Genomic DNA, 55986 nt, shown 5'->3' with positions numbered 1-55986 from the left:
CCGGTGCTGATGGCCGTGTCGATGTTCGTGCAGACGAGCCTGAACCCGACGCCGCCGGACCCGGTCCAGGCGAAGATGATGAAGTTCATGCCGATCGCGTTCTCGGTGATGTTCTTCTTCTTCCCGGCAGGTCTCGTGCTGTACTACGTCGTGAACAACGTGCTGTCGATCGCGCAGCAGTACTACATCACGCGCAAGCTCGGCGGCGTGAAGAAGAAGCCGGCCTGACGTCAGTCGTACTCGTGGGCGGCCAGCCGCCCGCGAGGCACGCAAAAAAAGCCGCATGGTTCATGACCATGCGGCTTTTTGTTTCCTCGGCGGCGGCGCGGGCGGTTGCTGCTGCTCAGGCCTTCTTCGCTTCGAGTTTCGGATCGCCGTAGAACTGCTCGACCAGTTCCTGAACCAGGTAGCGCTGATGCGGGGACAGCGCCTCGATCTTCGAAGCAAGTTCGATCGTCTCGGGTGTCGGCGGATAGCGTTCGTCGCGTGGCAGCGGTTGCGGCGTCGGATGTTCGACCACGCTCGGCGACGGCCCGTAATGCAGCCAGTGCACTTCGACGCGCAACCATTCGGCCAGCGTTTCGAGTTTGTCCGACGTCGGGATCGTGCGGCCCGTCAGCCATTTGTGCGCGGTCTGCGGCGAAACGGGATGCGTTCCGCGGTGGCGCAGATTGAATCGGTTCGCCAGTTCCGTCGCGCCCGTGACCTTCTCCGGGCTGCGCCGCAGGGCGAATTTCAGGCGTTCCGAGAACGCGGCTTTTTCTTCGGATGTCGGCATGAGGGAGATTGTGCAATTTCATCGCCGCATCTCAGACAACCATATGGGATAAACGTATCTCATTCGGATGAATCCCAGCCCGGATCAGGATGGTCGATGAAATTGAGGGACGCAGTGTCGAGCCGCTCCAGCAAACATACTTGTCCGAAATGGTCGGTGTGTCGTGACACCGAAGTCATACTCGGCTTATCCCCGGCGGGATAAATTCGGGCAAATCCGAATCGGGCGCCGCGGCCGGTGGCTTATAAGCCCGCACGCTACAATGCCGGCGTTCCTTTGCCCGAACTGTTGCGCGGGCGCACCATTGACTCGCTGATTACCCGATTGCTCCGATTGCCATGCTCGCTACCGATTCCGATCCGATCGTCGCCATTGCCACTGCTGCCGGTCGGGGCGGCATCGGCGTCGTCCGCGTGTCGTTCGGGCGCGGCGGCGAGGCGGCCGCGCTGCCGCTGATCGACGCGTTGTGCGGGCAGAAGCTTGCGCCGCGCCATGCGAGCTACGTGCCGTTCCTCGACGCGCACGGCGCGCCGCTCGACCGCGGGATCGCGCTGTATTTCCCTGCGCCGCATTCGTATACCGGCGAGCACGTGCTCGAGCTGCAGGGGCATGGCGGGCCGATCGTGATGCAGTTGCTGCTGCAGCGCTGCCTGGATGCGGGGCGCGGCTTCGGGCTGCGGCTCGCGGAGCCGGGGGAATTCACGCGGCGTGCGTTCCTGAACGACAAGCTCGACCTCGCGCAGGCCGAGGCCGTTGCCGACCTGATCGAGGCGAGCACCGAGGCGGCGGCGCGCTCGGCCGGGCGTTCGCTCGACGGCGCGTTCTCGCGGCAGATCCATGCGCTCGTCGACGACGTGATCACGCTGCGGATGCTGGTCGAGGCGACGCTCGATTTTCCGGAGGAGGAAATCGACTTCCTCGAAGCGGCCGACGCGCGCGGCAAGCTCGCGAAGATCCGCGCGCAGCTCGCGCACGTGCTCGGCGATGCGCGGCAGGGCGCGCTGTTGCGCGAAGGGCTGTCGGTCGTGCTGGCGGGGCAGCCGAACGTCGGCAAGTCGTCGCTGCTGAATGCGCTGGCGGGCGCCGAGCTGGCGATCGTCACGCCGATCGCCGGCACGACGCGCGACAAGGTCGCGCAGACGATCCAGGTCGAAGGGATTCCGCTGCACATCATCGATACGGCCGGGCTGCGCGAGACGGAGGATGAAGTCGAGCGGATCGGCATCGCGCGCACGTGGAGCGAGATCGAGCGCGCGGACGTCGTGCTGCATCTGCTCGATTCGCGCACGGGGATGACGCCCGATGACGCAGTGATCGCCGCGCGGTTTCCGGGCGGCGTGCCGGTGGTGCGCGTGTTGAACAAGACGGATTTGACGGGCGTGCCGGCGTGTGTCGAGCATCCGGCGGCGGAAGGCGATCTGACCGAGGTCCACCTGTCGGCGAAGCGCGGCGACGGGATCGACATGCTGCGCGCGGAATTGTTGCGGATTGCGGGATGGCAGGCGGGGGCCGAAGGCGTCTATCTGGCGCGCGAGCGGCATCTGATCGCGCTGCGAGCCGCGCAGGAACATCTCGCGCAGGCGGCGGATCACGCGGAGCAGCGCGCGCAGTCGCTCGATCTGTTTGCCGAGGAACTGCGGCTCGCGCAGGAGCAGCTCAATGCGATTACCGGGGAATTCACGTCGGATGATCTGCTGGGGGTGATTTTCAGCAGGTTTTGTATTGGGAAATAAAAGACCGCATTGTTTTTAAAAATAAAAACACCTGAGAGGTGACGCCCTTGCGCCGCTCATGAAGAAGGATCGTGTGTGGCGACGACAAAAATATACGGTTTTTGACATTTCTCGATGCAATCGATTGATTGCCTATTTTCCGTCGTCTTTCATAAGACAAAGATCAATGTCTCGGCCTGCGTGTCAGCCGCCCGATGTGCTCGACACTCCTTGAATGGCGATACACGCCGGGCGGCGAAGGCGGAGACGCCTTTTCGGCGACGCAGATTTGTCTCGGTTTATTTGTCGGATCATGCGGAATATGCATCAATTTCGGGTGTCGATTTATTGAGATATCCGGTGCGGATTGGACAAATCCCGTGGAGACGCTTGCGATATTGAATCGACACTGTAATTCTCGAATGACGCCATTCGTCCCTGAATGGCGGAAGTGCTCGACTTTGACGAGTTCTATTTCGAGGAAAGCATGTTCGATCACAACCACTACGTTCCAGTATTGAAATGGCGTCAAGGGGAATACCTTGCGCTATCCCGATTGGCGGCGACCGTCATGGATTGGGTAACACCGTTGTTCGAGGTGCCGACGGAGGCTTGGGACTTTGAAGCTGAAGCGCCAGCCAAGAGCCTCGACGAGCACTTGAGCAAGTTTGGCATGCGACTCAAACAGAAATGGGATACGCGACGTTGTTTTGTCGATTCTCCGTTTATCGACGGCGACGCATGTGTCGAGAGCGGCGCACATCATCTGGCCCATATCTTCGACTTGGCGCGTGCCGCCGGAGCCATGCCCGTTCCGGTGTTTGGATTGGACCGTTCCGAAGCGTACGTGGCTGCCGTCAGGACGATTGTCGATCGCGATGGGCGTGGAGCCTGCCTTCGATTGACGCCGGACGACTTCGGTATTTCGATGCGTGCGGAGGTGAACGCGTTGCTGGAGGGAATCGGAATAGGGGAGGGCGCGTGCGATCTCGTACTCGATTGCGCGGCCGACATTGCAACCAGCCCGAAGATGCAGGCATTGGTGTGGAAGGGACTGCTCGACGAATTGCCCAAGTTCGACGAGTGGCGGTCCGTCACGATTGCCGGGACATCGTTCCCGCAGAGGTTGCCGTCGGCGTCGTATCGACCGTCGGGCCGGATCAAGCGTCATGACTGGCTTGGCTACAAATCCCTTGTCGGAATGCTGCCTGCCGGCACACGCGTGCCGACTTTCGGTGACTACGCCGTGGCGCATCCGGAGACCGAACTGATCGATCCACGCATGCTCGATCCGACTGCCAGGGTGAAGTACACCATCGACGATGAGTGGTTCATCGCGATGGGCGTGCAGGTCAAGAAACACGGGCGCGCGCAGTACGCCGATATCTGCCGGAGCATCGTGTCCGCCCGGCCGCCGATCTTCATGGGCCGCGCTTACTCACACGGTGATCAATTCATCGAGGACTGCGCGAGCGGCAGGGGAAGTACCGGTGGTGCATCGACCTGGCCGATGGTCGGAAGCAACCATCATGTCACGAAGGTTGTGAGGGATGTCGCCACCTTGTTCGGCGCTTCAACGCTTCCCTGACCTGCGCGCGAAGCGACGACGGAGAAAGGTGTTGCGTGAGCAGCGTATACAGCGCTTGTCTGCTGCCGCGCAGCGCCTTTTTGTCGGTTTCAAGGGCTTCGAGAATGGCCAGCGCTTCGTTACGCCACAGAAGATGGGCGACATGGAAGGGGGAAATGCCGGGGTTCATTGACGCGGCGCGCTCGGTCTCGATGTGAACCGCTCCGCGTGGGCCGACATGCGACACCTTGATGCCCCACCATGGTGGAAGCAGGGGCGCCGCTTCGACGAAGTGCCGTTCGCTCACGACGAGCGTCGCCTTGTCGAGCGCTCGCGAGTAGGCATCGATCTGCAGCGGAAGACGGTGCAGTGTGTCGGTATCGCTTTTCAGCTCATATCCGTGAATGACGCCATTGATCACCGCGATGTCGACCCTGCATGCGCCGTGTTCGAGCCCCAACTCTTCCACGACGAGCACGTTGGGGTTCGACAGCGGCTCTGCAAGGACCTTTTTCATGACAGCGGTTCGAACGTCGCGATCGCGTGTTGCGATACGAGGCGTTTGATTGCCGTTTGAAAATTTCGCCACGGTGGAGGGCCCTTGAATCGGTATGCAGCGGGGCATGTTAACACAGGGGGAGGGGGCCTTTATCCCCGCTGTCGTCAGGCCGATCCTGCGTCGGTCTCATGCCTGATGGCGAAATTGGGACGCCCGTCGATGCGAGGCCGGACGTTTAATCCCAATGACGATGATGGTGATAATACCCGCCTCCACCGTAATACCCGCCACCATCAGGCACCACGACACAGCCGCTCAACAACACGGCGACGCCGGCAATCAGCAAAAGGGTCTTCTTCATCGCGTTCACCTGCTCGGATTCAATATGAAACCCAGCATAGCGAGCGGCTCCGGCCCGGGCTGTAAGCGATCGTATCCCCGCGCCGCAATCCGTAACGGTGGATTATTCCGGTCACAATGACCGTAACAATTGGCCAAACAGCAGACGTTTCAGGCGACGACGACCCGGTTTCGCCCCGTATCCTTCGCCCGATACAGCGCGGCATCGGCGGCTTCGATCAACGCGTCGGGAGTCGACAGATCGTCGGCCGACACGGTCGCGCAGCCGACGCTGACGCTCACGCGTCCGGCCGGCGAGTCGGGCATCGCGAGGTCGAGCCGCAGCACCGCGTCGCGCACTTCGTCGGCCACCACGCGCGCACCGCGCGCGCCGGTGTTCGGCAGCACGATCGCGAATTCCTCGCCGCCGTAGCGCGCGACGATGTCGGCGGGCCGCCGCACCGCGCCGGCCAGTGCATTCGCGACGGCGATCAGGCACGCATCGCCCTTCACGTGACCGAACGCATCGTTGTACGCCTTGAAGTGATCGACGTCGACCATCAGCAGCGACAGCGGTTCGCCTTGCCGCCGCGCCTGCAGGAACAGCGTATGGAAATGATCGTTGAAGTGGCTGCGGTTGAACGCGCCCGTGAGCCCGTCGCGCGCGGACGAGCGGATCAACGTCGCGTGCGCTTCGAACAACTGCTGATACAGCATCGTCACTTCCCACGCGAGCACGCACACGAGCACGCCGGGCGTGAACATGCTGAACACGCGCGCGACATACCAGCCGACCGTGAAGCGGTTCGTGCTCAGCAAGTTCAGCGTCGTATCGGTGAGACACGCGAGCACCGCGATCGCGAGCCACAGATCGAGTGTCGTGCGCAGCCGGCCGGTGACCACGACGGCCACGAGCGCGAGCAAATTGAGGATCCACACGACGAGCGCAATGCCGTTGACGGGCAGCACGGCAGCGTCGCGGGGCGGATGGAACGCGGGCGGCAGCGAGACGTTCAGCGCGAGCGCGCACAGGAGCGCTGCGGTGATCGCCGGGCCGCCGACGAGCGCAATCGTCCAGCGGCGCGTCTCCTTTGCGCCGATCGGGGTGCGCGTCAGTCGCTCGCGAGCGAACAGCGCGGCCATCACGAAGCACGGAAAGCCGGCATGCCAGAAGATCCACATCCATGCGGCGCTTTGCGGGCGTGCGCCGAGCAGGCCATGCGGGGCGAACACGCCGGGAAAGGTGAGCAGTTGCAGCGCGACGGCGAGCGCGGTGAACGCATAGGCGCCGCCGAGCGCACCGAGCACAGGCTGGCGCGTGACGGTGAATTGCGCGCCGAGGAAGAACGCCGCGATGCTCGCGGTCGTGAACACGGTGAGCGCGCACATCGGCATGAACGGCTCGACGGGCGGCAGCGCGACGTTCGCGTGCGGCGCGGCGATCCCGAGCGTGAGCAGGATGACGAGCGCCGTCAGCGCGCCGAACCACAGCTGACGTTGCGTCGTGTGCTGGATCAGGATGCCTTCCATGGGGTCCCCCGGACACGCGTGCGAAGCGCCCGATCTTGCGCCGGGCGGCACGCATCCCGATCGCGGCGCGACCGGTGCGGCCCGATCCTATCGCGTTATTGGCATCCGCTCAAATGCCGAGCCCCGGGCCGAAGTTGCCGGCGACGCAGCGCGTGACGGCATCGACGTCCGCGTAGTCCTGTTCGGGCAGGCCGTCGAGCATCGACAGCACCTCGTTACTGGCGCCGGCGTCGCGCGCGGCATCGACGATCGCATCCTTGTTCGCCGGATAGCGGACGGCCGCCAGCACATCGGCGATCTGCAGGTCGATCGTTTCGTTCGGGATATCGTGCGGAGGAATGGCGGGCTTGTCGTTCACGTCGGTGTCTCGCGGGTTGGGCGGGAATCGGATCGCGCGCAAGGGCTGTACCCGCGTCGCATACGACCCGGCCCGGATGCCCGGCCGGCGCGGGCTGCGGACCGGCGGTAAGAAGTCAGTGCCCGCGCCGCACGCGGCGCCACGGATGCTTCCAGTCGATGTGCGGGGCGTTCTCGTCGCGCGGATGCTGGCGGCGATGCTCCTGCCAGAGTTCGTCGGAAAATAGCGCAGCCACGATGACGAGCGGCAGCACGAGGAAAATTCCGAGTATGACTTGCTCGATCACGATAGCCTCCTTGCGGTGGCAGGAACCCTTGCTCCCATTCTAGGCTCTGAACTGCGCCCGCGTTCAAATTCTTACAGTGCGAAACGGGCCCGGACGTGGCCGCGCCGCGCGGGCGTTCCGCGTGTGCGCCGGCATCAAAAGGGACATGACCATGCAACTCCAGAACGACACCAACACGCTCGCGCTGCGCCCGCTGGAGCGCCAGGACCTGCGCTTCGTCCACGAGCTGAACAACGACGCGAAGATCATGCGCTACTGGTTCGAGGAGCCGTACGAAACCTTCTCGGAACTGTCGCAACTGTACGACCGCCACGTGCACGACCAGCGCGAACGCCGCTTCGTCGCGGTCGACGCGCAAGACGAACTGGTCGGCCTCGTCGAGCTGATCGAGCTCGACTACATTCACCGCCGCGGCGAGTTCCAGATCATCATCGCGCCGCAATGCCAGGGGCGCGGCTACGCGGGCCAGGCGACGCGCCTCGCGATCGAGTATGCGTTCAAGGTGCTGAACATGCGCAAGCTTTACCTGATCGTCGATACGTCGAATGCGGCGGCGATCCATGTGTACGAAAAATGCGGATTCCAGCACGAGGCGGAATTGAAGGAGGAATTTTTCGGGAATGGCGCGTATCACAACGCTTATCGCATGTGCATCTTCCAGCGTGATTATTTCGAGCGCCAGCAAATCGGGCTGAATAAAGCAGGGTAAACGCCACGCGGACGAAAGGCGCTTGCGACGGGGGCTCGGCGGCGCCGAATGGATGCGGGGAACTACGGATAAATACGGATACGCTTATACCTGGCATTTTTCTTGTTTCAGGTAAATGCGATTGTGCGCCACGGTAAAGTCGAATCGTTTCGGATGACTTTATGTGCGATGCATCAAAATGGTCCGGATAGCGAAATGGATTATCCAAACCGTTCAACCGCAGCATTGTAACTTTGATGAAAGCCTTGCCGGATAACGGTTTCCGCCCGGCGGCGAAGGCCCATCCGCAATTCGGTGGCGCTTGCCACTCGCGCGCGTCGCGCCAAAAGCAGCTTGCGCACGGGGTGCGACAATCCGCCGCTATTGCAGTCGCACAACAAATGTGCTTGCTATCGTTTGCCGGTCTTCTAAAGTGAAAAACGCGGGTTCACGATCACCTTTAAACACATAGCTAACCCAGCCTGGGTGCCCGCAAGCCTGGAGACAGAACATGACGAAGCGTACCGGTGTCCTTTTTGCCCTTGTCGGCGCATTTTGCGCTGTGTCGATTGCCCAGGCCGGCGGCGATTCGGCCGTCAAGCCGAAGCAGGAAATCCAGCTGACGAAGAATGCATGGGGCTGCCTGTCGAAAGACAATCTGGACTCCGTATTGAGTCACGAACGTGACGGCAAGTCGCAGGCGAAGCAGCAGTACTTCGACGACTTCCGCTGTCTGTCGGTGCCGGAAGGCCAGCGCTTCCGCGTGGTGGCGGTCGACCAGGGCGACGTGCAATTCGTCAGCGCCGACAATAGCGACCAGCAAGGTCTCTGGACCGATTCGCGCTTCGTCAAGCAGTAACCGCCCATTCGCCGCGCCGTCGTACGACGCGCGAGCGCGCCGGTCCGACGAGCGGGCGGCGCGAACCGAACACGGCCCGGCGCATGCCGGGCCGTTGTGCTGTGAACGGCGCATGACGCACGCCGGGCGGCGCGCATTCGGTATCATCACGGCCCGACCGAACCGAATGCCCGCCCGGGCCGTATCCGCATGGCGCTGAAATCCACGATCTACAAAGCCGAACTGCAAATCGCCGACATGGATCGGCATTACTACGCCGATCACGCGCTGACGGTGGCGCGCCATCCGTCGGAAACCGACGACCGGATGATGGTGCGCATCGTCGCGTTCGCGCTGTTCGCGCACGAGCGGCTCGAATTCTGCAAGGGGCTGTCGGACGTCGACGAGCCCGACCTGTGGCAGAAGGACCTGACCGGCGCGATCGACGTGTGGATCGAGGCCGGCCAGCCGGACGAACGGCGCATCTCGAAGGCGGCCGGCCGAGCCGGGCAGGTCACGGTGATCGCGTACGGCGGCAAGACGTCGGATATCTGGTGGCAGGGCGTGCGCAGCAAGGTCGAACGGCTGCGCAACGTGCAGGTGCTGTCGCTCGCCGACGGCGTCGCGGCCGCGCTCGGGCGGCTCGCGGAGCGCACGATGCGCTTGCAGTGCACGGTGCAGGACGGCGCCGCGTGGATCTCGAGCGCCGATCACGATCCGGTCGCGGTCGAATGGACGGTGCTGAAGGCGCGCGAGGGCGCGTAAGGGCCCGGAAGGGCCCGCGCGCCGGCCGTGGTCAGCCGAGCGCGGCCGGCGGCCCCTTGAATTCGACCATGTTCCCTTCGGGATCGAACAGGTAGATCGACGGCCCGTAGCCGCCGGCGCCGTAGCGTTCGGCCGGCGCGCCCGGCCGCGCGCCATGCGCGGCGAAATGGGCGATCAGTGCGTCGGGATCGAACGGCTCGACGCGCAGGCACAGGTGATCGAGATTGCGCCCGGTGCCGGGCGGGCCGCTGTCGGGACGGTCGATCGGGCCGCCGACCATCAGCAGGTCGATCAGCGCGTCGCCGGCGCGCAGTTGCACGAGGCCCAGGTCGGGCTGTTCCTTCTCCACATGACAACCGACGGCATCGCAGTAAAAGCGCGTCATCGCCGCCATGTCGGTCACGCGCAGCACGATGTGATCGATTCCGCGGATGGTGGGTTTCATGAGCGGGGGACTCCTTCGCAGTCGACGAGCATCGAGTGTAGACGCATCGCGACGCATCGCGCCTGCACTGCCGGCCGGCGCGCGGCACAATCGACGGACGAAAAAAAGCCCGTTCACGCAGTGCGGAACGGGCTTAATCCATATCAGGAGGAGACATGGAGGAGACAGTTCCAACTATACACACGGCGATGGTGCGACGCAATATTCCGATTGCAAAAAAACGTCAGGACGGCGATTTGTCGCATCCGCACTGCAGCAAAACGGTGACGGGACGATGACGAAAACCGCGCTGGAGCGGCCGCCGCGCGCGTTTCTTCGGCGCTATTTCGATCGATGCGACCCCGATTTTCCGACACGAATCACAGAGCAAGATTCAGGGCGCGACGGCATATGCCGATGGCTAGAGTAGGCACCATCTACACTAGAGCGTGCGAGGTTCAGATGAAAACCGCCTATCCGACCGACGATGCCCGCTGGGGCGCCGTGACCAAGCGCGATCCGCATGCGGATGGCGCGTTCTTCTATGCCGTCAGCACGACCGGCGTGTTCTGCCGCCCGACCTGTGCGTCGCGGCAGCCGCGCCGCGAGAACGTGTCCTTTTTCGCCGATCCGGCGGCCGCGCGCGCGGCCGGCTTCCGGCCCTGCAAGCGTTGCCAGCCGGAAGGGCTGCCGCGCGAGCTGGAGATCGTCAATCGTGCGTGCGCGGTGCTCGACGCGCAGGCCGAGCGGCTCACGCTGCAGCAGTTGAGCGACGCCGTGCACGTGAGCCCGTTTCATCTGCAGCGGCTCTTCAAGCGCGTGGTCGGCGTGTCGCCGCGGCAGTACCAGGCCGCGCAGCGCGGTGCCGCGTTGCGGCAGGCGCTGCAAAGCGGGCAGCCGGTCACGCAGGCGGCCGTCGACGCGGGGTTCAACTCGCCGTCGCGGCTCTATGCATCGGTGCCGCGCGAGCTGGGGATGGCGCCGTCCGCGTTCCGCCGTCAGGGCGCCGGCCTGCGGATCGACTATGCGACCGCGTCGACGTCGCTCGGCACGGTGCTCGTCGCCGCTACCGAACAGGGCATCTGCCGGATCGCGTTCGGCGACGACGCGGCGTCGCTGGTCAATGAGCTGAAGGACACGTTCGCGCGGGCCGAACTGGTCGAATCGTCTGCGCGGCTTGCGCCGTTCGTCACGCAGATCCGCGCGTACCTCGACGGCACGCGGCATGCGTTCGACCTGCCGCTCGACATCGCGCCGACCGCGTTCCAGCAGCGTGTATGGGAAGCGCTGACGCATATCCCGTACGGCGAAACGCGCAGCTATTCGGAGATCGCCGAGGCGCTCGGCTCGCCGCGCGCGGTGCGGGCGGTCGCGTCCGCGTGTGCGTCGAATCCGGTCGCGCTCGCGATCCCGTGCCACCGCGTCGTGCAGAAGGGCGGCGCGCTCGCCGGCTATCGCTGGGGCGTGCGCCGCAAGGCGACGCTGCTCGCGGCCGAGGCGCGTCATGTTCACAACGATGAAGCCGAGACGGAGGGCAGTGCGGTTTGAGCATCGAGAAAACAACGATTACGTCCCTCGCGAACGGCGGCCCTGTGCCGCCGTCCGCGCAGATGGAACTGCGCTACAAGGCGCCGTACGACTGGGCGCGCGTGCTGCGCTTCTTCAGCGGGCGCGCGATTCCGGGCGTCGAGCAGGTTGCCGACGGCGTGTATCGCCGCATCGTCGATCTGCACGGCGAGGCAGGCCGCCTCACCGTCAAGAAACATCCGCGCAAGCACTGCCTGATCGCGACCGTCGAAGGGGCGGTCGCGCGTCACGTCGACGATGCGTTCGCCGCGCGCGTCGCGACGATGTTCGACCTCGGCGCCGATCCGGCTGCGATCGGCGGCGGCCTCGCGCGCGATCCGTGGTTCGCGCCGCTCGTCGAGGCCGCGCCGGGGCTGCGCGTGCCGGGCGCGTGGTCGGGGTTCGAGCTGGCCGTGCGCGCGATCGTCGGCCAGCAGGTGAGCGTGAAGGCCGCGACGACGATCGTCGGCCGGCTCGTCGAACGGGCCGGCGAGCGCGTCATTCCGGAAGACGACGGCGCGCCCGCGTGGCGTTTCCCGACGCCCGACGCGCTGGCCGCGTGCGACCTCGACAAGATCGGGATGCCCGGCAAACGTGTGGCGGCGCTGACCGGCGTGGCGCGCGCGGTGGCGGCCGGCGACGTGCCGGTCGATCGCGCGCATGCCGATCTCGCGACGCTGCGCAGCGCGTGGCTCGATCTGCCCGGCATCGGCCCGTGGACCGTCGAATACATCGCGATGCGCGCCTGGCGCGACCCGGACGCCTGGCCGGCATCCGATCTCGTGCTGATGCAGTCGATCGCCGCGCGCGACCCGGCGCTCGACCGGCTCGCCACCCAGAAACGCCGCACCGAAGGCTGGCGGCCGTGGCGCGCGTATGCGGCGCTGCATCTGTGGAACGAAGTGGCCGACCGGGCGGGAGGCGCGCGCGGCGGGTAAGCGTGCGCGGCCCGCGGCCGGGTGCGCCCACGAGAAGGTCGTGCCGCGACCCGTCGCGCAAGCGGTGCCGGCCTGCGGCAAGCGTTGGCGTGACGCGGCCCGTCACGGCGCTTCGACGTCTCCGGCGCCGGCCGGACGTCGGGCGCGCGATGTCGGCGCACGCGTCGTTTCGCGATCCGTTCGGCCGCCCGTTGCATCTGCCGCCACCCGTTCGCCGTTCACGTTTCATCCGACGAATTCCGCCGACCTGCGGGCCGCTCGGCCTCGTCCGGAATCGGTGAGGCGGCCCGCGGCTACCGCGCCCGGCCCCGCCCGATCGCCCGCTCAGGCCCGCGCGCCGTGCCCGCGGCCACCTCAAGCGCGGCTTTCGGCGAGATGTTAAAGTGCCCGCTACCAACGAAGCGACCAACAATCCAGCCGGCCGCGCGCGGCATTCTGCGCGCGGCCGTCACGCACTTGCGTCTCCATGTCGAACACCATGACTCACCGCCAGTCCGAACTGCTGCTGAATCGCCTCGACGCGCTGAGCTCGGGCCCGACGCGGCAGCATCTGCCCGACGGCCTGCGCGGCATCGAAAAGGAAAGCCTGCGCGTGACGCGCGACGGGATGATCGCGTTCACGCCGCATCCGCGCGCGCTCGGCTCGGCGCTCACGCATCCGGCGCTGACGACCGACTATTCCGAAGCGCTGATCGAACTGATCACGCCCGCGGAGCGCGACGCCGCGCTCACGCTCGAGCGCCTCGACGATCTGCATCGCTACGTGTATGCATCGCTCGGCGACGAGATCCTGTGGAACGACTCGATGCCGGGCCTGCTGCCGGCCGACGACGAGATCCCGATCGCCAACTACGGCACGTCGAACATCGGCCGCCTGAAGACGGTGTACCGGCGCGGCCTCGCGTACCGCTACGGCCGCACGATGCAGTGCATCGCCGGCATCCACTACAACTACTCGCTGCACGAGGAAGTGTGGCGGCGCCTGCACGCGGACGAAGAGTCGACGGCAACGCTCGTCGATTACCAGTCGGAACGCTATCTCGCGCAGATCCGCAACTTCCGCCGCCGCAGCTGGCTGCTGATGTACCTGTTCGGCGCGTCGCCGGTGCTCGACACGAAGTTCCTGCGCGGCAAGCCGCACAAGCTCGACGCGTTCGACGCCGATACGCTGTACCGGCCGTATGCGACCAGCCTGCGGATGAGCGATCTCGGCTACTCGAACACGACGGCCCAGGCCGCGCTGCACGTCGACTACAACACGCTGCCCGGTTATCTCGACGCGCTGTCGAAGGCCGTGAGCGAGCCGTATCCGGCGTACGAGGCGATCGGCACGCATCGCGACGGCGAGTGGATCCAGATCAACACGAACGTGCTGCAGATCGAGAACGAGTTCTACTCGACGATCCGGCCGAAGCGCGTCACGTATTCGGGCGAGCGGCCGCTGCATGCGCTCGCGTCGCGCGGCGTGCAGTACATCGAGGTGCGCTGCCTCGACATCGATCCGTTCGAGCCGACCGGCATCGCGCTGGAGACCGCGCGCTTCATCGACGCGTTCCTGCTCGCGTGCGCGCTCGACGAAAGCGCGCCGCTCGACTGCGATGCATACAAGGAAGCGAACGCGAACTTCGGCAACGTGACGCTGGACGGCCGCAAGCCGGGGCTCACGCTGACGCGCGACGGCCAGCCCGTCACGCTGCAGCAGTGGGCCGACGAGCTGATGGCCGATATCGAGATCGTCGGTCGCCGGCTCGACGAAATCCGCGGCGGCGACGAACATGCGCGCGCGATTGCCGCGCAGCGCGAGAAGCTCGCCGATCCGGAGCGCACGCCGTCCGCGCGCGTGCTGCGCACGATGCGCGAGAACGGTCAGTCGTTCCTCGCGTTCGCGCTCGCGCAGAGCGAAGCGCATGCCGCGCATTTTCGCGCGCGCCCGCCGTCGGCCGAGACGCTGCGGACCGAGCAGGCGCTCGCCGCGAAGTCGCTCGCCGAGCAGGCCGAGCTCGAAGCGAAGGAGGCCGGATCGTTCGACGCCTTCGTCGCCGCCTATCGCGCCTATACGCTGAACCGCTTCAGCGTGTGACGATCGCGCATGCGGCCGGCGCCGGGTGCGCCGCGCCGCTGCCGCGTGATCCATCCGGTTCCGTCGGTGATCCGGTCAGTGATGCGCATACGTGCCGCGATCGACGGCGTGCGGCAGCGCCGGCTTGCCCGATGCCGTGTCGGCCCGGCCGTCGCTGCCGTAACCGGTGGCGTCATCCCCACCGCGCGCCTGCGCGGCACGCTGCATGACCGCCTGCATGTTCCGCGGAAAGTCGGGACTGCTTGCGAGGCTCGACCGGTAGCCGGCGGCCTGCAGTGCCACGAGTTCCTGACGGACCTGCGCGCGCGTGAGCGTCGACGCGGCTTGCGCGTGAGCGGCGAGCGCCGCGCCCATCAGTACGCACGCGCATGCCGCGTGTTTCATCGTCTTCATCGTGTTGGCTCCGTGCGTTCCCGGTGGGCGCCATCGGCGGCGTGGGCGGAAACGATGCAGCCAGTCTAGGCTTCGGACGCCAAACGAAACATCCACGTGGCTGGCAGTCACCTTTTCCAGTCGCGCAACATTGCGCGCACCGGTGAGCCGTCACGACGGGTTGCCTGTCGAACGCGACAGCGGCGCGCCATCTGCCGGCCATCGTGCGGCGGCCGGTTCGCATCGGCTCGCCCGCATCGGGCTTCTCCCCCTTGTACAAGCGCGTTGCGCCTCCTAACCTCTTTTAAGCGACCGATCGGTTGGCCGCGCAGCGTCGTTGCGTACGCAAGCGCCCGAGCGTGGTCGTGACCGCAGGACATCGTTTTGTACCGAATCCGGCGCATCGACACGCGAACCCGGGTCGGCCGCACAAGGCATGGGACCCGAGTAGGCGCTGAAGCGCCAACTCGGGTCGACATCTGGAGACACGATGAACCCCACCGACGCCCTCCCGCCCGGCATCGTCTTCGCACAACCGTTGACGCCCGTCGCGCACTCGCTGCTCCTGTCGTTCCTCGTCGCCGCGATCCCGATCGCGGTCGCGCTGGTCGCGCTCGGCGTGCTGCGCCGCCCCGCGTGGCAGGCGTCGCTCGCCGGGCTCGTCGCGGGCCTCGCGGTCGCGATCGGCGGGTGGGGGATGCCGGCCGGGCTCGCGTTCAACGCGGTCGGCGCCGGCATGGCGCTCGCGGTCGTGCCGGTGATGTGGATCGTCTTCAACGCGCTGCTGCTGTACAACATCGCGGTGAAGTCGGGCCGCTTCGACCAGTTCCGGCAGTGGATGCTCGACAACCTGCCCGACGACCGCCGCCTCGTGCTGCTCGTCGTCGCGTTCTCGTTCGGCTGTCTGCTCGAAGGGATCTCCGGATTCGGCACGCCCGTCGCGATCACGAGCGCGCTGCTGATCGCGCTCGGCTTCCCCGCGCTCGAAGCGCTCACCTATACGCTGCTGTTCAACACGGCGCCGGTCGCGTTCGGCGCGCTCGGCGTGCCGATCACCGTGCTCGGCGCGGTCACGTCGCTGCCGCCCGCGACGCTCGCGCAGATGGTCGGCCGCCAGTTGCCGTTCTTCGCGCTGCTGCTGCCGTTCTACGTGGTCGGCGCGTATGGCGGACTGCGCTCGATCGCGAAGCTGTGGCCGGCGCTGCTCGTGTCCGGCGGCAGCTTCGCGATCGCGCAGTTCGTCACGTCGAACTTCCTCGGCTACCAGCTCACCGACGTGCTGTCGTCGCTCTCGTCGCTGATCGTGACGATCGGCTTCCTGCAGGTGTGGAAGCCGCAGCCCGATCCGCAATACGCGCTCGCGCGCAGCGTGCCGGCCGCGGCCGGCGCCGCGCGCGCGGGCTTCGGAGGCTGGCTGCCGTGGCTCGTCGTGTCGGTGGTCGTGATCGTGTGGGTGCACGCGAACATCGCGGCGATCGGCGACGTGAAGATCAAGTGGCCGGGCCTGCACAATGCCGTGTACGTGTCGCTGTACCACAAGCCGTATGCGGCGATCTGGGATTTCCAGCCGCTCGGCACGGGCACCGCGATCCTGCTGTCGGCGATCATCACGGCCGCGCTGACGCGCACCGGGCCCGGCGCGTTTGTCGAATGCGTGGTGAAGACGTGGCGGCAGACGTGGATCGCGATCGTCACCGTGATGATGATCGTCGGCCTCGCGTACCTGCTGAACTACTCGGGCATCAGCTACACGCTCGGCACCGGCGTCGCGTCGACGGGCGCGCTGTTCCCGCTGGTGTCCGCGTCGCTCGGCTGGATCGCCGTGTTCCTGTCGGGCAGCGACACGTCGGGCAACGCGCTGTTCGGCAACCTGCAGGTCGTCGCCGCGCGGCAGCTCGGCCTCGATCCGGTGCTGATGGCCGCGACGAACTCGTCGGGCGGCGTGATGGGCAAGATGATCTCGCCGCAGAACATCGCGACGGGCGTGTCGACGACGGACCTGAAAGGGCAGGAAGGCGTCGTGTTCGCACGCACCTTCTGGCACAGCGTGATCCTCACGCTGCTGCTCGGCGTGCTGGTGTTCCTGCAGCAGCACGTGCTGACCTGGATGATTCCGGCGCTGCCGAAGTGACGCACGGCGCCACGACAGAAGGAAGGCACGAGGAAAACGACGGAAGGCGCGGGAAAAGCGCCAGTCAAGTGCGGAACCGGCGAACGTGCGGCAGTCAGCGTGCGTTCACGCGTCGCGCCGGTTGTCCTTGATCCGCCACGTCGGCCGCTTCGCCCCTGCCCGGCAGGATGCACGCGAGGAACGCGTCGATCGCAGGCTTTGGCGGCGCGCTTTCAGGTAGTACACGTATTCGTCGATCGTCGTGTCGACGCCGCGCAGCGCGATCACGCGCAAGTCCGGATGGCGTTCGGCCTCGCCGAGCGGAAAGAGGCTCCCGCCCACCCCGTGCAGGATCGCCTCGCGAATCGCTTCGCGGCTGCCGATCTCCGCGACCGACGCGGCCGCGACGCCGGCCGCTGCGAGGATCGTCTCCGTGCAGCGGCGCGTGACCGACCCTGCCTCGCGAATCAGAAGCCGCACGTCGGCGAGCCGCGCCGCGTCGATCGAATCGAACCGCGCGAGCGGATGATGGCGGTGCACGACGAGCACGAGCGGATCGGTCGAGATCACCTTGCGTTCGAGGCCGTCGGCATCGTTGCGCTGCGACGAGACCGCGAGATCGATGCGGAAATCCTGCAGCGCCTGCAGGATTTCGTCGGAGTTGCCGATCCGGCACGTGAGCGCGATCGACGGGTGCGCGCTCGAGAAGCGGCCGACCGCGTCCATGATGTAGTACGGGCCCGTCGCGCCGATCCGCAGATGGCCTTCGAACAGGCCGCCGACGTTGCGCAGCATGATGTCGGCCTGCGCCTCGAGCGCGATCATCTTCTCGACGAGCGGCAGCAGCTCGATACCCGTCTGCGTCACTTCGAGCTTGCGGCCGCTGCGGTAGAACAGCTCGACGCCGTACACCTGCTCGACCTGCCGGATCTGCGCGGCGATCGTCGGCTGGCTCACGCCCAGGTGGCGCGCGGCGCGCGTGATGCTGCCCTGCCGGACGGTCGCGTGGAACGCCTTCAGCTGATCGAACACGACTCGGCTTCTCTCCCCTCTTCATCGCGCGTCAGCGTAGCGCGGGCGTGTGTCGGCCGGATGAAAGGCGCGTCGGGGGCGACTTCGAAAAAAAGCTGGGGGTGACCGCAAGAAACCTGCGGGAACCGGTCACGGCAGGGACATGCCGGTGCGGGGTAATAACGGCGACGCCAGATCGCCGGCCCGCTCGCCCGGCGCCCCCACTCCCACCGACCACAGGGTGCTCTTCATGTCCTCGAACAATCGACGCGATTTCCTGCGCCTCGCCGCGCAGTCGGCCGGCGCGATGGCCGCCTACGCGGGCTTCCCGCCCGCGATCCGCAATGCGCTGGCGATGCCGGCCGCCTATCGCACCGGCACGATCCGCGACGTCGAGCACGTCGTGATCTTCATGCAGGAAAACCGTTCGTTCGACCATTACTTCGGCGGGCTGCGCGGCGTGCGCGGCTTCGACGACCCGCGCCCGCACCTGCTGCCGAACGGCGCGCCGGTGTGGCAGCAGCCGCCGGCGTCGGTGTTCACGAAGAACTACCATTCGCGCGGGCTCGATCCATCGGCGCCATACGTGCTGCCGTTCTATCTCGATCCGAAGCAGACGACCGAATTCCAGCCGGGCACCAACCACGGCTGGAGCAGCGGCCACCTGTCCTGGAACAACGGCCAGTGGGACCAGTGGGTGAACCAGAAGCAGGACGTGCTGACGATGGGCTACCTGAAGCGCCAGGATCTCACGTACCACTACGCGCTTGCCGACGCATTCACGATCTGCGATTCGTACTTCTGCTCCGCGCACGCCGACACGGCGCCGAACCGCATCTACCTGTGGACCGGCACGGTCGACTCGCGCAACGTCTACGGCAGCGCGCCGAACGGCCCGGGCATCGGCGAGCGCAACGACGTGAACGGCTACACGTGGACGACCTACGCGGAACGCCTCGAGAACGCGAGGATCAGCTGGAAGGTGTACCAGGGCGGCACCGGCATCCCGGGCGACCCGACCGACAACTACACCGACAACTCGCTGATGTTCTTCAAAAGCTTCCAGGTGAAGGAAGGCGCGAGCGGCCCGCTGGTCGACAAGGGCGCGTCGGACCACACGCTCGCCGAGCTGAAGGCCGACGTGCAGGCCAACCGGCTGCCGCAGGTGTCGTGGATCGTGTCGCCGTACAAGTACAGCGAGCACCCGCAGGCGTCGCCGACCGACGGCGCGTTCTACATCAACATGGTGCTCGAGGCGCTGACGTCGAACCCCGAAGTGTGGGCGAAGACCGTGTTCATCCTGAACTACGACGAGAACGACGGGCTGTTCGACCACGTCGTGCCGCCGGTGCCGCCGGTCACGAGCGGCGTGGGCGGGCAGGGCATCGTGTCGTCGAACTTGCTGTCGAATCTCGGCGACGAGCTGCTCGACCTGAACAAGTACCCGGGCGAGATGAGCCCGCTCGTGCCGGGCGCCGACCCGGGCGGCATCCAGCCGATCGGCCTCGGGCCGCGCGTGCCGCTGATCATCATTTCCCCGTGGACGAAGGGCGGCTGGGTCTGCTCGGAGACGTTCGACCATACGTCGGTGCTGCGTTTCCTCGAAGCGCGGTTCGGCGTGAAGGAGCCGAACATCAGCGCGTGGCGCCGGTCGATCTGCGGCGACCTCACGTCGGCATTCGACTTCTCCGCGCGGCCGGATACGCGCGCGGTGAGCTTCACGGTGCCGCAACACATCGCCACCGCCGGTCAGGCGTACCAGGTGCCCGCGCAGCAGTCGATGCCGACGCAGGAGCCCGGCACGCGCCCGGCGCGCGCGCTGCCGTACGAGCTGTTCGTGCACAGCCGCGTGGGCGCGCATGACGACACCGTGTCGCTCGACTTCGCGAACACCGGCGACGCCGGCGCCGCGTTCTACGTGTACGACCGCCGCAACCCGGCGACGCCGCCGCGCCGCTACGCGGTGTCCGCGCGCGACCGTTTCGTCGATACATGGAGCACGTCGGCCGCGCGCGGCGACTACCATCTGGCCGCCTACGGCCCGAACGGCTATCTGTGCGAATTCCAGGGCAACACGCGGCTCGCCGCGGATGGCCGCCACGCGAACCCCGAAGCGAAGATCGGCTACGACGTGCGCAATCGCCACGTGTATCTGCAACTGCGCAACAGCGGGCGCGCGACGTGCCGCGTGACGGTCGACAACGCGTACAGCCATGCGCATGCGCGCACCTACACGCTGGAGCCGGGCGAGCGCGTCGAGGCGCACTTCGAGCTGTCGTCGAGCCACGGCTGGTACGACCTGACGATCACCGCGACGACGCTGCGCGGCGGCGGCGACAAGGTCGTGCGCCGCTTCGCGGGCCACGTCGAGACGGGCCGGCCGAGTCACAGCGATCCGGGGCCGGTGAAGCACACGGCCTGACGGCGGTGCAGGCGGCGCGCGACGTGGGAGGCGTCGCCCGCACCGCGCGACCGCCGCGTGCCGGTGGCGCTGCGATTGCGGAGCGGTACGCCGGATTGGCTTTTGGAAACTGAAAACTGTTGACGATTTGGCGGGGCGAGGGGTAGACAACGATCATTCGCCGATATGGCGCCCGCGTTTTGACCTTTACCCCGCTGCCAGCCCGCCCATGACTGCCCCGAACGCCCTCAGCGCCATCGAACTCCTGCAAAGCCAGTCGCTCGCGATGATCGTCCAGGACATGCTCGAGCGCGCAATCGTGTCCGGCGAATACGCACCGGGCGAAAAGCTCAACGAAGTCGATATCGCGACCAAGCTGAACGTGTCGCGCGGCCCGGTGCGCGAGGCGTTTCGCGCGCTCGAACAGGCCGGCCTGCTGCGCAACGAGAAGAACCGTGGCGTGACCGTGCGCGTCGTGCCGCTACGCGAGGCCGAAGAGATCTACGAAGTGCGCGTGATGCTCGACGAGTCGGTCGCGCGCGCGCTCGCGAAGCGCATCTCGCCCGATACGCTGAAAGTGCTGAAGGGCATCATCCAGTCGATGAAGGATGCGGCGAAGACGCACGACGTCACGCGCTATACCGAGCTGAATGTGCAGTTCCACGACGCGATGGTGGTCGGTGTCGGCAATACGCATCTCACCGATACCTACCGGCGGCTCGTGCGCCAGCTCGGCTTGCTGCGCCAGGCGGCGATCGAGGCCGAGGAGGATGCGATCGCGGTGTCGGCGGCCGAGCACGACAAGATCGTGCAGGCGCTCGCGGCCGGCGACGAGGACAAGGCTGTCGCGCTCGTGCGCGAGCACGTCGCGCATGGTCTCGCGCGGATGCGCCGCATGCATGAGCAGGGGCTGCCGGTGACGAGCAAGGCGGCGCGGGAGAAGGCGGGGGCGTAAGGGGATACGGTGCGTGTCGGCGCACATCGTTCGGTTACGGGCCGTTCCCTCGTTATGCCGGGCGGGCTTAGCCTCGCTTCGAATCGACGTGGCCCGGGCCAAATGCAACGATCGCCCGCAGGCGATTATTTGCGGTGTCGTTTCTCGAAGGCATCATCCAGCACCCAGCCCGTGCCGGATTTACAGTCCACTTGCGTGTATGCGTAGATTTTGGCGACACGATCCGTCAGTGGAACACAAGACTCGCCTTTCCTGATCGTAAAGATCGGCTGGGTCCTGTCGTCGTTAGGTTCGGCAAACGCAGGCATATCCTGAAGTGCCGTCCATTCCTCGTCTTTGTATTTCGAGCACGCGCTGATCATCACGGCGAGTGCGGCCAATAGCAGGAGGCGTGTCATTTCTTCGGATATCGTCGGATTCCAATCAGGCGTTTCGAATGGCGCAGACCGGTCATCAAATCCGCGGGGGGTATGATGCCCGGGAGTTGCCACCTTGGGTCGTAAGCCAGGATGCCAGCCTTGCCGAGTATTTCGGCTATGTTCGATGAGCAATTATTGTCGACGAGAGAGTATGGCTTGTTTTCGTGTCGCCGTCTTTCTATTTCGGAAACGATGATCCTTTTCTCGTCCTTGGATGTATGGAGGAGATAGCTGATCGTATCGCGTTGCATCTTGGTCTGCTGGCGGTTTAGGTAGTTCGCGATGTTATCGACGTCCCATCCTGGGTGCGCTCTGCCATATACGATTCCATCGACTGCAATCGCGGTATGTCCGAACTGCGACCCTCTGAGATGGAGCGGGAGTCGCTAATCAAGATTTCAATGGTTGTTGATGCGTGCATGGAGGGAAAATGGGATTCCTGTTTTTTGTGTCATTGAAATCCTATCGTGCTGTTTCTGGTAATAAAATCGAGATAGTAAAATGAGTAGTGCGGTATGCTGCCTTATAAGTTTTATTTTCGATGGGACTTGTCTTATTGGTGCGTGATTGTTTCCGTGGCGAATGTCTAGTTTCGGAGCAAACGCGGCATCAGGGATTGGACTTGTTCTATACAAGCTGGCGACGTGATGGTGCGGGCGAGCCGCAGGCCTTTCCTGCCTCCCACCGCACTGCGCTCGCCAGTCACGCCTTATCCGCCTTCCCCGCCGCGCTCGCAAACTTCGCGAGCCACGTATCGATAGCCGACGGCTGCCGGCTCTCGTCCTCCGCGCGCTCCTTGCGACGAATCGCGTTGCGCACGACGTGCGCGCCGACATAACGGATCGGCTCCGGCGGGAAATGGCCGAGCGGGCCGCGCACGATCGGGCTGCGCGTCCACGCGTTGTCGAGGCCCAGCACCAGCGACGACAGGATCTGCCCGCCCATGTAGGTCGGCCCGACGCCGTTGCCCGAATAGCCGAAGCCGTAGAACACGTTCGGCGCGCCATCGAGGCGGCCGAAGAACGGGAAGCCCGTCACCGAACGATCCGACGGCCCGTTCCAGCTCGCGGTGATCGGCACGCCCGCCAGCGACGGGAAGAATTCGCGCAGGCTGCGCGTGAGCTGCGCCTCGTACGGCGAGCGTCGGTCGAACACGGGCGCGATGCGGCTGCGCCACGAGAACGTGTTGCCGCCTTTGCCGAGCATCAGCCGGCCGTCGACGGTCGTGCGGTAGTAGTGCACGAAGATCCGCGAATCGAGCACCGACACGCCGTCCACCAGCCCGGTCTTTTCCAGTAGATCCGGACATTTCTCGGTGATGACCATATCGCTCGACACGACCGCGATCGTCCGTTCGAACTGCGGGAAGCGGCTCGCCATCCATGCGTTGATCGCGAACACGAGCCGGCCCGCGCTCACGCTGCCGGACGGTGTGTGCACGGCGGCCGGCTGGCCGGGCGTGAAGTCGAGCATCGGCGTGCGCTCGTAGATCCGGATCCCCATCGCAAGTGCGACGCGGCGCAGCCCGCGCACGAGCTTGCCGGGATGCACGGTCGCGGCGATCGGCGAATAGACGCCGTCGAGATTGCGCACGGAGCCCGAACGGCGCGCGACTTCGGCGGGCGGCAGCGGCTCGTAGCTGTGGATGCCGCACGCGGCCAATGCGTCGAGCACCGGTGCGAGCGTGCCGAGCTGCGCGCGCGACGTCGCGGTGTACAGCGTGCCGTCGAGCCGCAGCTCCGCATCGATGCCGTGCGCGCGGCAGAAATCGGCGATGTGCTGCACGGCCGCTTCCGACGCCTTCACGAGCCGGAGCGCCTCGGCTTCGCCGAACAGGCGCCGCAGCGTCAGGAATTTCGCGGACCACGTGAGCAGGCAGCCGCCGTTGCGTCCGCTCGCGCCGGCGCCGCACAGGTCGGCCTCGAGGATCGCGATGTCGAGCGCCGGGTGCTGCTGCTTTGCCTGGATCGCGGTCCAGAGGCCCGTGAAGCCGCCGCCGACGATACACACGTCGGCCTGCGTCGCACCTTGCAGCGCGGGGGCGAGGTCGCCGTCGTTGAACAGCGCTTGTTCGATCCAGAAGGGTCGCATCGGATGTCGTACCAGTGAGGGTGAGGTTGCCGTGCCGCACACGGCGCAAAAACGAAAACCAGTGCGAACGCGAACCCGACACCGCCGCACCGCAATGCACGGCAGCGCACGGCAGCGTCGCAGCGCGGCCCGATTCGTCGAGTCGGGCCCTCGCTTCCGCGGACATGCGGCGCACGCCCATCGCCTTCAGCGTATCGGCGATCGCTCCCGGAATACCGGCTTCGTCGAAGTGGCCGATGCAGCGGACGCGGAACGCGTCGACCTCGGCGAGCTTGCCCGATACCCAATGTAGCCGCGCTTTTTGACCGCCTGATAAAAACCGCGCCGCGGCACGAGGCCGCTGGGTGGTCGCCTCCCTTCGCGGACGTCAGCCGTCAGTCTTTGCTTTCTGTTCCCTGCATGTTGTTGACAATCTACAAATCATCCCTTTTAATGTCAAGCCTGGAAATACTTCCCATCGGCGCGGCGCGGGCGCCGACGGCTCACCCCTTCGATCGGAAAGGACTGAACGTCATGACTGAAATGCCTGTATCCGTGGAAGTGAACGGCCGCCGCTACAACTGGATGCGCCAGCCCGTGGTGGTCGTCTGCGTCGATGGCTGCGCATACGAATATCTGGAAGAAGCGGCCGCGGCCGGCGTCGCGCCGTTCCTGCGCACGCTGCTGAAGCCGGGCACGGCACTCAAGGGCGAGTGCGTGGTGCCGAGCTTCACGAACCCGAACAACCTGTCGATCGTCACCGGCGTGCCGCCGGCGATCCACGGGATCAGCGGCAACTACTTCTACGATCGCGACACCGGCGCCGAGGTGCTGATGAACGATCCGAAGTACCTCGTCGCGCCCACCGTGCTCGCGACTTTCGCGGAACAGGGGGCGCGCGTCGCGGTCGTCACCGCGAAGGACAAGCTGCGCCGCCTGCTCGGCAAGGGGCTGAAGGGCATCTGCTTCTCGTCGGAAAAGGCCGACGAGGCGAACATCGCCGAAAACGGCATCGACCACGTGCTCGAGCTGGTCGGCAAGCCGGTGCCGAGCGTGTACAGCGCGGATCTGTCCGAATTCGTGTTCGCGGCCGGCGTGCGCCTGCTCGAGACGCGCCCGATCGACCTGATGTACCTGTCGACCACCGACTACGTGCAGCACAAGTGCGCACCCGGCACGCCCGGCGCGAACGCGTTCTACGCGATGATGGACATCTACCTGCAGCGCCTCGACGAACTCGGCGCGATCGTCGCGATCACCGCGGATCACGGGATGAACGCGAAGCACGACGGCGCGACCGGCGAGCCGAACGTGATCTACCTGCAGGAGCTGTTCGACGAATGGCTCGGCCCCGATGCGGCGCGCGTGATCCTGCCGATCACCGATCCGTACGTCGTGCACCACGGCGCGCTCGGTTCGTTCGCGACCGTCTACGTGCCGGCGACGGCCGATGCCGAGGCGCTGCGCGCGCGGCTCGCCGCGGTCGACGGCATCGAGGTCGTGCTGACGGGCGCCGAAGGCTGCGCGCGCTTCGAATTGCCGCCCGCGCGGATGGGCGACCTGATCGTGATCTCGAAGCACGACGTCGTGCTCGGCACGCGCCGCATCAAGCACGACCTGTCGGGCCTCGACGTGCCGTTGCGCTCGCACGGCGGGATCGCCGAGCAGATCGTGCCGCTGATCTTCAGCAAGCCGGTTGCGCCCGACGTCGCCGGCCGCGCGCGGCTGCGCAACTTCGACATCGTCGACATCGCGCTCAACCATCTGCAGTGACGCGGACGCATCCGCCAGGAGACAGTCATGAACGCCACTGCAGTATCGACGGATGTCCGCGAGCTTCGTCGCGAAGCACTGCGAATCGATGGTGAAAAGATCTACCGCGATGCGGTGATCGACGTGCGCAACCCGTACGACGGCGCGCGGGTAGGCACCGTGCCGAAGGCGACGCTCGACGACGTGCGCCGCGCATTCGCGGTCGCGCGCGCGTACCGGCCGGCGCTCACGCGTCATGAGCGCGCGGCGATCCTGCGCCGCGCGGCCGACATCGTGCGTGCGCGCACCGCGGCGATCGCGGCGTTGATCACGGCCGAGGCCGGGTTGTGCATCAAGGATTCGACGTACGAGGCCGGCCGCGTGGCCGACGTGCTGACCTTCGGCGCCGGCGAAGTGCTGAAGGACGACGGGCAGATCTTCTCGTGCGATCTGACGCCGCACGGCAAGAAGCGCCGCGTGTATACGCAGCGCGACCCGCTGCTCGGCGTGATTTCGGCGATCACGCCGTTCAATCACCCGATGAACCAGGTCGCGCACAAGATCGTGCCGTCGGTCGCGACCAACAACCGGATCGTCGTGAAGCCGTCGGAGAAGGTGCCGCTGTCGTGCTACCTGTTCGCGGACATCCTGTACGAAGCCGGCCTGCCGCCGCAGATGCTGCAGGTGATCACCGGCGACCCGAAGGAGATCGCCGACGAGCTGATCACGAACCCGGCGATCGACATGATCACGTTCACCGGCGGCGTGTCGATCGGCAAGTCGATCGCCGCGCGGATGGGCTACCGGCGCGCGGTGCTCGAACTCGGCGGCAACGATCCGATCATCGTGATGGAAGATGCCGATCTCGACGAAGCAAGCACGCTCGCGGTGTCGGGCTCGTACAGGAATTCGGGGCAGCGCTGCACGGCGATCAAGCGGATGCTCGTGCATGAGGCGGTGGCCGATCGCTTCACGGAGCTGGTCGTCGAGAAGACGCGCGCGTGGTCGTACGGCAATCCGTCCGATCCGTCGGTCGACATGGGCACGGTGATCGACGAAGCGGCCGCGAAGTTCTGCGAGCAGCAGGTGAACGACGCGATCGCGCGCGGGGCGCGGCTGCTGGTCGGCAACGTGCGCGACGGCGCGCTGTATTCGCCGACCGTCGTCGATCGCGTGACGCCCGACATGCCGCTGGTCAAGCATGAAACCTTCGGCCCGGTGTCGCCGATCATGCGCTTTCGCGACATCGACGAAGCGATCCGGATGTCGAACAGCACCGACTACGCGCTGTCGTCGTCGGTCTGCACGAACCGCTTCGACCACATCACGCGCTTCATCACCGAGCTGGAAGTCGGTAGCGTGAACGTGCGCGAGGTGCCCGGCTATCGGCTCGAACTGACGCCGTTCGGCGGCGTGAAGGATTCGGGGCTCGGGTACAAGGAAGGCGTGCAGGAAGCAATGAAGAGCTTCACGAATACGAAGACGTATTCGCTGCCGTGGTAAGCGATGTGTAAGGCGCCCGCGCCGGCATCGCGGCCGGTGCGGGCGTTATTCGATCGGCTCATATCGTTAGCCGATTTGCGTTTTTGCCGGGTCTCGACGCATCGGTAGAATTCGCGGACCTCTCGCACGGCGCAGGCGCGCCGGCGGGACGATCCTCTCCAATCATTCGGGGTCCGCACCATGAAATTCCTCCGCTCCATCCTGGTCGTCGCGCTGCTGCAGGCCGTCGCGGCCACCAGTGCGCTGGCTGCCGACGACCTGTCGCAGATCAAGTCGTCCGGCGTGTTCCGCGTCGGCACCGAAGGCACCTACGCTCCGTTCACGTACCACGACGAGACCGGCAAGCTGACGGGTTTCGACGTCGATATCGCAACCGCGATCGCGCAGCGCCTCGGCGTGAAGCCGCAGTTCGTCGAAGGCAAATGGGACGGGCTGATCGCGGGCCTCGACGTGAACCGCTACGACGCGGTCGTCAACGAAGTGTCGATCACCGACGCGCGCAAGGCGAAATACGATTTTTCGACGCCGTACATCACGTCGCATGCGGTGCTGATCGTGCGCGCGGACAACACGACGATCCGCTCGTTCGACGACCTGAAGGGCAAGAAATCCGCGAACACGCTGACCAGCAATTTCGGCAAGCTCGCGGCCGCGCACGGCGCGGACGTGGTGCCCGTGCAGGGCTTCAACGAATCGATCGACCTGCTGACGTCCGGGCGCGTCGATGCGACGATCAACGATTCGCTGTCGTACCTCGATTTCCGCAAGCACAAGCCCGACGCGAAACTGAAGATCGCGGCGACCGACAAGACCGGCGCGGGCGATGCGTCCGGCGTGCTGCTGCGCAAGGGCAGCCCCGCGCTGGTGGCCGCGATCGACAAGGCGCTCGCGGACATCAAGGCGGACGGCACCTACGCGAAGATCTCGCAGAAGTACTTCGGCCGCGACGTGTCGCAGCCGTGACGCGAGACTGAACGATGCCGGCCTGGCTGCACCTGATGGTGGAATCGCTGCGTCCCCTGCTGGTCGCGGGGCTCGTGTTTACGGTTCCGCTCACGCTCGCGTCGTTCGCGATCGGCCTGTTGCTCGCGTTCGGCGCGGCGCTCGCGCGGCTGTTCGGGCCGCGCTGGGCGCAGGCCGTCGTGCGGTTCTATATCTGGCTGTTCCGCGGCTCGCCGCTGCTCGTACAGTTGTTCGTGATCTTCTACGGGTTGCCGAACGTCGGCATCGTGCTCGATCCGCTGACGGCCGCCGTGATCGGCTTCTCGCTGAACGTCGGCGCGTACAACGCCGAGGTGATCCGCGGCGTGATCGAGTCGATCCCGAAGGGGCAGTGGGAAGCCGCATACTCGATGGCGATGACGCGCGCGCAGGCGCTGCGCCGCGCGATCCTGCCGCAGGCCGCGCGGGTTGCGCTGCCCGCGCTGTCGAATTCATTCATTTCGCTCGTGAAGGACACGTCGCTCGCGGCCGTGCTGACCGTGCCCGAAATCTTCCAGGCCGCGCAACGCATCGCGGCCGTGACCTACGAGCCGCTGATCCTCTATACCGAAGCCGCGCTGATCTATCTGCTGTTCAGCTCGGTGCTGTCGTCGCTGCAACGCCGGCTGGAGCTTCGCTTCGGCCGCCACGCGCTGTTCCACGCGGAGCTGCGATGATCCGCCTCGAACGCATCGACAAGTCGTTCGGCGCGCATCGCGTGCTGAGCGGGATCGACCTCGCACTGCAGCCGGGGAGCGTGACGGCGCTGATCGGCCCATCCGGCAGCGGCAAGAGCACGCTGCTGCGCTGCGTGAACCTGCTCGAAGTGCCGGAGGCGGGTGCGCTCGTGGTCGGCGATGCGCGCATCGACTTCGTGCCGGCGTACCGGCCGTCGCGCGACGCGGTGTTCGCGGTGCGCAAGCAGACCGGCATGGTGTTCCAGAACTTCCAGTTGTTTCCGCACCTGAGCGTCGTGCAGAACGTGATGGAGGGGCTCGTGACCGTGCAGCGCTGGCCGCGCGAACAGGCGCGCCAGCGGGCGCTCGCGCTGCTCGACAAGGTCGGCATCGCGGACAAGGCCGACGCGTGGCCGGCCACGTTGTCGGGCGGACAGCAGCAGCGTGTGGCGATCGCGCGGGCGCTCGCGCCGTCGCCGCAGGTGCTGCTGTGCGACGAGCCGACGTCGGCGCTCGATCCGGAGCTGTCCGTCGAAGTGGTCGAGGTGCTGCGCCAGCTGGCACGCGAAGGCACGACGATGCTGATGGCCACGCACGACCTGCGTCTGGCCGCGTCGATCGCGCACGACGCGGTGTTCCTTGCCGATGGCCGCATCGTCGAGGCCGGCGCATCGCGCGACGTATTCGGCCGGCCGCGCGACCCGCGCACCGCGAAGTTCGTCGCGACGCTCGCGCACGGCGTGCCGGTGTTCTGACGCGATACGCGATGCGGTGATGCTCAGCCCGGTGCGTCCCCATCGAGCACGGCGGCGACGATCGCTTCCGGCGCATCCTCCTGAACCAGATGACCCGCGTTGGGGACCCGGATCAGCGTGCCGTTCGCGATGCGATCGGCCAGCGCCTGTCCTTGCTCGAGCGGAATCCACACGTCGTCCTCGCCCCACACGATGCGCACCGGAAAGTCCGGCGGCGCGTAGCGGGCCTCCGCTTCCTCGATGTAGCGCTGGCGCATCTGCGCGATCTGGCGATAGAACGCGGCTTGCCCGGCCGGCGTGAGCCACGGCTCGCGGTAGATCGACAGCACGTCGTCGCTCAACGGCCGCGCGACCGCCTGGCTGATATAGGCCAACAGGAGCGCGTGATGCGCGTACGCGGGCAAGCCGGTGAACGCGGCTTCGTGCTGCGCGACGTGACGCACGAACGGCGACCCTTGCGGCGCGATCGCGACCGGGTTCACGAGCGTGAGATCCGCATACGCGATGCCGTCGAGAAAGTGCGCGCGAAGCACGGTAGCGCCGCCGTAGTCGTGCGCGAGCACGCGCGGCCGCGACAGTTTCCATTCATTCAGCAGCGCGCCGAATAGCGCGTTCTGGCGGCCCAGCGACACGTCCGCGTCCGGCATGTCGGACTGGCCGTAGCCGAGCAGGTCGTAGAAATACACGCGGTGGCGCCGCGCGAGCCACGGCGCGATCCGGCGCCATACCTGCGACGAAAACGGCGTGCCGTGCACAAGGACGAGTGGCGGGCCTTCGCCGAGCGTGCCCCATGCAATCCGGTGGCCTTCGAAATTGAAGCGGTTCGCGAGTTCGAGCATCGGCTTCTCCGTGATAACCTGTTTCGGTTGTTAACAGGTTACGCCGGATTGTCCGGATGTGAAACCGATAGGTGAAAATAAATGGTTACTCGATCCGACCCGGCGCGACATGAGCACGAATGGAGCGCGGCCGATTTCGTCGGCGGTCATCCGGCGCTCGACTTCCTCAACACGGTGGCCGACACGGGCAAGACACGCGACGAGGAGAAGCTTGTCGACTGGCCGGCCGTGCGCGCTTGGGCAGGGAAGGCGGGATTGCTGACGCCGGACGATCTGGCGCGGTTGCTGCGTCATCCTCGGCAGGACGGCCCCGACGAGCTGGCGGCGCTGCACCGCTTTCGCGACGACGCGTACGCCGCGATCACGCACCTGACGACCGAAGGCGGCGGCAGCGCGGGCGCGCGTGCGGCGGACCGGCTTGCGGTGGCGATCCGCGAAGCGATCGGCCGCAGCGCGTTCGACGCGGTCGGCGGCCGCTTCGCGTGGCGGCCCGACGCGCGTGTCGCGTCGCGCTGGATCGACGCAGTCGCGCTCGGTTTCGAGCATCTGATGCGCAGCGACGATTTCGCGCGCGTGCGGCAGTGCGGCCGGTGTACGTGGTTCTTCGTCGACCGCGGCCGCGGCGTCGGGCGGCGCTGGTGCGACATGCGCACGTGCGGGAATCGCGCGAAGGTGGCGGCGTTCAGGGAGCGGTGACGCGCGCGTCGCGACGGTTGCCGCGCCGCGCGTGCGTCATTGAGCGGCTTCGTGCGGCCGCTGGTGGTCGGGCCATAACGTCGCGGCGATGAACAGCCCCGCTGCAAGGAACGGCGCACCGATCGCGAACAGGATGGCCGTGAGGCCCCAGCGATCCCAGAAGCGATCGACGAGCGCACGCTCGGGGGTGACGGGGTCGTACAGCACGTTGACTGCGTCGCCTTCGTGCAGGCCCGGGCGCGACGACGCCGAGCCTTGGGCGAACGTGATCAGCCGCCCGCTGTCGGTGGTGAACGCGACGACGGCCGAATACGGCGCCGTGCGCGACCGCGACGACCGCCCGTTTTTCGCGATCTCGACCACATGGCCGGTCGAACGCGCATAGTGGTGGACGATCTGCCACTGATGCAGGCCGGCCGCGCCGGCGCCGGCGAGAAAGCCCGTGCCGATCGCGATCGGAATCAGCACGATCGCCACATCCCAGCGGCGCCGAGTCGGCTTGCGTGCGGTGCGGGGCGGCGCCGGGTCCGATTGCCGGCGGCGACGCTCGCCGGCAATCAGCAGGCCGCCGATCGCGAACGCCGCGACGGCGAGCAGCGCGGGCACGGCCACCGGAAACCAGCGTTGCGTGAAATCGTCGATCAGCGCGGGGCGCTCGGGGTGGTCGGGGTCGAGCAGGACGTCGACGTTTTCGCCGATGTCGTAGGCGGGGACTGGTGATGCGGTATTGCCGGCGACTTCGCGGCGCTGGCCGTCGTTCGCGAGGTACGCGACGATCGGGCGGTACGCGCGCATCGCATCGCTGTCCTGGACGATGCGCACGACCGTGCCCGGCGCGCGGACCAGGTGGCCGGGTTCCCGGCTTGCGGTGATGGCCAGTACGCCGGCCAGCACGAACAGGACGACACCGATCATCAGCGCGACCCGCGCGCCCTTACCCGGCATGACGCGATCCGGTTCGTGCGTCGCGCGGATTCGGGTGTGCCCGGGTGAGCGGCCTATCGCGACGGACGGGCCGATATTGGCGCAACCATGCCCTCTGAATGGTCGCGCGTCGTTCACATGCTTCCATGTCTGACGTCCCATGCTCTCTCAGTGCCGGCGGGCCAACGACGATGCTTGGCGCCGGTCGTGTGATATTTGTCGGACGATTCTAGCGGAAACGATGCGCGCCGGGCGCGCGGTCGTGTACCGCCGTGAAAGGCGCACGCCGCGAATGCGGTGCGCCAGAACGGAAAAAGGCCGGTCAGCTTTCGCTGACCGGCCTTTGGAATTCCTGGTGGGGCGTGAGTGACTCGAACACTCGACCTACGGATTAAGAGTCCGCTGCTCTACCAACTGAGCTAACGCCCCCAACAGAAGAAAGATTATGCCGGTGTTTTCGGGGCATGGCAAGCCCTTTCTGCAGATTTTCTTAAAATATTTCGTCAAGGCAAAGGCGGCCGTCCGCGCCGTAACGAGCGGTCGCAGTTTGCGCGCTCCCGGTATGATGACGCCACACGCGTTGCGCGGCGGTCGCGCAACGTTTTCTGGACATTCGAAGATGGACGAAAACGCAGTCCGCGAATTGCTGGATCGCCTGCTGGCCCCGTGGGTCCGCTCGCTGGGTCTGGTCCCCGTGTCGATCGGCGACGACAGCGTCACGCTGCGCCTGCCGTTTTCCGGCGAGTTCCGCCATTCGGGCGGCGTGATCTGCGGCCAGGTGTTCACGGCGGCCGCCGACACCGCGATGGTGGTCGCGATCTCGGCCGCGCTCGGCGAATTCCGGCCGATGACGACGGTGTCGCTGAACACGAACTTCATGCGTCCGGTGCGCAAGGGCGACGTGCTGGTTACCGCGCGCGTGCTGCGGATGGGCCGCAACCTCGTGTTCGGCGAAGTCGAGCTGTTCGACGAGGACGGCAAGATGGCCGTCCACGCGACGTCGACCTACGCGCTCATCGGCTGAGCGGCGCGATGTTCGACCAGATCGCCTTTGCGGGCGGCGGCAATCGCTGCTGGTGGCAGGCCGGCTTCTGGGACGTCGCGCAGCCGGCCCTCGGCCTGCGCCCGCGCGTGATCACCGGCATCTCGGCCGGCGCGGCCACCGCATGCATGCTGTATACGCGCGACGCCGCGTGGGTGATGCGCTATTACGAAGAGGCGCTGCGCCACAACCGGAAGAACGCGTACTGGGGCAACCTGTTCGGGCGCGAGCCGGTGTTTCCGCATTACCGGATCTACCGTCAGGCGCTGCTCGACATCTACGGCGAGCCGTTCGCGAAGCTCGCCGCGGCGCCGGAGATCCGCATCGGCGTGTCGCACGTGCCGCGCTGGCTCGGCGCGCGTAGCGCGGTCGCCGCCGGCCTCGTCGCATACAACATCGAAAAGTACGTGCGCAAGACGCTGCACCCGACGCTCGGGCGCACGCTCGGCTTTCGGCCGGAATTCGTGCGCGCGCAGGCCTGCACGCAGGTCGACGAACTCGCCGACCTGATCCTGCAGTCGTCCTGCACGCCGCCGTTCACGCCGGTGCTGCGGCGCGGCGGGCGGCCGGTGCTCGACGGCGGGATGGTCGACAACGTGCCGGTCGATGCGCTCGATCCGTCGCCGGGCGACGTGCTGGTGCTCGTCACGCGGCTGTATCCGCGTCCGCAGATGTTCACGGTCGCGCATGGCGAGCAGCGGCGGCTGTATGTGCAGCCGTCGAGCAAGGTCCCGATTTCGAGCTGGGATTACACGAGCCCGTCGCAGATGCGGCATGCGTACGATCTCGGGCGGCGCGACGGCGAGCATTTCCTCACGCGCGTCGGCGCGATGACGGGCGGCCGCGTGGCCGCCTGACCAAGGGGGGCCGCGCGACGTGCGCGGCCCGTGCGATCAGCGCTTGCGGATCGGCGTCAGCGCTTCCGGGTTGGCGACGCTCGACATGTCGCCGTCGTCGAACGCGAGAATGTTGCGGAATGCGGCACTGAAATACAGCTCGTAGCTTTCGCGTTCGACGTAGCCGATGTGCGGCGTGCAGATGACGTTTTCCATCCGCAGCAGGCTGTAGCCCTGCAGGATCGGTTCGCTTTCGAACACGTCGATCGCGACCATCCCCGGACGGTTGTGCGACAGTGCGTTGACGAGCGCGTTTTCCTCGAGCAGCTCGGCGCGGCTCGTGTTGACGAGCAGCGACGTCGGCTTCATCCGCATCAGGTCTTCCTGCTTCACGATCCCGCGCGTGTCGTCGTGCAGACGCAGGTGCAGTGACAGCACGTCGCTCTGCTCGAACAGCGCTTCGCGGCTCTCGGCGGCCGTGTAACCGTCGGCGCGCGCGGCTTCGAGCGAATGCTCGCGGCCCCAGACCAGCACGTTCATCCCGAACGCCTTGCCGTAACCGGCGACGAGCCGGCCGATCTTGCCGTAGCCCCAGATGCCGAGCGTCTGGCCGCGCAGCACCTGGCCGAGGCCGAAGTTCGGCGGCAGCGCCGACGTTTTCAGGCCCGACTGCTGCCACGCGCCCTGCTTCAGGTTCGCGACGTATTGCGGAATGCGGCGCTGGGCGGCCATCACGAGCGCCCAGGTCAGCTCGGCCGGCGCGACCGGCGAACCGGTGCCTTCGAGCACCGCGATGCCGCGGTCGGTACACGCGTCGAGATCGATGTGACTCGACACGCGGCCGGTCTGGCTGATCATGCGCAGGTTCGGCAGCTTGGCGAGCAATTGCGACGTAATCGGGGTCCGTTCACGAATCAGCACGAGCGCCTCGACTTCCGCCAGACGGCTGGCGAGCTGTCCCAGGCCGCGCACCGTATTGTTGAAGACCTTCACGTCGTGGCCGGCGAGCATCTCGAAGCAGTTCAGCTTGCGGACGGCGTCCTGGTAGTCGTCGAGGATGGCAATTTTCATGGTGAACGGGGTGTCGCGCGTTGAAAGCGGCAGGGGCGGCGGCGCAGCTTGCGCGGCCGTCTCGCCCGGCCGGGGCCGACATGATGCAACGTCGGCCGCCTTCATGGTGTCTTTTTAACAGGTTGTTACGCTCCGCCGCAATCGGCCCCCGCCATCCCGGGCGCTCCTCCCGCGCCGTGCAAAGGGGCGCGCTGTTGTGTCGCATCAAATACGTCTTTCCTGATTCGGCCGCTTACTCGACGAGGTTCACCCAATTGTTGCTTCAAGCAGAATAATTGGATCAAGTATCCGCAGAAGGCGAGGATTTTTGACTATTTTTATCGTCAACCGGCCCCTTGTTGAGCAACTCTGCATCATTTCCGCTGTCGTAGGAGAATTACGCATTTGCTTCATCTTTTTGAAGTTGTAACAGCGGCAGGAGTCGTTTATGGATCATTTGCAGTCGATGCGCGTGTTCGTCAAGGTTGCAGATCTCGGCAGTTTCGCGCGGGCCGCGAGCGCAATGGATATCTCCAACGCGGTCGCGACGCGCCACGTCGCCGATCTGGAAGGCCGGCTCGGCACGCGTTTGCTTAATCGCACCACGCGCAGCCTCTCCCTGACGGAGTCGGGTCAGGTCTATCTGGAGCGTGCCCGCCAGATCCTCGACGAGCTCGAGGATGTCGAACAGATGGTCGTCGCGCGCAATCACGAGCCGGTCGGCACGCTGCGCATCGTCGCGCCGGTCGTGTTCGGCCTGCACAACCTCGCCCCCGTCCTGCAGTCGTACACGGAGAATTTCCCGAAAGTGGTGCCGGATCTCACGCTGGTCGACCGGCAGGTCGATCTGGTCGAGGAAGGCTTCGACGTCGGCATCGTCGTCACGCGCCAGATGCGTAGCGCGAGCATCGTCACGCGGCGCCTGACCACCGGCTGCATGACCGTGTGCGCGACGCCCAGCTATCTGGAGAAGCACGGCGTGCCGATTCATCCGGAGCAACTCGCCGAACACCCGGCCCTGAGCCTGCCAACCGAATACTGGGGCGACGAGCGCGTGTTCACGGGGCCGGACGGCGAAGTGCGCGTGCGCCCGACCAATGTGATCGTCGCGAACAACACCGCGATGCTGCGCCAGTTCGCGTTGCTCGGGATGGGCGTCGCGATCCTGCCGAGCTACCTGATCGGCAGCGACATCGCGCGCGGCGCGCTCGTGCGGCTGCTGCCGGATTTCCGGCTGCCGCAGGTCGAGATCAACATCGCGTACCCGAGCCGGCGCCATCTGCCGGCGAAGGTGCGGACGTTCATCGACCACCTCGTCGAGCATTTCAGCCACTCGACCGACGCGACGATGGGCGAACAATGGGCCGCGCAGAGCGCGACGGTGCCGCCGATCGGCGTCGAGATGCGTGCCGAGCAGCCCCCCGAATCGACCGGTCCGAACCTGCAGCCGCGTGTGGCGCGCTCGCCGCGCACGCGCGTGGCGGTGCCGTCGCCGCTGTAACGGGGCGGCGCCCGGTAGCATTACGGCCGGCGCAAATAAAAAACGCGGATCGATCGATCCGCGTTTTTTTATGGCTGCGTGCCGGCGCCGGGCACGCCCGAAGCGGCGCCCGGCGGTCGGGCCGTCACGAACCCGTCTTGCGCGCCGTCGTCTTGCGGGCGGCGGTCTTGCGCGCCGGCGCCGGTTTCTCTTCGGCGCCTTCGGTCACGGTTTCGGCATCCTTCGTCGCCGATTTGGCCGTCTTCTTCGCCGCGGCCGCCTTCGGTTCCTTCTTCTCGAACTCGAAGCCGATCTTGCCGTCCGGCTGCTTCACGAGGAACGCCTTGAAGTTGCGGCCGGTACGCGACGACTTGAAGCCCGGCAGCAGATCCGTGCGGCCGTCGGCCAGCAGCTTGCCCATCTGCTCGCGCGTGATTTCCTGCTGCAGGATCACCTTGCCCGAGCGGAAGTCGCAGGTCTTCGGGTTCGCGACCGAGTGCTCGCACACGTAGCTCATCCCGTGCTCGAACACGCGGCCCTTGCACTTCGGGCACGCGCCGACCGGTTCCTGCGCGGAGAAGTCGGGCGCTTCGCCTTCCTCGCCGCCCTGGTCCTGGCCGAAATCGAACTCGAGCTTGTAGTTCTTCGTCTCGTCGTCGAAGGACAGCTTGAGGATCGCCGAGAACGGGCGGCCCATCTTGCTGCGGAACCCGGACAGCGGCCCGATTTCCTTTTTCTGCAACAGCTCCTCGACTTCCGGGATCTCGAACTGCCGGCTACCCGGGATCTTCGAGATCGAGAAGTCGCACTTCGTGCACGCGAAGCGGCGGTAGTTTTCCTTCACCTGGCCGCCGCAATTCGGGCACGGCGTCTGAAGGGTCGCGTAGTCGCCGGGAATCGTGTCGGAATCGTATTCCTTCGCGCGCTTGACGATCTGCTGCGTCATGCGGGCGATTTCCTGCATGAACGCGTCGCGGCCGAGATTGCCGCGCTCCATCTGCGACAGCTTGTATTCCCATTCGCCGGTGAGCTCGGGCGCGGTGAGTTCCTTCACGCCGAGGCCGCGCAGCAGCGTCATCAGCTGGAACGCCTTCGCGGTCGGGATCAGTTCGCGACCTTCGCGCAGCAGGTACTTCTCGCCGAGCAGGCCTTCGATGATCGCCGCACGCGTCGCCGGCGTGCCGAGGCCCTTCGCGGCCATCGCCTCGCGCAGCTCGTCGTCCTCGACCAGTTTGCCGGCGCCTTCCATCGCGGACAGCAGCGTCGCTTCCGAGTAGCGTGCGGGCGGCTTGGTCACGAGCGCGACGGCGGCGATTTCGTCCGTCTTCACCTTCTCGTCCTTCTGCACCGGCACGAGGTTCGCGTCCGCGCCTTCGGCATCGCGGCCGTACACCTGCAGCCAGCCTGGCTCGACGAGCACCTTGCCTTCGGTCTTGAAGTGATGGCCGGCGACTTCGGTGATCCGCGTCGTGACGCGGAATTCGGCTGCCGGGAAGAACACCGCGAGGAAACGCTTCACGACCAGGTCGTACAGCTTCTGCTCCGGCTCGGACAGCGATTTCGGCGCCTGCAGCGTCGGGATGATTGCAAAGTGGTCGCTGATCTTCGAATTGTCGAAGATCCGCTTGTTCGGCTTCACCCAGCCCTTGTCGAGCACCTGCTTCGCATGCGGCAGGTAGTTGTGGCTCTCCTTGAGCATCTCGAGCGTGGACTCGACCGTCGACAGGTAGTCTTCCGGCAGCGCGCGCGCGTCGGTACGCGGGTAGGTCAGCACCTTGTGCTTTTCATACAGCGCCTGGGCGAGGCCGAGCGTGTTCTTCGCGGAGAAGCCGAAGCGGCCGTTCGCCTCGCGCTGCAGGCTCGTCAGGTCGAACAGCAGCGGCGACAGTTGCGTCGACGGCTTCGATTCCTCGGATACCGTGCCGACCTGGTCGCGGCAGGCGGCGACGATCGTTTCGGCCGCCGGCAGGCTCCACAGGCGGGAGTCGCGTTTTTCCGGATCGAACTCGTCGCGCTTGAATTTCGGGTCGTACCACTTGCCTTCGTAGAAGCCGGCCGCGCACGCGAATTCGGCTTTCACTTCCCAGTAGTCGCGCGGGACGAAGCGGCGGATTTTCTCCTCACGTTCGACGACGATCGACAACGTTGGCGTCTGAACGCGGCCGACGGTGGTCAGGAAGAAGCCGCCGCCCTTGCTGTTGAACGCGGTCATCGCGCGGGTGCCGTTGATCCCGACGAGCCAGTCGGCTTCCGAGCGGCAGCGTGCGGCGTCGGCGAGCGGCTGCATGTCCGAGTCGCTGCGCAGGTTCGCGAAACCGTCGCGGATCGCCTGCGGCGTCATCGATTGCAGCCACAGTCGTTGGACCGGCTGCTTCGCCTTCGCGTGCTGCGCGATCAGGCGGAAAATCAGCTCGCCTTCGCGCCCCGCGTCACATGCGTTGATCAGGCGGTCGACATCCTTGCGCTTCATCAGCTTCGTGAGCACCTTGAGGCGCGACTCGCTTTTTGCGATCGGGTTCAGGTCAAAATGCGGGGGGATGACGGGCAGATGCGCGAAGCTCCATTTCCCGCGCTTGACCTCGTATTCCTCCGGGGCGGCGATTTCCAGCAAGTGGCCGACAGCGGACGAAAGGACGAAATCGTCGCTCTCGTAATACTCGTCATGCTTGGTAAAGCCGCCCAAAGCGCGTGCGATGTCGTTCGCGACAGAAGGCTTTTCCGCAATGATCAGTGCTTTGGACATGACAGGTGTGTGTTGGTAGACCGGGTTCGCCGGTGTGGGTCCCTTTTACGACCGCTTTATAGCACACGCCGCAGCGACGGCGGCTCAGCGTGTAAAAAGCGGCTCATCATAGTGGGGGGCCGCAACGGCGGCAAGCGCCGGGCGCGGCGGGGCGCGCAAACCTGCGCCAAACCGCCGCGCCGGCCCGCGAATTCAGGCTTCGACGTTCAGGACGTCGCGCAATTTCGGTGCGTGCGGCGCACCGGGCACCGCGCTCAGGTCGGACAGCATGCGCTCGACGATCGCCGCGTGCGGCAGCACCGTGCCGAAGAAGCGTGCGGTGTGGGCATCCTCGATCAGGATGGTCGGGAAGTTCTCGACGTCGAGATCGTCGAGCCGGTCGGCATGGGTTTCGATGTCGATCCACGCGAAGCAGGCGTCCGGATGCGCGTCGGCGAGCCGGTCGAAGGCGGCCCGGTAGTCGCGGCACGTGCCGCACCAGTCGGCGCACAGGCACGCGACCAGCAACGTGCCGGGATCGGCGAGGCGCTCGGCGATCCGATCTGCGTCGGTGTCGAGATTCAGCGCGGGCATGGCATTCCTTGAGTAGCGTCGGCGGCCGGGCCGCCCCTATGCCGGGGAATGTAGCACGCCCCGCGCGGACGGGGTGGGCGCCGCGTCAAGCCGCGCGAAGCGTCCGCCGGGGACGCTCGCGACGCGGCCGGCGAGTTCCAGCGCGAGCAGCGCGCCATGCAGCACGTCGTCGGACAGGCCGCTGTGCTCGGCGAGCCATTCGTACGTCACGGGGCCGTATCCCAGCGCCGCGAGCACCGCCTGTTCCGACGGGTTGCCCGGTGGCGGGGCGTCGATGCGGGGCGGTGCGGCGGGCGCGACAGGGCGATCCGGTTGCGCGACGCCATTAGCTTCGGGCTGGCGAATGTCACCCACGTTCAGGCCAGGGTTGCCGGCCCGCACCGCGTCGCCCATCGTGCGCGCGGCCGGCTCGCCCAGCCCGTATTCCTCGAGCACGTCGAGCGGCGCCGCGGTGAGCTTCGCGCCGTCGCGGATCAGCGCGTGGCAGCCCTGCGCGAGCGGGGCGTGGATCGAACCGGGCATCGCGAACACATCGCGCCCCAGTTCGTTCGCGAGCCGCGCGGTGATCAACGAGCCCGAGCGCGGGGCGGCCTCGACGACGAGCACGCCGATCGCGAGCGCGGCGATCAGCCGGTTGCGCTGGGGGAAATGCGCGGCGCGGGCCGGCGTGCCGAGCGGCCATTCCGACACGATCGCGCCGTGCGCGGCGATCTCGTGGGCGAGCGCGCGGTGCCGCGCCGGATAGACGAGATCGGCACCCGTCGCGATCACCGCGACGGTGCCCGAGCGGCCATCGAGTCCGCCACGATGCGCGGCGCCGTCGATTCCGAGCGCGAGGCCCGAGACGATCGTGAGACCCGCGTCGGACAACGCGTGCGCGAAATGCGTGGCGTCGGCGAGCCCCTGCGGCGTCGCATGGCGGCTGCCGACCACGGCGAGGCCACCTGCGTGCAGCAGGTCGAGCCGCCCCTTTACATATAGCAGCGGCGGCGGATCGTGCAGGTCGCGCAGCCGCGGCGGGTAGGCCGGGTCGCTCAGCGTGACGAGCACGTTGCCCGGCCCGTCGAGCCACGCGAGCGCGGCGCTCGTGCGCGTATCGAGATCGTCGCGCTCGCTCGCGCGCACGGCCTGCGCGGCGGCGGGGCTGCTCACGGCGGCGATCGCGTCGCCGGGCGCGCACAGCAATGCCGCCGGGGAGCCGAATGCCGCGAGCAGCGCCTGCAGCACGGCGGCCGAGAGGCCGGGCGCATGCGCGAGCTGCAGCCATGCGCGCAGCGCGGCGGGCGTCAGCGCTTGCGGGGACATGAGCCTGCCCTCGAATGCGGCGTCCAGCGGAGCGCGTGGCGCCATGATAAAATTTTCATCATCCGAAATACTCGACAGGGCCGTGCGCACAGGCGCCCGGCCGATTGCAGGAGGCGCGATGCGCGGCATTGATATGCCACGCATCCGCCTCATCTTCATTGCATCCCGGCGGCGGCGCCAGCCGGCCGGATGGCCGATGCGGCGCGCTGCTCCACCGAATACCGAACACCATGGCTTTGCTCAATATTCTTCATTACCCCGACAAGCGGCTGCACAAGGTCGCGAAGCCCGTCGACAAGGTCGACGACCGGATCCGCAAGCTCGTCGCCGACATGGCCGAGACCATGTACGCGGCGCCCGGCATCGGCCTGGCGGCCACGCAGGTCGACGTGCACGAGCGGGTGATCGTGATCGACGTCTCCGAGGAAAAGAACGAGCTGCGCGCGTTCATCAATCCGGAAATCGTGTGGTCGAGCGACGCAAAGCAGACCTATGAAGAAGGCTGCCTGTCGGTGCCCGGCATCTACGACGAAGTCGAGCGCCCCGACCACGTGCGCGTACGTGCGCTCAACGAGCAGGGCGAGACGTTCGAGCTCGACTGCGAAGGGTTGCTCGCGGTGTGCGTCCAGCACGAGATGGATCACCTGATGGGCCGCGTGTTCGTCGAATACCTGTCGCCGCTCAAACAGACGCGTATCAAGACGAAGATGAAGAAACTCGAACGCGCGATGTGATGCGCGTGCGCCCAGCCCGACTCCGAACGCTGTCATGACCCATACGTTGCGCGTGATTTTTGCCGGCACGCCGGAATTCGCCGCGGCCGCTCTTGCCGCGATCCATGAGGCCGGTTTTCCGGTGCCGCTCGTGCTCACCCAGCCCGATCGCCCGGCCGGGCGCGGGATGAAACTCCAGGCAAGCGCCGTGAAACGCTACGCCGTCGAGCACGGGATGACCGTCGCGCAGCCGCCGTCGCTGCGCCGCGCGGGCAAGTACCCGGCGGAGGCGGCCGACGCGATCGAACTGCTGCGCGCGACGCCGCACGACGTGATGGTGGTGGCCGCGTACGGCCTGCTGCTGCCGCAGGAAGTGCTCGACATTCCGCGCGCCGGCTGCATCAACATTCACGCGTCGCTGCTGCCGCGCTGGCGGGGCGCCGCGCCGATCCATCGTGCGATCGAAGCCGGCGACGCCGAGACGGGCGTCACGCTGATGCAGATGGACGTCGGTCTCGACACCGGCGCGATGATCGAGGAGGCGCGCATCGCGATCGCGCCCGACGATACGACCGCGACGCTGCACGACCGCCTCGCCGCCGACGGCGCGCGGCTGATCGTCGACGCGCTGGTGCGGCTCGAGCGCGACGGCATGCTGCCGGCGACGCCGCAGCCGGCTGACGGCGTGACCTACGCGGAAAAGATCGGCAAGCACGAAGCGGCGCTCGACTGGCGCAAGCCTGCCGACGTGCTCGCGCGCCAGGTGCGTGCGTTCGATCCGTTCCCGGGCGGCGTCGCGACGCTCGACGGCGCGGCCATCAAGCTCTGGGCCGCGGAGCCCGTGGCGGCGCGCGGCACGAATGCCGACGCAGCCCCCGGCACGATCGTCGAAGCCGCGCCGGAAGGCGTCGTGGTCGCATGCGGCAGCGGCGCGCTGCGCGTGACCCAGTTGCAGAAACCGGGCGGCAAGCGGCTGCCCGCGCGGGAATTCCTCGCCGGTTCGCCGCTCGCCGCCGGCCAGCGTTTCGCGCTGCCGGACGCTGACTGACACGGCCCGAGCGGCATTCGACCCGGTCTGCCGGCCCGGCGCAACCGGCCGGACGGCCGAGTCGCGCGGGGCCCCAGCCGCGCGTAGAATTTCCCTGCGCTCTCCGGTTTCGAGGTTTTCATGTTCGGCATCACCCATTTCGGCTTCTTCGTGTTCGCGGTTTTCCTGCTGAACATCACGCCCGGTCCCGATACGGCCTACATCGTCGGCCGCAGCGTCGCGCAGGGGCGCGGTGCCGGGCTGATGTCGGCGTTCGGCATTTCGGCCGGCTGCTGCGTCCACGCGCTCGCCTGCGCGTTCGGCCTGACCGCGCTGCTGGCGGCGTCGGCAACCGCGTTCACGGTGATCAAACTGGTTGGCGCCGCGTACCTGATCTATCTCGGCGTGCGGATGATCATCGCGAAGCAGGCCGCCGCGCCGTCGGGCGCCGAAGCCGCGCAGGCCGCGGCCGCCAAGCCGCTGCGCCAGCTGTTCATGCAGGGTTTCTGGACCAACGTGCTGAATCCGAAGGTCGTGCTGTTCTTCGTATCGTTCTTTCCGCAATTCGTGTCGGCCGACAGCCCGCACAAGGCTTGGGCGTTCCTGACCCTCGGCGCGGTGTTCGTCGCGATGAGCACGGTGTGGACGAGCCTGGTCGCGTGGGTGGCGGGCAGCGTCACGCAGCGCTTTTCCGGCAAGCCGGGCGTCAAGAAGTGGCTCGACCGTACCGTGGGCAGCGCTTTTGTCGGCCTCGGCCTTCGTCTTGCAGCTTCGCAACGCTGAGATTGAATTTTTCCGGCGAGACCTTATCTAACAAATCGCTTACAATTTTCCGCCGTGCGCTGCGATGCGCGGCGGGTCCCCTGACGGATAAGGAGTGGGTATGTTCAATTGGGTCAAAACGGCGATGCTGATGGCCGCGATCACGGCCCTGTTCATCGTGATCGGCGGGATGATCGGCGGCTCGCGCGGCATGACGATCGCGCTGCTGTTCGCGCTCGGCATGAATTTCTTCTCGTACTGGTTCTCGGACAAGATGGTGCTGCGCATGTACAACGCGCAGGAAGTCGACGAGAACACGGCGCCGCAGTTCTACCGGATGGTGCGCGAGCTCGCCACGCGCGCGAACCTGCCGATGCCGCGCGTCTACCTGATCAACGAGGACGCACCGAACGCGTTCGCGACGGGCCGCAACCCCGAGCACGCGGCGGTCGCCGCGACGACGGGCATCCTGCGCGTGCTGTCGGAGCGCGAGATGCGCGGCGTGATGGCGCACGAGCTTGCGCACGTGAAGCACCGCGACATCCTGATCTCGACGATCACCGCGACGATGGCGGGCGCGATCTCGGCGCTCGCGAACTTCGCGATGTTCTTTGGCGGGCGCGACGAGAACGGCCGGCCGGCCAACCCGATCGCGGGGATCGCGGTCGCGCTGCTCGCGCCGATCGCCGGCGCGTTGATCCAGATGGCGATTTCGCGGGCCCGCGAGTTCGAGGCGGACCGCGGCGGCGCGCAGATTTCCGGCGATCCGCAGTCGCTCGCCACCGCGCTCGACAAGATCCATCGCTATGCGGCGGGCATCCCGTTCCAGGCGGCCGAGGCGCACCCGGCCACCGCCCAGATGATGATCATGAACCCGCTGCACGGCGGCGGCCTGCAGAACCTGTTCTCGACGCACCCGGCCACCGAGGAGCGCATCGCGCGCCTGATGGAGATGGCGCGCACCGGCCGCTTCGAGTGACCGTCGGCGACCCGTGCGGCCGTTGCCGCGCGGCGTTGCTCGCCACCCCGCATGCTTCGCGCTGCGGGGTGTTTCATTTGTGCGCGCCGTAAAGGGGCCAAAGGCGCGGCATGGCTGCACGCTACAATGCGCGGTTTGGGATCGCCGGGCCATCTGGCGGTTGCGATCCCGCCGTTTGCCGCATTTCTTTGCCGCACCCGATTGCCGCGCCTGTTTGCCGATTCCGCACCGATGACACGACCCCGTTCTTCCGCTCCGACCTCCTCCGGCCGCCCGGCGCGCCTGGCTGCGCTGCACCTGGCGCCCGATTCGCTCGGCTTCGCGCTCGACGCGGCCGCGCAGGCGGTCGATGCGGTGCGACGCGGCACCGCGTTGCCGGCGGCGCTGTCGGCGGTATTCGCGCAGATGCCGTCCGGTGCGCAGGCACTCGCGCGCGGCGCGACGCAGGACGTCGCCTACCGGACGATGCGCCGCCTGGGCAGCGCGGACTGGCTGATCGGCAAGTTCGTCAGCAAGGCGCCGCCCGCGCACGTGCACGCGGTGCTCGCCGGCGCGTTCGCGCTGCTGCTCGACCCGGCGGACGAGGCCGCGTACCCGGCGTTCACGGTGGTCGACCAGGCCGTCACCGTCATCGGTGCGCGGCGCGAATTCGCGTTCGCGAAGGGAATGGTCAACGCGGTGCTGCGCCGTTTCCTGCGCGAGCGCGACGCGCTCGTCGCCGCGATGCAGGACGACCCGGTCGCGCGCTGGAATTACCGCGAATGGTGGGTCGATGCGGTGAAGCGCGCATGGCCCGACGCGTGGCAGGCGATTCTCGCGGCGGGCGAGCGTCAGGGTCCGCTGACGCTGCGCGTGAACGCGCGCCGCGCGAGCGTGGACGCGTATCTCGACACGCTGCGTGCGAACGGGATCGACGCGACCGCGATCGGCCGGCATGCGGTGCGGCTCGCGTCGGCGCTGCCGGTCGAACGCATTCCGGGATTCGCCGACGGCGTGGTGTCGGTGCAGGACGCGGGCGCGCAGCTCGCGGCCGAGTGGCTCGGCGCGCGCGACGGCATGCGCGTGCTCGATGCATGCGCGGCGCCCGGCGGCAAGACGGGCCATATTCTCGAACTCGCCGATGCGGACGTCGTGGCGCTCGAAAGCGACCCGACGCGCGCTGCGCGGATCGGCGAGAATCTCGTGCGCCTGTCGCTCGCCGCGAACGTGTGCGTCGGCGACGCGGGCGCACCTGACGCGTGGTACGACGGACGTCCGTTCGATCGCATCCTGGCCGACGTGCCGTGCTCGGCGTCCGGCATCGTGCGGCGGCACCCCGACATCCGCTGGCTGCGCCGCGAGGCCGACATCCCGGCGCTGGTCGCGGAGCAGCGTCGCATCCTGGCGGCGCTGTGGCCGCTCGTGAAGCCGGGCGGCGAACTGCTTTACGTGACCTGCTCGATCTTCCCTGAGGAAGGCGAATTGCAGGCCCGCTGGTTTGAAGCGGCCTGTGAAGATGCGGTACGATTGGACGCCCCCGGCCAACTGCTGCCGGGCGGCGTGCAGGGACGGGCGGCCGCCGGCGCACTCGACCAGAACACCGATCACGACGGATTTTTCTACGCGCGGTTTCAGAAACGGTGACGATCAAACACCTTTTTCCCCTTCGGCTCGCGGCCGTCTTGCTGGTCGCGTTGACGCTGTGTCTGGCCGTCGTCCGGCCGGCGCATGCCGAATCGATCGCCGTGCAGCGCGCGTCGCTCCAGTCCGACGGAAGCGGCTGGAGTCTCGACGCACGGTTCGACTTCGAGCTGAATCCGAATCTCGAGGATGCCGTCAACAAGGGCATCCCGCTTTACTTCACGACCGACTTCGAGCTGAGCCGCGCGCGCTGGTACTGGTTCGACGAGCAGCCGGTGGCGGTCACGCAGACGATCCGCCTGTCGTTCCAGCCGCTCACGCGCGAATACCGCGTGTCGACGGGCGGCCTGCAGCTCGGCTTCCCGTCGCTGAAGGATGCGCTCGCGGTGGTCCGGCACATCACGTCGTGGCACGTGATCGACCGCAACCAGGTGCGCGCGGGCGAAACCTACACGGCGTCGGTGCGGATGCAGCTCGATACGGCGCTGATGCCGAAGCCGTTCCAGGTCGATGCCGTGAACAACCGCGACTGGACGCTCGGGTCGGACTGGAAGCGCTTCAACTTCACGGTGACCGAACGTGCTAAATAAAGTGCGCCGCGCGGCCAGCGGGAAGAGTCTCCTCATCCGCGTGATCGTCTCGACGGTCGCGCTGACCGCGCTGCTGCTGCTCGTGCTGCTCGCGGCCGCGAGCGCGAACACCGAATTCTTCGACCGCTACTACTCGTGGCTGTACGCGACGAACATCGTCGTCGCGCTCGTGTTCCTGCTCGTGGTGCTCGGGCTGATCGGGATGATCGTCGTGCGCCTGAGGAAGGGCAAGTTCGGCACGCGGCTGCTCGCGAAGCTCGCGGTGTTCTTCGCGCTCGTCGGCGTGGTGCCGGGCGGGATCATCTATATCGTGTCGTACCAGTTCGTGTCGCGCAGTATCGAATCGTGGTTCGACGTGAACGTCGAGACCGCGCTGACGGCGGGCCTGAACCTCGGCCGCGGGATGCTCGATGCGTCGCTGTCCGATCTGCAGACGAAGGCGCGGCTGATGTCCGACCAGCTCGCGAGCGTCGATGCGAACACGAACGGCACGACGCTCACGCTGCTGCGGCTGCGCGACCAGTTCGGGGTGCAGGACGCGACGATCGTCGAGCCGAGCCGCGGCGGCTCGGGCGCGGCGCCCGACCTGCACATCGTCGCGCAGGCATCGGGCAATTTCGCGGCGCTGATTCCGGACGATCTGCCGACGCCGCTGATGCTGAGCCAGGCGCGCGAACACGGCGCGTATGCGGCGATCGAGGGCGAAGTCGACGGCGACCCGCGTGCGCACGGCGCGAAGGGCGCACTGCGGCTGCGCGTCGTGCGGCCGATTCCCGACGCGACGACGTCGCTGCTGCAGCCGGCGGAGCGGTTCCTGCAGCTCACGCAGCCGGTGCCGCCCGGGCTCGCGCACAACGCGGACGCCGTGCAGCGCGCGTACCGCGAGTACCAGGAAAAGTCGCTCGGCCGCACGGGCCTGCGCAAGATGTACATCGGCACGCTGACGCTCGCGCTGTTCCTCGCGACTTTCATCGCGATGATGCTCGCGCTCGCGCTCGGCCAGCAGCTCGCGCGGCCGCTGTTCCTGCTCGCGCAGGGCACGAAGGAGATCACGGAAGGCGACTACACGCCGAAGCGCGAGATCAAGACGCGCGACGAGCTCGGCTTCCTCACGCAGTCGTTCAACGCGATGACGCGCCAGTTGTCGGAGGCGCGGCTCGCGGTCGAGAAGAACCGCATCGCGCTCGAGCATTCGAAGACGTATCTCGAGAGCATCCTCGCGAACCTGACGGCCGGCGTGTTCGTGCTCGACCGCCAGTTCCGGCTGACGACGGCCAATCGCGGCGCCGAGCGGATCTTCCGGCAGCCGTTCAACTCGCTGATCGGCACGACGCTCGACCGGATCGGCGTGGCCGCCGGGTTCGGCGCGATGGTGCGCAAGGCGTTCGCCGATCGCGAGGCGGCGTCCGACGGCGGCAGCGGCGATCGCGGCCACTGGCAGCAGCAGTTCGCGATCGAGGTGCCGGGCGAAACCGATCCGCTGACGCTGCTCGTGCGCGGCACGCGGCTCGTGTCGACGGTCGAGGGCCAGGCCGACGATCCGCAGACGTCCGGCTACGTCGTCGTGTTCGACGACATCTCCGACGTGATTTCCGCGCAGCGTTCGGTCGCATGGGGCGAGGTCGCGCGGCGGCTCGCGCACGAGATCAAGAATCCGCTGACGCCGATCCAGCTGTCGGCCGAGCGGCTGCAGATGAAGCTGTCGGACAAGCTTTCACCGCCCGACGCGGACGTGCTCAAGCGCGGCGCGACGATGATCGTGAACCAGGTCGCCGCGATGAAGCGGATGGTCGACGATTTCCGCGAATACGCGCGCACGCCGCCGGCGGTGCTCGCGAACCTGCAGTTGAACGAACTGGCGAGCGAGGTGCTCGGGCTGTACGGCGTCGGCGAAGGCAAGAACCCGATCGTCGCCGAACTCGCGCCGTCGCTGCCGGTGATTCGCGGTGACGCGACGCAATTGCGCCAGGTGATTCACAACCTGCTGCAGAATGCGCAGGATTCGGTTGCGGAGTCCGCGCATCCGCGTGTGTTGATCGAAACCAAGACAGTAGAATATGGCGACCCAGACGCCGAGGGCAAAACGCGCGTCGCGGTACGTCTGACCGTGTCCGACAACGGGCCCGGTTTTCCGGCACGCATCCTGACCCGCGCGTTCGAGCCTTACGTGACGACGAAGGCGAAGGGCACGGGGCTCGGGCTGGCCACGGTCAAGAAAATCGTTGACGAGCACGGCGCGCGGATCGATCTGCGCAATCGCATGCACGGCGAGACCGTCGAGGGTGCGCAGGTGTCGATCCTGTTCCTGCAGATGGCGAGCGATACGCCAGGCGCCGAACCCGGTGCGCAGGACGGGGCGACTCCCGCCAAGACAAAAGCAAGTGAGCAGACAAAGGCAGCGTAAATGGCAACCATCCTGGTGGTAGATGATGAAATGGGCATCCGGGAATTGCTCTCGGAGATCCTCAGCGATGAAGGACATGTCGTCGAGGCGGCGGAGAACGCGCAGGCCGCGCGGGAATACCGGCTGAATCAGGCGCCCGATCTCGTGCTGCTCGATATCTGGATGCCCGATACCGACGGCGTCACGCTGCTCAAGGAATGGGCGGCGCAGGGGCTGCTGACGATGCCCGTGATCATGATGTCCGGGCACGCGACGATCGATACCGCCGTCGAGGCGACGAAGATCGGTGCGCTCGATTTCCTCGAGAAACCGATCGCGCTGCAGAAGCTGCTGAAGTCGGTCGAGCACGGTCTTGCGCGCGGCGCCGCGCCGGTGTCCGCGAACACGGCGGCGAAGGCGGGCGGCGGGCAGGCCGCGGGGCCGGCGGCGGTCGCGTCCGCGGCGGCGCTGCCGACGCTCGGCGACGACATGGCGTCGGCGCTCGGCCTCGCGGGCCAGACGGCCGCGATTCCGTTCGACATCCCGTTGCGCGAGGCGCGCGATGCGTTCGAGCGCGCGTACTTCGAATATCACCTCGCGCGCGAGAACGGCAGCATGACGCGCGTCGCGGAGAAGACGGGCCTCGAGCGCACGCACCTGTATCGCAAGCTCAAGCAGCTCGGCGTCGAGCTCGGCAAGAAGCCGTCCGAAGGTGCGCTGTAAAATATTTCGCGAAAGCACTTGCTCGGGGGCGAATAGCTCGATATACTTTCATTCTTCGTTGGCCCGGTAGCTCAGTTGGTAGAGCAGCGGATTGAAAATCCGCGTGTCGATGGTTCGATTCCGTCCCAGGCCACCAGCATTTAAAACCCCAAGAATCGGAAGGTTCTTGGGGTTTTTCGTTTGTGGTGGATATCGCGCGTCGTGATCGGCGGGCCCGGCAGCATTCGCCGAGGCATGATAAAATCCGTGCCCGCTCAATGACTTAGCGCATCGCTTCATGCGCATGGCAGGCTGCCCGCGGCGCGCCTGCCGTGGCGCGCGGCCACGATGCCGCGCGATGAGCGGTATAAGCGCGCCGCCGCATTCGCGGCCCACCGCGCTGCCTATACTGGTCGGGCCGGCGCAGGCCGGCCGCGTCGGCCGCCCGGCGGCAGCCGGCCTCGGGGCGCAGTGCGACGCGAGCCTACACATTCACGGAGTATCACGGTGATTCGGACAGACGCTAAAGACGGCGCGCTCGTGTTGTTTTCCGGCGGGCAGGACTCCGCCACGTGCGTGGCATGGGCCCTCGAACGCTACCAGACGGTCGAGACGCTCGGCTTCGACTACGGCCAGCGTCATCGCGTCGAACTCGAGTGCCGCGAAGGCGTGCGCGAAGCGCTGAAGCACACGTTTCCGGCGTGGTCGGACCGGCTCGGCGACGATCACATGATCGACCTGTCGGTGCTCGGCGCGATCAGCGATACCGCGATGACGCGTACGATCGAGATCGAAACGACGGCGAACGGCCTGCCGAACACGTTCGTGCCGGGCCGCAACCTGATGTTCATGACGATCGCCGCGGCGATCGCCTATCGCCGCGGGCTGCGCGTGCTGGTCGGCGGGATGTGCGAAACCGATTTCTCCGGCTATCCGGACTGCCGCGACGACACGATGAAGGCGCTGCAGGTCGCGCTGAATCTCGGGATGGATACGCGCATGGTGCTGGAGACGCCGCTGATGTGGCTCGACAAGGCGCAGACCTGGCAGCTTGCCGAACAGCTCGGCGGCGACGCGCTTGTCGAACTGATCCGCGTCGAGACGCACACGTGCTACGTGGGCGAGCGCGCGGAGCTGCACGACTGGGGTTTCGGCTGCGGCGAATGCCCGGCCTGCAAGCTGCGCAAGCGCGGCTACGAGGCCTACCTGAAGGGCGAGCGGGTGACCGAAGCGCCGCTGTGACGCGGCTCGCGCGGGCAGCGCTTGATGGACAACGGATTCTGATCGACAACGAGCGGCGCGAGCCGGACGAAGCACGATGACTTACGCGGTCAAGGAAATTTTCTACACGTTGCAGGGCGAGGGCGCGAATGCGGGCCGGCCGGCCGTGTTCTGCCGGTTCGCCGGCTGCAACCTGTGGTCGGGCCGCGAAGAGGATCGTGCGGAGGCCGTGTGCCGCTTCTGCGATACGGATTTCGTCGGCACCGACGGCGAGAACGGCGGCAAGTTCAAGGATGCCGCCGCGCTCGTCGCGACGATCGCCGGCCTGTGGCCGGACGGCGAAGCGCACCGCTTCGTCGTCTGCACGGGCGGCGAGCCGATGCTGCAGCTCGACCAGCCGCTCGTCGACGCGCTGCATGCGGCCGGCTTCGAGATCGCGATCGAGACCAACGGTTCGCTGCCGGTGCTCGACACGATCGACTGGATCTGCGTGAGCCCGAAGGCCGATGCGCCGCTCGTCGTCACGAAGGGCAACGAACTGAAGGTCGTCGTGCCGCAGGACAACCAGCGGCTGGCCGACTACGCGAAGCTCGATTTCGAGTATTTTCTCGTGCAGCCGATGGACGGCCCGTCGCGCGACCTCAACACGAAGCTCGCGATCGACTGGTGCAAGCGTCATCCGCAGTGGCGGCTGTCGATGCAGACCCACAAATATCTGAACATTCCCTGAGCCACGGCTTTTGACATCGTGCTGATTACCCGAAAACTCGAATTCGACGCGGGCCACCGCATCCCCGATCACCGCAGCCAGTGCAGGAACCTGCACGGCCATCGCTACGTGCTCGAAATCACGCTGCGCGGCGATCTCGTCGATACCGAGGGCGCGCCCGACCGCGGCATGGTGATGGATTTCGCCGACGTGAAGGCGCTCGCGATGGAGCACCTCGTCAGCAAGTGGGACCACGCGTTCCTGGTCTATGCGCGCGACGACGTCGTGCGCTCGTTCCTCGAGCAGATGGCCGACCACAAGACGGTCGTGATCGACCGGATCCCGACCGTCGAGAACCTCGCGGCGATCGCGTTCGACCTCCTCGCGAACGTGTACGACGCGCACTACGGCGTGAACCTGCGCCTCGAGCGCGTGCGCCTGTACGAGACGCCGAACTGCTGGGCCGACGTCGAGCGCCAGCCCGGCCGCTGATCCTGCCTGCCCCCCCGGCAGCCCCGCCGTCCGGCGCGGGCTGCCCGTCACCGCGTCTGGCGGCGTCGCTTCCCTTGGTCCCGCGCCGGCACGGCTTCCCCCGTCTGTTCCCGCATCGAGCACCCGCCGCGCTATGATCGTCGTGCGGCACCGAAACACGCTCGCGTGAGCCATCGCGCGGCCCGCGCTGTCAGATTGGCCGTCCCGCCCCGACTCACGTTCTCCGGCGCGCGATCTGCCGCCGCCGCCGTGCTTCGATTGCCCGGCGGGGTGCGTTTCGCCGCGCCTGTTGCTTGTCCCGTTCGATTGCCGTTCCGTCCCGGAGGCCGTATCGATGAGCACGCTCACCAATTCCCTCAAACAACGCCTGCGCGACGGTGACGAGCCGCTGTACGGCCTGTGGCTGTCGCTCGGCAGCGACTCGGCCGCGGAAGCGCTCGCGCATGCCGGTTACGACTGGCTCTGCATCGACATGGAGCATGCGCCGAACGACAGTCGCGACGTGGCGTCGCAACTGCGCGCGATCGCCGCGGCGCACCTGCCGAGCGAGCCGGTCGTGCGCGTGCCGGCGCGCGAGCCGTGGCTCGTGAAGCGCGCGCTCGACGCCGGCGCGCGCACGCTGATGTTCCCGTGTATCGAGACGCCCGACGACGCCGCGCACGCGGTGCGGCTCACGCGCTTCCCGTCGCCCGAATCGCCCGACGGGCTGCGCGGCGTGGCGGGCATGGTGCGCGCGGCGGCATTCGGCATGCGCCGCGACTACCTGCAGACGGCGAATGCACAAGTCGCGGTGGTCGTGCAGGTCGAATCGGCGCGCGGCGTCGCCGAAGTCGAGCGGATCGCGGCGACGCCTGGCGTCGATTGCCTGTTCGTCGGCCCGGCCGATCTCGCGGCGAGCCTCGGGCATCTCGGCGATATCCGCCACCCGGACGTCGAAGTCGCGATGGCGCGCGTGCTCGCGGCCGGCAAGCAGGCGGGTGTCGCGGTCGGCATCTTCGCCGGCGATACGGCGGCCGCGCGCCAGTATCGCGACGCCGGATACCGGATGATCACGGTATCGGCCGACGTGAGCTGGCTGTTGCGCGCGACGCGGCAGGCGTTGCAGGAGGTACGGTCATGAACGGTGGAGGCGCTGCGTGCCGCAGGCGAGTGCGGATCGGGGCGATGGTCGGGCTGTGGACCGTGTGGGCGGCGGCCGCCGCGCAGGGCGCGCCGCAAGCGAAGCCCGATCCGTCGCACGAGACGCAATCGGCGGTCGCCGACTACAACGCCGGCGACTATCGCGCGGCGCTCGTGCAGTTCCACGATGCGGCGGAGCGCGGCGATCGCCTCGCGCAGTTCAACTACGCGATGATGCTGCTGACGGGCGAAGGCGTGACGGCGAACGTCGACGAAGGACTGCGCTGGCTGAAGCGCGCGGCGGAAGCGAACATGTCGCATGCGCAGTACGTGTACGGCCGGATGTTCGACGACGGCGAGTTCGTCGCGCGCAACCCGACTGAAGCGCATCGCTGGTTCCTGCGGGCCGCGAAGCAGGGGCACGTGCAGGCCGAGCTGTCGCTCGCGAACCAGTTCCTCGACGGGCGCGGCACGCCGCGCGACAACCGGCAGGCGTTCGTGTGGTACAAGCAGGCCGCCGACGCGGGCGAGCCCGTCGCGCAGTACGTGACCGCGTCGTTCTACGAGCGTGGCGGCGACGGCGTCGCGCAGAACCTGAACATCGCGCGCGCGTATTACGCGGCGGCGGCCGCGCAGGGCGACGAGACGGCCGGGCTGAAATTCAAGGAGCTGAGTGCGCGGCTGAAGGCGCCGACGCCGGCATCGGGCGCCGGCGCGGCGCAGCAAGGCAAGGCGCACGCGCCGCCGCAGTAAGCGGCCCTCGCCCAATGAAAAACGGCGCCGGGGCGCCGTTTTCGCGTATCGCGGTGCAGGCCGCGCGGTCAGCTCTTCATCAGCCGCCGCTGCCGCCCGACGCTCATGATCATCCCGATCGCGATGCCGAGCGTCGTGAGCGCGGTGCCGCCGTAGCTCATGAACGGCAGCGGCACGCCGACGACCGGCAGCACGCCACTCACCATCCCGATGTTGACGAACGCGTAGACGAAGAACGCGAGCGTGAGCGAGCCCGCGAGCAGCCGGCCGAACTGCGTCGCGCCCTGCGCGGCGATGTAGAGGCCGCGCGCGATCAGCGCCATGTACAGCGTCAGCAGCACGAGCCCGCCGGCGAGCCCCCATTCCTCCGAGAACACCGCGAAGATGAAGTCGGTGTGCTTTTCCGGAATGAATTCGAGGTGCGCCTGCGTGCCTTTCAGGTAGCCCTTGCCGAGCGCGCCGCCCGAGCCGATCGCGATCACGGCCTGGATCGTGTGGAAGCCCTTGCCGAGCGGGTCGGACGTCGGGTCGAGCAGCGTGCACACACGGTGCTTCTGGTAGTCGTGCATCAGCGGCCACTGCACTTCGGGCTGGCAGATGCGTTCCTCGAACACGGCGATCGAGCCGACCGCGATCACGCCCGCGACGAGCACGGGCACGATCAGCTTGAACGACAGGCCGGCGAGGTAGATCACGAAGAAGCCGGCCGCGAACACGAGCAGGCCCGTGCCGAGGTCGGGCTGCTTCGCGATCAGCCCGACCGGCACCATCAGGATCCCGAACGCGGCGACGAAGTCGTACCAGCGCAGCCCGCCTTCGCGGCGCTGGTAGTACCACGCGAGCATCAGCGGCGTCGCGATCTTCAGGATTTCCGACGGCTGGATCACGACGCCGACGTTCAGCCAGCGCTTCGCGCCCTTCTTGGTCATCCCGAACAGCGCGACGGCAATCAGCAGCGCGACCCCGAACGTATAGAGCGGGACCGCGAAGCGCATCAGCGTGGTCGGCGGGATGTTGGCGATCACCCACATCAGCACGAACGTCAGCAGGATGTTGCGCAACTGGTCCTCGACGCGGCCCGGCACGTCGATCGACGCGCTGTACAGCGTGACGATGCCGACGCACAGCAGCAGGAACACGATGAGGGCGAGCGGGCGGTCGAAGCCCGCGAACATCTGCTTGATCTTGTCGAGCCAGGCGCGCTTGTCGAATTGCATGCCTTTCTCCGTTAATGAGCGGTGCCGGCGTCCGCCGCTTTCGCGGGGGCCGTCGCACGGTGGTTGTCGTCCCGCGGCGTGGCGACGGCCGGCTGTGCGTCGCTGGCGGACCGGCGCGGCCGGTGCGGTCGCCGGATCGGCGGCAGGCTCGCGGCCATCGGTGCCGCGGCGCTCGCGTCGGCCGGCGCGGTGGCGCTGGCCGCTCCCGAGGCCCCCGAGGCCCCCGACGCGGCCGATGCCGCGTCGGCCGCGCTGGCCGCCGACGGCACGACCGGCTGCGGCAGCGCGGTGAAGCCGGCCGCGATCGTGGCCGGCTTCGACGTGTCGCCGACCACGGGCGCGCTCACCGGCTCGGTGGCCGATGCCGCGGCGGCCACGGCCGCGGCTTCGTTCTTCGGGTTCTGGCGCTCGACCAGGTAGTAGTCGAGCACGCGGCGTGCGATCGGGCCGGCGGCCTGCGCGCCCCAGCCGCCGTTCTCGACGACCAGCGCGATGGCGATCTGCGGATGGTCGACCGGCGCGTACGCGATGAACAGCGCGTGGTCGCGCAGGTGTTCGGCGAGCAGATGGCCCTTGTAGTTCGACCCCTGCAGCGAGAACACCTGCGCGGTACCGGTCTTGCCGGCCGCGAGGTACGGCACGCCGCGGAACACCTTGTACGCGGTCCCGGACGGGTTCTCGATCACGTTCTCCATCCCGCGCTTCACGACGTCGATGTCGGCCGCCTTCAGCGGAATCACGTCGCTTTCCTTCGGCACGGTCAGGTGGCGCGCCCGCGAAATCGGATCCTCGACTTCCTTCACGAGGTGAGGCTTCATCACGACGCCGTTGTTCGCG

The 55986-nt window shown here is 66.9% G+C and carries 53 protein-coding genes, 2 tRNA genes and 2 pseudogenes (2 of these 57 running past the window's edge); 35 read left to right on the top strand and 22 right to left on the bottom strand.

The window, feature by feature from the left end; genetic code table 11:
- A protein-coding gene (yidC, locus tag CFB49_RS17125; protein WP_089491811.1) for a membrane protein insertase YidC crosses the window boundary here: on the top strand, window positions 1–228 show its end. It extends 1434 nt beyond the left edge of the window; 228 of the gene's 1662 nt are visible here — the last part of the coding sequence; the start codon falls outside the window, past its left edge; it ends in the stop codon at window positions 226–228.
- A 115-nt stretch (window positions 229–343) separates the two neighbouring features.
- On the opposite strand, the gene CFB49_RS17120 is transcribed toward yidC, so the two are convergent.
- Complete coding sequence (locus CFB49_RS17120; protein ID WP_050018236.1) at window positions 344–778, bottom strand: transcriptional regulator; 435 nt, start codon at window positions 776–778, stop codon at window positions 344–346.
- 338 nt (window positions 779–1116) lie between these two features.
- Between CFB49_RS17120 and mnmE the strand changes: the two genes are divergently transcribed.
- Both mnmE and CFB49_RS17110 read left to right on the top strand, forming a co-directional pair.
- Entirely contained in the window at window positions 1117–2511 is a 1395-nt protein-coding gene (gene mnmE / locus CFB49_RS17115) for a tRNA uridine-5-carboxymethylaminomethyl(34) synthesis GTPase MnmE (protein WP_089491810.1), read from the top strand.
- A gap of 421 nt (window positions 2512–2932) precedes the next feature.
- On the top strand, window positions 2933–4078 hold the full coding sequence (locus CFB49_RS17110) for a beta family protein (RefSeq protein WP_249190672.1): 1146 nt from the start codon (window positions 2933–2935) through the stop codon (window positions 4076–4078).
- On the opposite strand, the gene CFB49_RS17105 is transcribed toward CFB49_RS17110, so the two are convergent.
- The 5 genes from CFB49_RS17105 to CFB49_RS36340 form a co-directional block, all read right to left on the bottom strand.
- Window positions 4023–4574, bottom strand: coding sequence for a sce7726 family protein (locus CFB49_RS17105; protein WP_089491809.1), 552 nt, complete (start codon window positions 4572–4574; stop codon window positions 4023–4025). The two genes, CFB49_RS17110 and CFB49_RS17105, sit on opposite strands and share 56 nt — an antisense overlap.
- 217 nt (window positions 4575–4791) lie before the next feature.
- Window positions 4792–4917, bottom strand: coding sequence for a hypothetical protein (locus tag CFB49_RS36805; RefSeq protein WP_256979908.1), 126 nt, complete (start codon window positions 4915–4917; stop codon window positions 4792–4794).
- 149 nt (window positions 4918–5066) lie between these two features.
- Window positions 5067–6425 carry a sensor domain-containing diguanylate cyclase gene (locus CFB49_RS17100; protein WP_089491808.1) on the bottom strand — a complete coding sequence of 453 codons (1359 nt, stop codon included), beginning with the start codon at window positions 6423–6425 and terminating at the stop codon, window positions 5067–5069.
- Window positions 6426–6534: 109 nt separating this feature from the next.
- The gene (locus CFB49_RS17095; protein WP_050011093.1) at window positions 6535–6783 is read right to left on the bottom strand and encodes a DUF2795 domain-containing protein; all 249 of its coding nucleotides are present in this window, start codon (window positions 6781–6783) and stop codon (window positions 6535–6537) included.
- A gap of 115 nt (window positions 6784–6898) precedes the next feature.
- Window positions 6899–7069 carry a hypothetical protein gene (locus CFB49_RS36340; protein ID WP_006489933.1) on the bottom strand — a complete coding sequence of 57 codons (171 nt, stop codon included), beginning with the start codon at window positions 7067–7069 and terminating at the stop codon, window positions 6899–6901.
- A 151-nt stretch (window positions 7070–7220) separates the two neighbouring features.
- Here CFB49_RS36340 and speG point away from each other — a divergent pair, with 151 nt between their 5' ends.
- The 3 genes from speG to CFB49_RS17080 all read left to right on the top strand — a co-directional run bounded on the left by speG (window position 7221) and on the right by CFB49_RS17080 (window position 9360).
- Complete coding sequence (gene speG / locus CFB49_RS17090; protein ID WP_069618260.1) at window positions 7221–7778, top strand: spermidine N1-acetyltransferase; 558 nt, start codon at window positions 7221–7223, stop codon at window positions 7776–7778.
- A gap of 490 nt (window positions 7779–8268) precedes the next feature.
- On the top strand, window positions 8269–8616 hold the full coding sequence (gene sap1, locus CFB49_RS17085) for a surface attachment protein Sap1 (RefSeq protein ID WP_069618259.1): 348 nt from the start codon (window positions 8269–8271) through the stop codon (window positions 8614–8616).
- 189 nt (window positions 8617–8805) lie between these two features.
- Window positions 8806–9360, top strand: coding sequence for a YaeQ family protein (locus tag CFB49_RS17080; RefSeq protein WP_069618258.1), 555 nt, complete (start codon window positions 8806–8808; stop codon window positions 9358–9360).
- Between the two features lie 31 nt (window positions 9361–9391).
- Here CFB49_RS17080 and CFB49_RS17075 read toward each other — a convergent pair whose 3' ends face one another.
- Complete coding sequence (locus CFB49_RS17075; protein WP_069618257.1) at window positions 9392–9805, bottom strand: VOC family protein; 414 nt, start codon at window positions 9803–9805, stop codon at window positions 9392–9394.
- 441 nt (window positions 9806–10246) lie between these two features.
- On the opposite strand from CFB49_RS17075, the gene ada reads away from it, so the two are divergent.
- The 3 genes from ada (at window position 10247) to gshA (ending at window position 14368) form a co-directional block, all read left to right on the top strand.
- The gene (gene ada, locus CFB49_RS17065; protein WP_089435795.1) at window positions 10247–11332 is read left to right on the top strand and encodes a bifunctional DNA-binding transcriptional regulator/O6-methylguanine-DNA methyltransferase Ada; all 1086 of its coding nucleotides are present in this window, start codon (window positions 10247–10249) and stop codon (window positions 11330–11332) included.
- Entirely contained in the window at window positions 11329–12288 is a 960-nt protein-coding gene (locus tag CFB49_RS17060) for a DNA-3-methyladenine glycosylase family protein (RefSeq protein WP_069618255.1), read from the top strand. The genes ada and CFB49_RS17060 overlap by 4 nt, the downstream gene beginning before the upstream one ends.
- 466 nt (window positions 12289–12754) lie before the next feature.
- Window positions 12755–14368 carry a glutamate--cysteine ligase gene (gene gshA, locus CFB49_RS17055; protein ID WP_069618254.1) on the top strand — a complete coding sequence of 538 codons (1614 nt, stop codon included), beginning with the start codon at window positions 12755–12757 and terminating at the stop codon, window positions 14366–14368.
- A 75-nt stretch (window positions 14369–14443) separates the two neighbouring features.
- Here the strand turns inward: gshA and CFB49_RS17050 are convergent, their stop codons facing one another.
- Window positions 14444–14761 (bottom strand): DUF4148 domain-containing protein, encoded by a 318-nt coding sequence (locus tag CFB49_RS17050; RefSeq protein ID WP_089491807.1) that lies wholly within the window; start codon window positions 14759–14761, stop codon window positions 14444–14446.
- Between the two features lie 469 nt (window positions 14762–15230).
- On the opposite strand from CFB49_RS17050, the gene CFB49_RS17045 reads away from it, so the two are divergent.
- A complete protein-coding gene (locus tag CFB49_RS17045; protein ID WP_069618252.1) occupies window positions 15231–16871 on the top strand; it encodes an L-lactate permease in 1641 nt (546 codons plus the stop codon).
- 94 nt (window positions 16872–16965) lie between these two features.
- Here CFB49_RS17045 and CFB49_RS17040 read toward each other — a convergent pair.
- A pseudogene (locus CFB49_RS17040) lies at window positions 16966–17882 on the bottom strand (LysR family transcriptional regulator).
- Between the two features lie 229 nt (window positions 17883–18111).
- Here CFB49_RS17040 and CFB49_RS17035 point away from each other — a divergent pair.
- Entirely contained in the window at window positions 18112–20283 is a 2172-nt protein-coding gene (locus CFB49_RS17035; RefSeq protein WP_089491806.1) for a phosphocholine-specific phospholipase C, read from the top strand.
- A gap of 208 nt (window positions 20284–20491) precedes the next feature.
- On the top strand, window positions 20492–21217 hold the full coding sequence (locus CFB49_RS17030; protein ID WP_089491805.1) for a phosphonate utilization associated transcriptional regulator: 726 nt from the start codon (window positions 20492–20494) through the stop codon (window positions 21215–21217).
- A gap of 125 nt (window positions 21218–21342) precedes the next feature.
- Here CFB49_RS17030 and CFB49_RS17025 read toward each other — a convergent pair whose 3' ends face one another.
- From CFB49_RS17025 to CFB49_RS36800, 4 genes and pseudogenes are all read right to left on the bottom strand, one after another.
- Window positions 21343–21615, bottom strand: coding sequence for a hypothetical protein (locus CFB49_RS17025; protein ID WP_089491804.1), 273 nt, complete (start codon window positions 21613–21615; stop codon window positions 21343–21345).
- Entirely contained in the window at window positions 21612–21920 is a 309-nt protein-coding gene (locus CFB49_RS37150; RefSeq protein WP_373453185.1) for a lipoprotein N-acyltransferase Lnb domain-containing protein, read from the bottom strand. Before CFB49_RS37150 ends, CFB49_RS17025 begins: the two co-directional genes overlap by 4 nt.
- A 418-nt stretch (window positions 21921–22338) precedes the next feature.
- Window positions 22339–23727: an FAD-dependent oxidoreductase gene (locus CFB49_RS17015; RefSeq protein WP_089491802.1), complete on the bottom strand. Its 1389-nt coding sequence runs from the start codon at window positions 23725–23727 to the stop codon at window positions 22339–22341.
- Window positions 23728–23872: 145 nt separating this feature from the next.
- Window positions 23873–24045 (bottom strand): annotated as a pseudogene (locus tag CFB49_RS36800) (2-aminoethylphosphonate--pyruvate aminotransferase); the annotation flags it as partial.
- A 195-nt stretch (window positions 24046–24240) separates the two neighbouring features.
- Between CFB49_RS36800 and phnA the strand changes: the two are divergent.
- The 5 genes from phnA to CFB49_RS16985 all read left to right on the top strand — a co-directional run bounded on the left by phnA (window position 24241) and on the right by CFB49_RS16985 (window position 29374).
- Window positions 24241–25479, top strand: a complete 1239-nt coding sequence (gene phnA, locus CFB49_RS17005; protein ID WP_069618249.1) for a phosphonoacetate hydrolase — start codon at window positions 24241–24243, stop codon at window positions 25477–25479.
- 27 nt (window positions 25480–25506) lie between these two features.
- A complete protein-coding gene (gene phnY / locus CFB49_RS17000) occupies window positions 25507–26961 on the top strand; it encodes a phosphonoacetaldehyde dehydrogenase (RefSeq protein ID WP_089491801.1) in 1455 nt (484 codons plus the stop codon).
- A gap of 180 nt (window positions 26962–27141) precedes the next feature.
- Window positions 27142–27924, top strand: a complete 783-nt coding sequence (locus tag CFB49_RS16995) for an amino acid ABC transporter substrate-binding protein (protein WP_069618247.1) — start codon at window positions 27142–27144, stop codon at window positions 27922–27924.
- A gap of 14 nt (window positions 27925–27938) precedes the next feature.
- Complete coding sequence (locus tag CFB49_RS16990) at window positions 27939–28619, top strand: amino acid ABC transporter permease (RefSeq protein WP_089491800.1); 681 nt, start codon at window positions 27939–27941, stop codon at window positions 28617–28619.
- Window positions 28616–29374, top strand: a complete 759-nt coding sequence (locus CFB49_RS16985; RefSeq protein WP_089491799.1) for an amino acid ABC transporter ATP-binding protein — start codon at window positions 28616–28618, stop codon at window positions 29372–29374. Before CFB49_RS16990 ends, CFB49_RS16985 begins: the two co-directional genes overlap by 4 nt.
- Window positions 29375–29397: 23 nt before the next feature.
- Here CFB49_RS16985 and CFB49_RS16980 read toward each other — a convergent pair whose 3' ends face one another.
- Complete coding sequence (locus CFB49_RS16980; RefSeq protein WP_089491798.1) at window positions 29398–30213, bottom strand: alpha/beta fold hydrolase; 816 nt, start codon at window positions 30211–30213, stop codon at window positions 29398–29400.
- An 81-nt stretch (window positions 30214–30294) separates the two neighbouring features.
- On the opposite strand from CFB49_RS16980, the gene CFB49_RS16975 reads away from it, so the two are divergent.
- Complete coding sequence (locus tag CFB49_RS16975) at window positions 30295–30909, top strand: CGNR zinc finger domain-containing protein (RefSeq protein ID WP_089491797.1); 615 nt, start codon at window positions 30295–30297, stop codon at window positions 30907–30909.
- A gap of 36 nt (window positions 30910–30945) precedes the next feature.
- Here the strand turns inward: CFB49_RS16975 and CFB49_RS16970 are convergent, their stop codons facing one another.
- Both CFB49_RS16970 and CFB49_RS16965 read right to left on the bottom strand, forming a co-directional pair.
- Complete coding sequence (locus CFB49_RS16970) at window positions 30946–31995, bottom strand: DUF3592 domain-containing protein (protein ID WP_089491796.1); 1050 nt, start codon at window positions 31993–31995, stop codon at window positions 30946–30948.
- 191 nt (window positions 31996–32186) lie between these two features.
- A tRNA-Lys gene (locus CFB49_RS16965) sits at window positions 32187–32262 on the bottom strand.
- A gap of 190 nt (window positions 32263–32452) precedes the next feature.
- Between CFB49_RS16965 and CFB49_RS16960 the strand changes: the two genes are divergently transcribed.
- Window positions 32453–32857 (top strand): PaaI family thioesterase, encoded by a 405-nt coding sequence (locus tag CFB49_RS16960; RefSeq protein WP_069618241.1) that lies wholly within the window; start codon window positions 32453–32455, stop codon window positions 32855–32857.
- Window positions 32858–32865: 8 nt separating this feature from the next.
- Complete coding sequence (locus CFB49_RS16955) at window positions 32866–33732, top strand: patatin-like phospholipase family protein (protein ID WP_089491795.1); 867 nt, start codon at window positions 32866–32868, stop codon at window positions 33730–33732.
- A 36-nt stretch (window positions 33733–33768) separates the two neighbouring features.
- Here CFB49_RS16955 and CFB49_RS16950 read toward each other — a convergent pair whose 3' ends face one another.
- A complete protein-coding gene (locus tag CFB49_RS16950; RefSeq protein WP_069618239.1) occupies window positions 33769–34782 on the bottom strand; it encodes a D-2-hydroxyacid dehydrogenase family protein in 1014 nt (337 codons plus the stop codon).
- Between the two features lie 427 nt (window positions 34783–35209).
- Here CFB49_RS16950 and CFB49_RS16945 point away from each other — a divergent pair, with 427 nt between their 5' ends.
- Entirely contained in the window at window positions 35210–36262 is a 1053-nt protein-coding gene (locus CFB49_RS16945) for a LysR family transcriptional regulator (RefSeq protein WP_089435780.1), read from the top strand.
- Window positions 36263–36386: 124 nt separating this feature from the next.
- On the opposite strand, the gene CFB49_RS16940 is transcribed toward CFB49_RS16945, so the two are convergent.
- The 3 genes from CFB49_RS16940 to dprA all read right to left on the bottom strand — a co-directional run bounded on the left by CFB49_RS16940 (window position 36387) and on the right by dprA (window position 40907).
- Window positions 36387–38984: a DNA topoisomerase III gene (locus CFB49_RS16940; RefSeq protein ID WP_069618237.1), complete on the bottom strand. Its 2598-nt coding sequence runs from the start codon at window positions 38982–38984 to the stop codon at window positions 36387–36389.
- A gap of 192 nt (window positions 38985–39176) precedes the next feature.
- Window positions 39177–39557 (bottom strand): thioredoxin family protein, encoded by a 381-nt coding sequence (locus tag CFB49_RS16935; protein ID WP_089435779.1) that lies wholly within the window; start codon window positions 39555–39557, stop codon window positions 39177–39179.
- Window positions 39558–39593: 36 nt separating this feature from the next.
- Complete coding sequence (gene dprA, locus CFB49_RS16930) at window positions 39594–40907, bottom strand: DNA-processing protein DprA (protein WP_179234909.1); 1314 nt, start codon at window positions 40905–40907, stop codon at window positions 39594–39596.
- A 185-nt stretch (window positions 40908–41092) separates the two neighbouring features.
- On the opposite strand from dprA, the gene def reads away from it, so the two are divergent.
- The 14 genes from def (at window position 41093) to CFB49_RS16860 (ending at window position 53932) form a co-directional block, all read left to right on the top strand.
- Window positions 41093–41596 (top strand): peptide deformylase, encoded by a 504-nt coding sequence (gene def, locus CFB49_RS16925; RefSeq protein ID WP_006485794.1) that lies wholly within the window; start codon window positions 41093–41095, stop codon window positions 41594–41596.
- Between the two features lie 34 nt (window positions 41597–41630).
- The gene (gene fmt / locus CFB49_RS16920; RefSeq protein WP_089491793.1) at window positions 41631–42623 is read left to right on the top strand and encodes a methionyl-tRNA formyltransferase; all 993 of its coding nucleotides are present in this window, start codon (window positions 41631–41633) and stop codon (window positions 42621–42623) included.
- A 120-nt stretch (window positions 42624–42743) separates the two neighbouring features.
- Window positions 42744–43385 carry a LysE family translocator gene (locus CFB49_RS16915; protein ID WP_069618233.1) on the top strand — a complete coding sequence of 214 codons (642 nt, stop codon included), beginning with the start codon at window positions 42744–42746 and terminating at the stop codon, window positions 43383–43385.
- 100 nt (window positions 43386–43485) lie between these two features.
- Complete coding sequence (gene htpX, locus CFB49_RS16910) at window positions 43486–44343, top strand: zinc metalloprotease HtpX (RefSeq protein WP_011546484.1); 858 nt, start codon at window positions 43486–43488, stop codon at window positions 44341–44343.
- A 231-nt stretch (window positions 44344–44574) separates the two neighbouring features.
- The gene (rsmB, locus tag CFB49_RS16905) at window positions 44575–45966 is read left to right on the top strand and encodes a 16S rRNA (cytosine(967)-C(5))-methyltransferase RsmB (protein WP_089491853.1); all 1392 of its coding nucleotides are present in this window, start codon (window positions 44575–44577) and stop codon (window positions 45964–45966) included.
- Complete coding sequence (locus CFB49_RS16900) at window positions 45963–46553, top strand: DUF4390 domain-containing protein (protein ID WP_069618232.1); 591 nt, start codon at window positions 45963–45965, stop codon at window positions 46551–46553. Before rsmB ends, CFB49_RS16900 begins: the two co-directional genes overlap by 4 nt.
- Window positions 46543–48957, top strand: a complete 2415-nt coding sequence (esaS, locus tag CFB49_RS16895) for a sensor histidine kinase EsaS (protein ID WP_089491792.1) — start codon at window positions 46543–46545, stop codon at window positions 48955–48957. The genes CFB49_RS16900 and esaS overlap by 11 nt, the downstream gene beginning before the upstream one ends.
- Window positions 48958–49659 carry a response regulator transcription factor EsaR gene (esaR, locus tag CFB49_RS16890; RefSeq protein ID WP_069618230.1) on the top strand — a complete coding sequence of 234 codons (702 nt, stop codon included), beginning with the start codon at window positions 48958–48960 and terminating at the stop codon, window positions 49657–49659.
- Window positions 49660–49719: 60 nt separating this feature from the next.
- Window positions 49720–49795 (top strand) — tRNA-Phe (locus CFB49_RS16885).
- A gap of 350 nt (window positions 49796–50145) precedes the next feature.
- Window positions 50146–50880, top strand: coding sequence for a 7-cyano-7-deazaguanine synthase QueC (gene queC / locus CFB49_RS16880; protein WP_089435775.1), 735 nt, complete (start codon window positions 50146–50148; stop codon window positions 50878–50880).
- Window positions 50881–50956: 76 nt separating this feature from the next.
- Window positions 50957–51589, top strand: a complete 633-nt coding sequence (gene queE, locus CFB49_RS16875; protein ID WP_050011126.1) for a 7-carboxy-7-deazaguanine synthase — start codon at window positions 50957–50959, stop codon at window positions 51587–51589.
- An 18-nt stretch (window positions 51590–51607) separates the two neighbouring features.
- On the top strand, window positions 51608–52060 hold the full coding sequence (queD, locus tag CFB49_RS16870) for a 6-carboxytetrahydropterin synthase QueD (protein ID WP_006477472.1): 453 nt from the start codon (window positions 51608–51610) through the stop codon (window positions 52058–52060).
- A gap of 334 nt (window positions 52061–52394) precedes the next feature.
- Complete coding sequence (locus tag CFB49_RS16865) at window positions 52395–53180, top strand: HpcH/HpaI aldolase family protein (protein WP_089491791.1); 786 nt, start codon at window positions 52395–52397, stop codon at window positions 53178–53180.
- On the top strand, window positions 53177–53932 hold the full coding sequence (locus CFB49_RS16860; protein WP_089491790.1) for a tetratricopeptide repeat protein: 756 nt from the start codon (window positions 53177–53179) through the stop codon (window positions 53930–53932). Before CFB49_RS16865 ends, CFB49_RS16860 begins: the two co-directional genes overlap by 4 nt.
- A 68-nt stretch (window positions 53933–54000) precedes the next feature.
- Here the strand turns inward: CFB49_RS16860 and rodA are convergent, their stop codons facing one another.
- Both rodA and mrdA read right to left on the bottom strand, forming a co-directional pair.
- A complete protein-coding gene (gene rodA / locus CFB49_RS16855) occupies window positions 54001–55149 on the bottom strand; it encodes a rod shape-determining protein RodA (protein ID WP_050011130.1) in 1149 nt (382 codons plus the stop codon).
- Between the two features lie 11 nt (window positions 55150–55160).
- Window positions 55161–55986: the 3' end of a penicillin-binding protein 2 gene (gene mrdA, locus CFB49_RS16850; RefSeq protein ID WP_089491789.1), read on the bottom strand. The gene runs 1457 nt beyond the window's last position; 826 of the gene's 2283 nt are visible here — the last part of the coding sequence; its start codon lies off the right edge, out of view — the gene reads right to left on this strand; it ends in the stop codon at window positions 55161–55163.

Origin of the sequence: Burkholderia sp. AU17457 (genome assembly GCF_002223255.1) — a bacterium.
Classification (GTDB): Bacteria; Pseudomonadota; Gammaproteobacteria; order Burkholderiales; family Burkholderiaceae; genus Burkholderia; species Burkholderia sola.
Note: the sequence above shows the minus strand (reverse complement) of the source record. Positions and strands in the feature narration are given on the sequence as shown.

What these genes read in the sequence shown, in the direction of transcription:
- CFB49_RS17035 (WP_089491806.1), top strand. Translation starts at nt 18,112, where the DNA reads ATGTCCTCGAACAATCGACGCGATTTCCTGCGCCTCGCCGCGCAGTCG.
- rodA (WP_050011130.1), bottom strand. Translation starts at nt 55,149, where the DNA reads ATGCAATTCGACAAGCGCGCCTGGCTCGACAAGATCAAGCAGATGTTC.
- CFB49_RS36805 (WP_256979908.1), bottom strand. Translation starts at nt 4,917, where the DNA reads ATGAAGAAGACCCTTTTGCTGATTGCCGGCGTCGCCGTGTTGTTGAGC.
- CFB49_RS16975 (WP_089491797.1), top strand. Translation starts at nt 30,295, where the DNA reads ATGGTTACTCGATCCGACCCGGCGCGACATGAGCACGAATGGAGCGCG.
- ada (WP_089435795.1), top strand. Translation starts at nt 10,247, where the DNA reads ATGAAAACCGCCTATCCGACCGACGATGCCCGCTGGGGCGCCGTGACC.
- CFB49_RS17050 (WP_089491807.1), bottom strand. Translation starts at nt 14,761, where the DNA reads ATGAAGACGATGAAACACGCGGCATGCGCGTGCGTACTGATGGGCGCG.
- CFB49_RS16985 (WP_089491799.1), top strand. Translation starts at nt 28,616, where the DNA reads ATGATCCGCCTCGAACGCATCGACAAGTCGTTCGGCGCGCATCGCGTG.
- CFB49_RS17015 (WP_089491802.1), bottom strand. Translation starts at nt 23,727, where the DNA reads ATGCGACCCTTCTGGATCGAACAAGCGCTGTTCAACGACGGCGACCTC.
- CFB49_RS16940 (WP_069618237.1), bottom strand. Translation starts at nt 38,984, where the DNA reads ATGTCCAAAGCACTGATCATTGCGGAAAAGCCTTCTGTCGCGAACGAC.
- CFB49_RS16915 (WP_069618233.1), top strand. Translation starts at nt 42,744, where the DNA reads ATGTTCGGCATCACCCATTTCGGCTTCTTCGTGTTCGCGGTTTTCCTG.
- CFB49_RS16960 (WP_069618241.1), top strand. Translation starts at nt 32,453, where the DNA reads ATGGACGAAAACGCAGTCCGCGAATTGCTGGATCGCCTGCTGGCCCCG.
- CFB49_RS16860 (WP_089491790.1), top strand. Translation starts at nt 53,177, where the DNA reads ATGAACGGTGGAGGCGCTGCGTGCCGCAGGCGAGTGCGGATCGGGGCG.
- CFB49_RS16935 (WP_089435779.1), bottom strand. Translation starts at nt 39,557, where the DNA reads ATGCCCGCGCTGAATCTCGACACCGACGCAGATCGGATCGCCGAGCGC.
- CFB49_RS16990 (WP_089491800.1), top strand. Translation starts at nt 27,939, where the DNA reads ATGCCGGCCTGGCTGCACCTGATGGTGGAATCGCTGCGTCCCCTGCTG.
- phnA (WP_069618249.1), top strand. Translation starts at nt 24,241, where the DNA reads ATGACTGAAATGCCTGTATCCGTGGAAGTGAACGGCCGCCGCTACAAC.
- CFB49_RS16980 (WP_089491798.1), bottom strand. Translation starts at nt 30,213, where the DNA reads ATGCTCGAACTCGCGAACCGCTTCAATTTCGAAGGCCACCGGATTGCA.
- rsmB (WP_089491853.1), top strand. Translation starts at nt 44,575, where the DNA reads ATGACACGACCCCGTTCTTCCGCTCCGACCTCCTCCGGCCGCCCGGCG.
- CFB49_RS16950 (WP_069618239.1), bottom strand. Translation starts at nt 34,782, where the DNA reads ATGAAAATTGCCATCCTCGACGACTACCAGGACGCCGTCCGCAAGCTG.
- CFB49_RS17105 (WP_089491809.1), bottom strand. Translation starts at nt 4,574, where the DNA reads ATGAAAAAGGTCCTTGCAGAGCCGCTGTCGAACCCCAACGTGCTCGTC.
- htpX (WP_011546484.1), top strand. Translation starts at nt 43,486, where the DNA reads ATGTTCAATTGGGTCAAAACGGCGATGCTGATGGCCGCGATCACGGCC.
- CFB49_RS17080 (WP_069618258.1), top strand. Translation starts at nt 8,806, where the DNA reads ATGGCGCTGAAATCCACGATCTACAAAGCCGAACTGCAAATCGCCGAC.
- CFB49_RS17025 (WP_089491804.1), bottom strand. Translation starts at nt 21,615, where the DNA reads ATGACACGCCTCCTGCTATTGGCCGCACTCGCCGTGATGATCAGCGCG.
- CFB49_RS16865 (WP_089491791.1), top strand. Translation starts at nt 52,395, where the DNA reads ATGAGCACGCTCACCAATTCCCTCAAACAACGCCTGCGCGACGGTGAC.
- esaR (WP_069618230.1), top strand. Translation starts at nt 48,958, where the DNA reads ATGGCAACCATCCTGGTGGTAGATGATGAAATGGGCATCCGGGAATTG.
- queE (WP_050011126.1), top strand. Translation starts at nt 50,957, where the DNA reads ATGACTTACGCGGTCAAGGAAATTTTCTACACGTTGCAGGGCGAGGGC.
- speG (WP_069618260.1), top strand. Translation starts at nt 7,221, where the DNA reads ATGCAACTCCAGAACGACACCAACACGCTCGCGCTGCGCCCGCTGGAG.
- CFB49_RS17045 (WP_069618252.1), top strand. Translation starts at nt 15,231, where the DNA reads ATGAACCCCACCGACGCCCTCCCGCCCGGCATCGTCTTCGCACAACCG.
- def (WP_006485794.1), top strand. Translation starts at nt 41,093, where the DNA reads ATGGCTTTGCTCAATATTCTTCATTACCCCGACAAGCGGCTGCACAAG.
- CFB49_RS17075 (WP_069618257.1), bottom strand. Translation starts at nt 9,805, where the DNA reads ATGAAACCCACCATCCGCGGAATCGATCACATCGTGCTGCGCGTGACC.
- sap1 (WP_069618259.1), top strand. Translation starts at nt 8,269, where the DNA reads ATGACGAAGCGTACCGGTGTCCTTTTTGCCCTTGTCGGCGCATTTTGC.
- phnY (WP_089491801.1), top strand. Translation starts at nt 25,507, where the DNA reads ATGAACGCCACTGCAGTATCGACGGATGTCCGCGAGCTTCGTCGCGAA.
- CFB49_RS17030 (WP_089491805.1), top strand. Translation starts at nt 20,492, where the DNA reads ATGACTGCCCCGAACGCCCTCAGCGCCATCGAACTCCTGCAAAGCCAG.
- CFB49_RS16970 (WP_089491796.1), bottom strand. Translation starts at nt 31,995, where the DNA reads ATGGGACGTCAGACATGGAAGCATGTGAACGACGCGCGACCATTCAGA.
- gshA (WP_069618254.1), top strand. Translation starts at nt 12,755, where the DNA reads ATGTCGAACACCATGACTCACCGCCAGTCCGAACTGCTGCTGAATCGC.
- CFB49_RS16945 (WP_089435780.1), top strand. Translation starts at nt 35,210, where the DNA reads ATGGATCATTTGCAGTCGATGCGCGTGTTCGTCAAGGTTGCAGATCTC.
- CFB49_RS17100 (WP_089491808.1), bottom strand. Translation starts at nt 6,425, where the DNA reads ATGGAAGGCATCCTGATCCAGCACACGACGCAACGTCAGCTGTGGTTC.
- fmt (WP_089491793.1), top strand. Translation starts at nt 41,631, where the DNA reads ATGACCCATACGTTGCGCGTGATTTTTGCCGGCACGCCGGAATTCGCC.
- CFB49_RS16955 (WP_089491795.1), top strand. Translation starts at nt 32,866, where the DNA reads ATGTTCGACCAGATCGCCTTTGCGGGCGGCGGCAATCGCTGCTGGTGG.
- CFB49_RS17120 (WP_050018236.1), bottom strand. Translation starts at nt 778, where the DNA reads ATGCCGACATCCGAAGAAAAAGCCGCGTTCTCGGAACGCCTGAAATTC.
- dprA (WP_179234909.1), bottom strand. Translation starts at nt 40,907, where the DNA reads ATGGCGCCACGCGCTCCGCTGGACGCCGCATTCGAGGGCAGGCTCATG.
- CFB49_RS17110 (WP_249190672.1), top strand. Translation starts at nt 2,933, where the DNA reads ATGGCGGAAGTGCTCGACTTTGACGAGTTCTATTTCGAGGAAAGCATG.
- mnmE (WP_089491810.1), top strand. Translation starts at nt 1,117, where the DNA reads ATGCTCGCTACCGATTCCGATCCGATCGTCGCCATTGCCACTGCTGCC.
- CFB49_RS16995 (WP_069618247.1), top strand. Translation starts at nt 27,142, where the DNA reads ATGAAATTCCTCCGCTCCATCCTGGTCGTCGCGCTGCTGCAGGCCGTC.